Origin of the sequence: Actinospineispora eucalypti (genome assembly GCF_039543365.1) — a bacterium.
In the GTDB taxonomy this organism is placed as follows: domain Bacteria; phylum Actinomycetota; class Actinomycetes; order Mycobacteriales; family Pseudonocardiaceae; genus Pseudonocardia; species Pseudonocardia eucalypti.
On the sequence record NZ_BAABJP010000057.1, the window covers coordinates 55,807 to 112,355 of the forward strand.

Consider the following 56,549-nt stretch of genomic DNA (forward strand, 5'->3'; position numbering starts at 1 on the left):
GCACCCGGCTGCTGGACCCGTCGCCGGGCCGGCCCTGGCCGGCCACCTACGGCTGCTGGCGCGACGAACTGCCGGCGTGGTTGCCACCGGACGTGCTGGCCGCCACCGCGCCGGCCACCGCGTTCGCCCGGAGGGAGCACCGGCTGGACCGCGACTACGCGGTGTTCGACGCCGCCGCGCTGCGCCGCGAGCTGGACGGACGGCTGGCCACGCACGGCGTACCGGTGGAACGCGGCCGGGCGCGGCCCTCCGACCTTCCGCCGGCCGGCGTGGTGATCGACGCCGGCGGCCACGGCCAGCCGCTTGCCATCTCGCGGGGCACGCGCGCGTGCACCGAGCAGACCGCCTTCGGCCTGGTGCTGCCGGCCGAGTTGGCCGAACCGCTGCGCCCCTCGGGCACGGCGGTGTTCATGGACTGGCGGCCCCCCGGGCCGCCCGTGAGTGAGGAGGATCGCTATAGCGTCACTCCGCACTCACGAGCCGTAGGCACGTTCCTTTACGCCGTGCCGCTGGACGGCGACCGGGTGCTGCTCGAGGAGACCTCCCTGGCCGCCCGGCCGGGCCTGGGCCCGGACGTGCTGGAGGCGAGGCTGCGCGCGCGGCTGGCCGGGCGCGGCATCCGGCCGCCGGACGGCGCGCCGCGTGAGCTGGTCCGGTTCCCGCTGGACCGGCCGAGACACCGGGCGCCCGGGGTGCTCGGGTTCGGCGCCGCCGCGCCGCTGACCCACCCGGCCACCGGTTACCAGCTGGCGGACGCGCTGCGCCTGGCTCCGGCCGTCGCGCAGGCGCTGACCGCGGGTCTCACCGAATCCCCGGCCAAGGCGTTGACCAGCGCGAACGCCCTGTTGTGGAGTCCGTCGGCCCGGCTCGCGCGGCAGCTGCGCCGGTACGGGCTCGAACTGATGCTGCGGCTGCCGCCGGCCGACCTGCCCGCGTTCTTCGAGGCGTTCTTCGGCCTGCCGGCGCGCGACCGGTGGACGTTCCTGGGTGGCCGGGACCGCCCGGCCGGCTGCGCGCTGGCCATGGCGCGGGTGTTCGGCAAGGTCGACCGGGCGACCAAGCTTCGCCTGATTGGGTCATCATTGCTGGTCAGCCCACCTCCCGGTGTCCACGAATGGAGCAGCGTGGGGTAGCGTCCGGCCCCGAGCGAAAACATGAGAGGGAGGCTCCCCATGGGCTCCTATGCGAAGGTCCTTGTCGGCTCCGACGGCTCGGCGACCTCACTGCTCGCGGTGGACCGGGCCGGCGCGCTGGCCGGCGACGCCAACGCCGAGCTGATCATCGTGTGCGCCTACGAGCCGGCCAGCAAGACCGAGGTACAGGCCGCCGCCGAGGTGCTCAAGGACGAGGCCTACCAGGTGGTCGGCTCCGCCCCGGCCGAAAGCGTGCTGCGGGACGCCGCCGACCGCGCCCGTTCGGCCGGCGCCAGCAAGGTCGAGACCCTGGCCATCCAGGGCCCGCCGGTGGACGTGCTGGACCAGGCGGTCGCGGACACCGGGGCGAACCTGCTGGTCGTGGGCAACGTCGGCCTGAACACCCTGACCGGGCGCATCCTCGGTTCGGTGCCGCAGAGCGTGGCCCGCCGCTCCGGCGTGGACGTGCTCATCGTTCATACTTCGTGACCGAAGGCGGCACCGAGCGCGATCGGGTCTGGCTGGACAGCCTGGCCCAGCTGTTCGGATTCGGCCGCCGAGGCACGGACGTCGAGCCGGACGCGGAGGACACCTCCGCGTTGTACCGGCGGGTCGAGGAGCTGATCCTCGGTGGTCCCCGCCGGTACACCCGGCACGAGCTGGTCAAGGACACCGGCTACTCGCTGGAGCAGGCCGCGCGGCTGTGGCGCGCCATGGGTTTCCCCGAGGTCGGCGACGACGAGGCGGTGTTCACCGAGGGCGACCGGCAGGCCATCGTGAACCTGGCCGAACTGCACGCGGCCGGCCCCATCTCGCCGGACGTCGAGGAGGCGGCCAGCCGGGCCACCGGCCAGGCCATGGCCGGGCTGGCCGACTGGCAGGTGGAGATGGTCTACCAGCTGGTCGACCAGCGGGGCCGTGGGCTGTCCGGCGAGGACCTGCTGGACGTGGGCAACCGGGTGTTGCCGCTGCTCGAGATGATGCAGACCTACGTGTGGCGCAGGCACCTCGCGGCCGCCGCCGGGCGGCTGCCCACCGCGCTGCTCGACGAGTCGCACACCCAGACGCTGACCGTCGGCTTCGTCGACCTGGTCGGGTTCAGCCGGGCCACCCGGCGGTTGAACCCCGCCCAGCTCACCGAGCTGATCGAGGGCTTCCAGCGGATCGCCAGCGACGTGGTGGCCGCCTACCACGGCCGGGTGGTGAAGACCGTCGGTGACGAGGTGCTGTTCGTGGCCGACCAGCCGGCGGTCGGCGCGGAGATCGCGCTGCGCCTGCTGGACCGGCTGACCGAGGCGGACGGGTTGCCGGACGTGCGGATCGGGTTGGCCGAAGGTCAGGTGGTGGCCCGGTTCGGGGATGTCTACGGCGAGGTGGTGAACATTGCCGCCCGGCTGACCGCGCGCGCCCAGCCGGGCACGATCCTGGTGGACCACAACCTGGGCTCCTCCCTGGGCGGGGACGAGCGGTTCGAGCTCGTTCACCACCAGTGGCTCAGCGTGCGCGGCTACCGCAGCCTGGAGGCGTGGGGCCTCCGCCGGCCCCTGTCCCGGTGAAGCCGGGCATGGTCGGGCGCCCAGTTTGGCGCCCGACGGAGACACGGGCCGGCCGCCCCCGGGTGATCCCTTCTCCCCTCAGGCGACGGTGGGCTGGTCGGTGTCCCGGACCTTGGCCGGGCGGCCCCGGCCCCGCTTGAACGGGATGGTCCGGCCCCGCTCGAAGATCTCGCCACCCCAGACGCCCCACGGCTCACGCCGCTCCAGCGCCCCGGCCAGGCACTGCTGGCGGATCGGGCACTGCTGGCAGAGCGCCTGGGCGCGGTCCAGCTGCGCCGGGCGCTCGGCGAACCACAGGTCGGCATCCTCACCCCGGCAGGGCAGTTGCACATCCGCGCTCGGCGCCGCGGCAAGCATCGCACCGAGATCGGGCACGAATGTGCAGTCCGAGATCGCGGGCGTCGCGGGCCTCGGGTCCGGTGGACTCTGCACGACGTACACGGTTTATTACCCCCTCGCTTCGGCGAACGGACGCATCCGTTCAGGTACCGAGCCTGCCTTGCGAGGCGTGGGAAATCGTCCCTCCGACGGACCGATCCATCTCCTTCTAAAGGTGGACACCGAACACGCCTAAAAGAGTGGGCCGATGGTGTCCGGATCAGTGATCGTCCGTTGTCCTGCGGAAACGCCGGAAGACGGAAGCTACGGAGGTAGTACCGCCGAAGTAGGTTGGAGATTAACAGCACACCCGACGACGTCCAACGTCTTATATTCCTGCTGATCTAGAGGTAATCAAATCCACACATTGAAGATTCAATAAAAACCGCCGCATACCTCCCGAGGTATGCGGCGGTTCAAGATCGCGCCGAGTAGTACTCCGGTACTGGGGTCAGACGGTGAACCCGAGGGCCCGGAGCTGTTCGCGGCCGTCCTCGGTGATCTTGTCCGGCCCCCACGGCGGCATCCACACCCAGTTGATCTTCACGTCGTCCACCAGGCCGCCGCCCGGGGAGTTCACCAGCGCCGCCCGGGTCTGGTCTTCGATCACGTCGGTCAGCGGGCAGGCCGCCGAGGTCAGCGTCATGTCCACCACGGCCGTGCGCCCGCCGTCCACGCGGATGTCGTACACCAGGCCCAGGTCGACCACGTTGATGCCGAGCTCGGGGTCGACCACGTCGCGCATGGCCTCTTCCAGGTCGTCCTTGCTGGGCTCGTCCGCCCGCTGGGCGGGGGGCTCGGGCATCCCGGCGGCGCCCCGCACCACTTCTGCGTCAGTCATCGGTTCGCTCCGTTCGCTTCCGCTCCGCCATCGGTTACCCGCGCCACGGCGTCCTTGAACGCCATCCAGCCCAGCAGCGCGCACTTGACCCGGGCCGGGTACTTCGCCACGCCGGCAAAGGCGACACCGTCTCCCAGCACGTCCTCGTCCGGTTCGACGGTCCCTCGACTCTGCACCATCTCCTGGAACGCGTCCAGGATGCGCATCGATTCCTCGACGCTCCGGCCGACCACCAGGTCGGTGAGCACCGAGGTGGCCGCCTGGCTGATCGAGCAGCCCAGCGTCTCGTGGGATACCTCGGCGATGGTGTCTTCCTTGACGACCACCCGAAGCGTCACCTCGTCGCCGCAGGTGGGGTTGATCTGGAAGGACTCCCCGTCGAACGGCTCCCGCAGCCCGGCGCCGTGCGGGTTGCGGTAGTGGTCCAGGATGATCTCCTGGTACATCTGGCTGAGTTGCACGTCAGGCCGTCCCGAAGAACTTCTGCGCCGCGCGCACGCCCTCCACCAGGGCGTCTACCTCGGCCGGCGTGTTGTACACGTGGAACGACGCGCGCACCGTCGCCGCCGTGCGGAACCGCCGGTGCAGCGGCCAGGCGCAGTGGTGACCCACCCGCACCGCCACGCCCCGGTCGTCCAGCACCTGGCCCACGTCGTGGGCGTGGATGCCGTCCACCACGAACGACACCGCGCCGCCCCGGTCCACCAGGTCGGTGGGGCCGACGATGCGCACGCCCTCCACGCCGGCCAAACCGGTCAGCGCGGCCTCGGTCAGCTCGCGCTCGTGCGCCGCCACCTCGGCCATGCCCAGCTCGTTCAGGTAGTCCACGGCGGCGGCCAGGCCGACCGCCTGCGAGGTCATCGGCACGCCGGCCTCGAACCGCTGCGGCGGCGGGGCGTAGGTCGAGCCCTCCATCCGCACCAGCTCGATCATCGAGCCGCCGGTGAGGAACGGCGGCATCGCGGCGAGCAGCTCCTCCCGCCCGTACAGCACGCCGACCCCGGACGGGCCGAGCATCTTGTGCCCGGAGAACGCGGCGAAGTCCACGTCCAGCTCGCGCAGGTTGACCGGCGCGTGCGGCACCGACTGGCAGGCGTCCAGCACGGTCAGCGCGCCCACCCGGCGGGCCCGGCGGACCAGCTCGTCCACCGGGTTCACCGTGCCCAGCACGTTGGACTGGTGCACGAACGCGACCAGCTTGGTGCGCTCGGTGATCGGGTCGGCGTCGGCGGACAGGTCCAGCCGGCCGTCCTCGGTGACCTGGAACCAGCGCAGCGTGGCCCCGGTGCGCCGGCACAGCTCCTGCCAGGGCACCAGGTTGGCGTGGTGCTCCATCTCGGTGATGACGATCTCGTCACCGGGCTGCAGCGCGAACCGGGCGGCGGCCGGCTCGGAACCGATCACGCCGGCGTTGCTCATCGCGTACGCCACCAGGTTGATGCCCTCGGTGGCGTTCTTGGTGAACACCACCTCGCCCGGCTCCACGCCGACGAACCCGGCGATCCGCGCGCGGGCCGACTCGTAGGCGTCGGTGGCCTCCTCGGCCAGCTGGTGCGCCCCCCGGTGCACGGCCGCGTTGTGCTGCTCCAGGAATGCCCGCTCCGCGTCCAGCACCTGGCGCGGCCGTTGCGAGGTCGCCCCGGAGTCCAGGTAGACCAGCGGGCGGTCCTCCCGGACCGTGCGGGACAGCAGGGGAAAGTCCTTCCGCAGCTTGACGACGTCGAGTGTCATCTGCGCCTCCCTTCCGGCGGACCGGGCTACTGTGCCGCCGCCGGCTGGGTGAAGCGCACGTAGCCGTGCTCCTCCAGCTCGTCGGCCAGCTCGGCCCCGCCGGAGGCGACGATCCGCCCACCGGCGAACACGTGCACCACGTCCGGCGTGATGTGCCGCAGGATCCGGGTGTAGTGGGTGATCAGCAGCACGCCGACGTCACCGGAGGCCCGGAAGCGGTTGATGCCCTCGGAAACCACCCGCAGCGCGTCCACGTCCAGGCCGGAGTCGGTCTCGTCCAGCACCGCGATCTTCGGCTTGAGCAGCGACAGCTGCAGCACCTCGTGCCGCTTCTTCTCGCCGCCGGAGAAGCCCTCGTTCACGCTGCGCTCGGCGAACGCCGGGTCGATCTCCAGGTCGGCCATCGCCTGCTTGACCTCTTTGACCCAGTGCCGCAGCTTCGGCGCCTCGCCGCGCACCGAGGTGGCCGCGCTGCGCAGGAAGTTGGACATGGAAACGCCGGGCACCTCCACCGGGTACTGCATGGCCAGGAACAGGCCCAGGCGGGCGCGCTCGTCGACGCTCAGCGACAGCACGTCGGTGCCGTCCAGCAGCACCTCGCCGGAGGTGATCTCGTACTTGGGATGGCCGGCGATGGCGTAGGCCAGGGTGGACTTGCCGGACCCGTTGGGACCCATGATGGCGTGCGTCTCGCCGGACCGGACCGTCAGGTCGACGCCGCGCAGGATCTGCTTGGCCTCGTCGCTGTTGGACCCGCCCCGCACTTCGACGTGCAGGTCCTTGATCTCCAGGGTGGACATTTGTGGTGGTAGCTCCAGTTTGTGGTGGGAAGGTCTTGGTCTAGCTGGCGCTGGCCGTGTCGATGGCCGCGAGCTCTTCTTCAACGGCGGCCTCCAGGCGTTCCCGGACCGCCGGCACGGAGATCTTGTTGATGATCTCGTTGAAGAACCCGCGCACCACCAGCCGGCGCGCGACCGCCTCCGGGATGCCCCGGGAGCGCAGGTAGAACAGCTGCTCGTCGTCGAACCGGCCGGTGGCGCTGGCGTGGCCGGCGCCGGCGATCTCGCCGGTCTCGATCTCCAGGTTGGGCACCGAGTCGGCCCGGGCGCCCTGCGAGAGCAGCAGGTTGCGGTTCAGCTCGAAGGTCTCCGTGCCCTCGGCCTCGGCCCGGATCAGCACGTCGCCGATCCACACCGTGTGCGCGTCGTCGCCCTGCAGCGCGGACTTGTAGACCACGTTGGACCGGCAGTGCGGCACCGCGTGGTCCACCAGCAGCCGGTGCTCCAGGTGCTGGCCGGCGTCGGCGAAGCTCAGCCCGGTCAGCTCGGCGTCCCCGCCCGGGCCGGCGAAACGCACCGTCGGGCTGATCCGGACCAGGTCGCCGCCCAGGCTCACCGTGGTGGCCCGCAGCGTGGCGTCCCGGCCGACCAGCAGGTGCTGCGCGCCCACGTGCACGCCGTCCGCCGCCCAGTCGTCGATCACCACCAGGGTGAGGTGCGCACCGTCGGCCAGCACCACCTCGACGTTGTCGGCCACGGTGCCGGCACCGGTGTAGTCCAGTACGACCACGGCCTCGGCGTGCTGGTTGGCCCGCAGCTGCAGGTGGGCCAGCGCGGTCCTGCCCTCGCCCGGCCCGGCCACGGTCACCGTCACCGGCTCGGCCAGTTGGCCGTCCAGCGTGACCAGCGTGGCCGAGGGGGCGCCGGACCAGGCCAGCGCGGCCACCCGGTCGGCCGGGGCACCGCCCTCACCGAACCGGGGATCGGCGGCCGGGTCGGCGGCGGGCGCGGTCTCCACGGTGACGCCGTCGACCGGGGTGACCTGGATCGCCGCCTCGCCGTCGACCGACGCGGATCCGTTGTGCAGGCCGCGCAGCCGGCGCATGGGGGTGAAGCGCCAGTTCTCCTCGCGGCCGCTCGGCACCTCGAAGGCCTCGACGTCGTACGCGGTGAACCGCTCCCCGGCCGAGCCCATCGGCACCACGCCGGAGCCTTCCTTCGCCCCGGCCAGCTCGGGAGCCAGCCCAGCAACTTCCTGGGACGTCATCCGACGGAACCCTCCATCTGCAGCTCGATCAGCCGGTTGAGCTCCAGCGCGTACTCCATGGGCAGTTCCCGAGCGATCGGCTCGACGAACCCACGCACCACCATGGCCATCGCCTCGTCCTCGGTGAGACCCCGGCTCATCAGGTAGAAGAGCTGGTCCTCGCTCACCTTGGACACCGTGGCCTCGTGACCCATGGTCACGTCGTCGGTGCGGATGTCGTTGTACGGGTAGGTGTCACTGCGGCTGATGGTGTCGACCAGCAGGGCGTCGCACTTGACCGTCGAGCGCGAGTGGTGCGCCCTCGGGTTGACCCGCACCAGACCCCGGTACGAGGTACGGCCGCCGCCCCTGGCCACGGACTTGGAAATGATCGTGGAGCTGGTGTGCGGCGCCAGGTGGGTCATCTTGGCGCCGGCGTCCTGGTGCTGGCCCTCGCCGGCGAACGCGATGGACAGGACCTCGCCCTTGGCGTGCTCGCCCATCAGCATCACGGCCGGGTACTTCATGGTCACCTTGGAGCCGATGTTGCCGTCCACCCATTCCATGGTGGCGCCGGCCTCGGCCTTGGCCCGCTTGGTGACCAGGTTGTACACGTTGTTGGACCAGTTCTGGATCGTGGTGTAGCGGCAGCGGCCGCCCTTCTTCACCACGATCTCCACCACGGCGGAGTGCAGCGAGTCGGACGAGTAGATCGGCGCCGTGCAGCCCTCCACGTAGTGCACGTAGGCGTCCTCGTCCACGATGATCAGGGTCCGCTCGAACTGGCCCATGTTCTCCGTGTTGATCCGGAAGTAGGCCTGCAGCGGGATGTCCACGTGCACGCCCGGCGGAACGTAGATGAACGAACCACCGGACCAGACCGCGCCGTTCAGGGCGGAGAACTTGTTGTCCCCGTGTGGGATCACCGAGCCGTAGTACTCCCGGAACAGCTCCGGCTGCTCGCGCAGCGCGGTGTCGGTGTCCAGGAAGATGACGCCCTTCTCCTCCAGGTCCTCGCGGATCTGGTGGTAGACGACCTCGGACTCGTACTGCGCGGCCACGCCGGCGACCAGCCGAGCCTTCTCCGCCTCCGGGATGCCCAGCTTGTCGTAGGTGTTCTTGATGTCCTCGGGCAGGTCCTCCCAGGACCCGGCCTGCTTCTCGGTGGAGCGCACGAAGTACTTGATGTTGTCGAAGTCGATGCCGGACAGGTCGGCACCCCAGTGCGGCATCGGCTTGCGGTCGAACAGGCCGAGTGCCTTGAGCCGGCTCTGCAGCATCCATTCCGGCTCGCTCTTCTTCGCCGAGATGTCCGCGACCACCTCGGCGGAGAGGCCCCGCCGGGCGCTCGCGCCGGCCTCGTCGGAGTCCGCCCAGCCGAAGGCGTAGCGACCCAGGGAGTCGATCGTCTCTTCCTGCGTCATCGGCTCGACGGCCCGCTCAGGAGCGGTAGTCATACGCGCTGCCTCCCTTTCGGGATGGTTGTGGTGGATTTTCGGGAACCGGTCTCAGCGACGCCGAGCGGTACGTGGGTGGTGCACGCGGCGTCGCCGCGGGCAATGGTGGCCAGGCGCTGCACGTGGGTGCCGAGCAGCTCGGCGAACGCGACCGTCTCCGCCTCGCACAGCTGCGGGAACTCGGCGGCCACGTGGGCCACCGGGCAGTGGTGCTGGCAGAGCTGCTCGCCGTTGCCGGTGCGCTTGGCCCCCGCCGCGTAGCCCTGCGCGGTGAGCGCGGCGGCCAGCGCGGCGGCCCGGTCCGCGACCGAGCCACCGGCGGTGATCGACTCGCGGTGCCGTTCCACCAGGTCGGCGGCCCGCCGCTCGGCGAACGTGCGCACCGCCGCCGGGCCGACCGTCTCGGCCAGGTAGCGCAGGGCGGCCACGGCCAGGTCGTCGTAGCCGTGCCCGAACCGGACCCGGCCGGCCTCGGTGAGCAGGAACAGCTTGGCCGGCCGGCCGCGCCCCCTGCGGCCCCGCCGGGGCGCGTCCCTGGTGGTCGCCTCGCCGTGCGCGATCAGCGCGTCCAGGTGCCGGCGCACCGCCGGCGCGGACAGCTTCAGCTCGGCCGCGACCTCGGCGGCGGTCACCGGGCCGTGCTCGAGCAGCAACCGGGCCACCTCGATCCGGGTGCCGCCCTCGCCGGCCGAGGCGCGGGGGCCGACCCCGGGCACGGCGGACTCCGGCGACGGCTCGTGAACCGTTGCCTGGGAAGTCCCGGCGGTTTTCACAACACCAGTGTTGCGTATTTCCGGGACGAGGTCCAAACCCGGCCCGCCTTGGGTGACCGGGCTCACCCGACACTCACCCGACCGAGCCACCCGGAGGTGGCGGACGGCCCAGTCCGGCTGACCCGATCTCCGGGCCGTTCGGGCACTGCCATAACCTTTCTGAGCATGGCGGCGCCCGAACTGAGCACCACCCCGCCGGTGGCGCCTACCCCCCTGCCGGTGACTACCGAGGAGCACCTGCGCCGGGCCCACATGGTGCGCCGGTTCGGTATGACCGGCGCACTGCTGATGGCCATCGGCTCACTCGGCGCGGGCGCCCTGCCCGTGCCCAACCCGGCCTTCGGCCTGCGCCTGCTCGGGCTGCCCTCGCGCAATGCCACGGTGTCCATCGCCATCACCTACGCCGGCATGGCCATGGTGGTGCTCGGCTGGCTGTGGCTGGGCCGGATGCTCAAGCGGGACCAGAACGGCGGCGCCCCGCTGCCCCGGGGGTTCATCACCCGCACCATGACGCTGTGGGCGCTGCCGCTGTTCGCCGCGCCCCCGCTGTTCAGCAAGGACGTCTACAGCTACCTGGCGCAGAGCGCCATCGCGGCCCGGGGCCTCGACCCCTACCTGCTCGGGCCGGCCGACGCGCTGGGCGTGGACGACCCGCTCACCCGCAGCATCCCCACCATCTGGCGACCCACGCCGGCCCCCTACGGGCCGCTGTTCCTCTGGCTGGGCAAGGGCATCACGTACCTCACCGGGAACGACGTGGTGCTGGGCATCTTCGCCCACCGGATCCTCGCCCTCATCGGGCTGGCCGGCATCTGGTGGGCGCTGCCCCGGCTGGCCAAGCGGCTGCGGCTGGATCCCCGGTCCGCGCTGTGGCTGGGCGTTGCCAACCCGCTGGTGCTGTTCCACCTGTTCAGCGGGGTGCACAACGAGGCGCTGATGCTCGGCCTGATGCTCACCGGCCTGGAACTGGGCCTCTCCCGGTCCTGGGTGGTCGGTACGGTGCTGATCACGCTGGCCGCCGGGGTGAAGCTGCCCGCGCTGCTCGCGCTGGGCTTCCTGGGCATGGGTCTGGCCCGGGAACGCGGCGGCCGGTTCTTCGACGTGGCCAAGATGGGCTCCGGGATGGCGGTGGTCGCCGGGGCGGTGATGGCCGGGGTGTCCTACGGCACCGGTCTGGGCCTGGGCTGGATAAACACGCTGGACGTGCCGACGCTGATCCGCAGCTGGGTGTCCATCAGCACCGACCTCGGCGTGCTCGGCGGGCAGCTGGGCATCCTGACCGGGATGGGCAACCACACCGACCAGATCCTCACCCTGACCAGGAGCGCGGGCGGCCTGCTCGCCGGGATCATCTGCCTGTGGCTGCTGTTCGGCACCCTGCGCGGCCGGATCGACCCGGTCACCGGGGTCGGCTGCGGCCTGGGCGCGGTGGTGCTGCTCAGCCCGACCGTGCACCCGTGGTACCTGCTGTGGGCGGCCATCCCGCTGGCCGCATCCACCGCCCGGATCCGGTACCGGCGGCTGGCGGTGGCCGGCTCCGCGATCGTCGCGCTGCTGGTGCCGCCCACCGGTGCGGACTTCGCGTTCCGGGCCTACCAGCTGCCCATGGCCATCATCGCCGGCGTGGTGATCCTGTTCATCCCGCTCTACCTGGTCCGCCACCGCATCCCGCGTTAGTCCCCGTCGGCGGCTGCCTGGCGGCCCGCAAACCGCCACCAGGTCATGATGATCATGAACTGACACTACCCGTCACTGTGGTTGCACAACGGGAACACTCGAGGGCTTCGATGGCCTGACGCCGCATAGGAAACTGTGACGCCGGCATGTGGTGCGGGCTGTGCGGCGTCAGAGTGGACAGTGCACCACGTCCCATCCGTCATAGCGCTGCACGGCTCCGTTCCGAGATTCGCACCGTCGGTCACGTGCCGTCACGCTGGCAAGGTGGCGGTGGGGCTGGTTTGCGGGCGCCTCCATCCACATCGACACCAGTCTGGTCCAGCCGTGATCGAACCAGGCTGACGTCGGTGTCGATGGAGCGACCGGGACCGGGCGTCCATTCAAACGTCACACAACGTGACATTTGCGGCGAGGAACCCGCCGGAACGCCACGGACGGCACCGGAGCCGTGGAAGACCAGCCGGGCCGCGCCGTCCAAGCCATCGGGAAATTCCAGTCACCCGTCAAACCGGCAGTAACAACGATTCGCGAAATCAGTGCATCCAGGGTGAGTAGCCGACGCCGACGATGACGTTGTCCTCGGTGATCACCCTGGCGATGGTCTGGCCCCACGGTTCGGTGCGTACCGGGTGCAGCAGCGGGTAGCCGTGCTCCTCCAGCTCCCGGCCCGCCGCTTCGACCGCCGCCTCGCCGGCCACCTCGAACTCCACGCAGGCCTGCGGGCGCGGGCGGTCGGCGGGCCACTCGGTGGTGCCGAAGCAGGCCTGGGCCGCCTGTTCCAACGGCCAGACCCCGAAGTGCTTGCTGCCCGCGATCTCCTCGCTGAAGTAGTACTCGTCACCTTCGTGGCGCCGCAGCGGCAGCCCCAGGACGTCCACGAACAGCCGGCGGCTCGCCACGGGGTCCGGCGCGACGACCGCCATGCTGGCTACAAAGAGAATCTCCATGCGGGAATCCTGCCGTGATCCCGCCGGGGGCGTGCTAGATCTTCTTCGACAGCACGTAGAATCGGCTGTCGTGAGTTCCTCCGCCCGCCCGCCGGACGCCGCGCTCAGCGCGCACGGCCTGGTCAAGCGCTACAGCGGCGGCGTCACCGCGGTGGACGGGCTGGACCTGGTGCTTCCCTCCGCCACCGTGCTGACCCTGCTCGGCCCCAACGGGGCCGGCAAGACCACCACCGTGGAGATCTGCGAGGGCTTCCTACGCCCGGACGCGGGCCAGGTCCGGGTGCTCGGCCTCGACCCGGTGAGCCAGCCGGACGCCCTGCGCGCCCGGATCGGTGTGATGCCGCAGGGCGGCGGCGCCTACCCGGGCGTGCGCGCCGCCGAGATGCTGCGGGTGATCGCGGCCTGCGCGGCGCACCCGCTCCCGGTGGACTGGCTGCTGGACGTGCTCGGCCTCACCTCCTGCGCGCGCACCCCGTTCAAGCGGCTCTCCGGCGGGCAGCAGCAGCGGCTTGCGCTGGCCTGCGCCGTGGTCGGTCGCCCCGAGCTGGTGTTCCTGGACGAGCCCACCGCCGGCCTGGACCCGCAGAGCCGGCGCCTGGTCTGGGAGATGATCTCCGCGCTCCGCCGCGACGGGGTGTCCGTGCTGCTCACCACCCACCTGATGGACGAGGCCGAGGCCCTGTCCGACCAGGTGGTCATCATCGACAACGGCAAGGTGGTCGCGCAGGGCAGCCCGGCCGCGCTCACCGCGCGCAGCGGCGAGCAGCAGCTGCGCTTCCGCGCCCGGCCGGGAATGGACCTCGACGCACTGGCCCGGGCGCTGCCGCCGGGCTACCAGGCCGAGGAGCCGATGGCCGGCAGCTACCTGGTGCGCGGGCAGATGGACCCGAAGGTGCTGTCCGTGGTCACCTCCTGGTGCGCGGACCAGGGGGTGCTCGCGGACGAGGTGCGGGTGGCCCGGCGCAGCCTGGAGGACGTGTTCCTCGACCTGACCGGCCGGGAGCTGCGATCGTGACGACCACGGAACGGTTTCCGGCCGGGACCTTTCTCGCCGCGCCGGGGCGGGGACGGCTGGGCGGCATGCTGGCCGCGCAGTCCGGGGTGGAGATGCGGCTGGCCCTGCGCAACGGCGAGCAGGTGCTGCTCACCCTGCTCATCCCGCTCGCGCTGCTGGTCGGGCTGACGCTGCTCGAGGTGGTCCCGCTGCCCGCGCCCCGGGTGGCCATGGTCGCCCCCGGGGTGCTCGCGCTGGCCGTGCTCTCCACCGCGTTCACCGGTCAGGCCATCGGGCTCGGGTACGACCGGCGCTACGGGGTGATCCGGCGGCTGGCGGCCACCGCGCTGCCCCGCTGGCTGCTGGTGGCCGGCCGGCTGGTGGCCATGCTCGGCGTGGTCGCGGTGCAGCTGGTGGTGCTCGGCGGGGTGGCGCTCGCGCTGGGCTGGCGCCCGGCGCTGGCCGGGCTCGGCTGGGGGCTGCTGTTGGTCCTGCTCGGCTGCGCCGCGTTCGGCGGGCTGGGCATCCTGTTGGGCGGCACGCTGCGCGCGGAGATCGTGCTGGCGGTGGCCAACATCGTGTGGTTCATGCTGCTGCTCGGTGGTGGCATCGTGCTCCCGGTGGCCCAGCTGCCCGGTGCGCTGGGCACGGTGGCCGCCGTGCTGCCCTCCGGCGCGCTCGCCGAGGGGCTGCGCACCGCCCTGGTGACCGGCCAGTTCCCCGGCGCGCAACCGGTCCTGGTGCTGCTCGGCTGGGCGGCGCTGGCCACGGCGGTGGCGGCCCGAACGGTCCGGCTCCGCTGAGCCCTCCCAGTGATCACTTTCACCACAGGGTGATCATGCGGTAGCACACCGTGACCCCAACTGGTTGAGATGCGACCGACAGTTGTTAGCATCGCCGTCGCTCGATCTGATGATCACGACGGAGGGGAATCATGAGGTCACGACGCTCCCTGCTCGGCACGGCCGCCTGCGCGATCGCGCTGGCCCTCACCGGCACCCTCGGCACCGCCCAGGCGGCCGAGATCACGCCGTCCGCGCCGGCCGGCGACCTGGTGGACCTGGTTGAGTTCAAGACCACCGGGGACGCCGGCTACTTCTACACCACGAACTCCGGCGAGGCCGCCACCGCGACCTCCAAGCACAAGTTCACCAAGAACAACGGCAACGGCGTGATCGGCAAGCTGCATTCCGGCGGGGGCCCCGGCCGGAACGCGGTGCACCGGCTGCGGCTGCGCAACGGCGGCCCGTCCTACATGCTCTCCATCTCCCCCTCGGAGTGGCGCGACGGCAAGTTCCAGGACGAGGGCGTGATCGGCTACACCGACGGCGCGCAGAAGGGCGGCCAGGCCCGCCTGATGCGGTTCAGCAACCACGGCAAGTGGCGCGCCTTCCCCGACGACGCGGCCAGCGTGAAGACCATGAAGGGCGCCGGCTGGACGGTGGACGGCCCGCTCGGCTGGTACCAGGCCTGACCGCCTGAGCTTCCGCCGCACTCGGGGTGGGTCCGTCGGCGGCTTCGGACGCCGGGATTCATGGTCAAGTCGCGACCAGAGACCTTTACCCACCGGTAAAACGTCTCCCATTGCTACTTGACCATGGCCGGCCTGTGGCGCGGCGGACAGTCCGGCCGGGGGATCCCGGCCGGAACCGGCCTCATAGCATGGGCGAATGAGCTTGTTGAGTCGGTTGCCGGGCACCCCGCCGAAGCTGATGCGCGCCGTGGCCGTCGCGGCGGTGGTCGCGCAGGCCGGCATCGCGGTCACCGGGTCGGTGGTCCGGGTGACCGGCTCCGGGCTCGGCTGCCCCGACTGGCCGACCTGCCACCCGAACAGCCTGGTCCCCGACCCGCACGCGGACATCGCGCTGCTGCACCAGTGGGTCGAGTTCGGCAACCGGATGCTGGTCGGCGTGGTCAGCGCGGTCGCCGCCGCCTGCCTGCTGGCCGCGCTGAACACCCGGCCCCGGCGCCGGCGGTTGACCTGGTTGGCCGCCGCCATGCCGGCCGGTGTGGTCGCGCAGGCCGTGCTCGGCGGGATCACCGTGCTCGCCGATCTGGCCTGGCAGACGGTCTCGCTGCACTTCCTGCTCTCCTCCGTGCTGATCTGGCTGGCCGTGCTACTGGTGGACGCCACCGGCCAGGAGGACGGACCACCGACGCCCGCCGTGCCGCGCGCCGCGCGGACCCTGCTGCTGCTCTGCTCGGTGCTGCTCGGTGCGGTGCTGGCCGTGGGCACCCTGGTCACCGCCGCCGGCCCGCACGCCGGCGACGCGGCCACCCCCCGGCTGGGCCTCCCGGTGCCGGTGCTGGCCCAACTGCACGCCGACCTGCTGGTCGGTTACCTGGGCCTGCTGGTCGGCCTGGGCTTCCTGCTGGCCGCCGTGGACGCACCCGCCCGGCTGCGCCGGCGCTACCGGTGGCTGATCGCCGCCGTGCTCGCCCAGGGCCTGTTGGGGGCCACCCAGTACGCGTTGGGAGTACCCGAGGCACTGGTGTCGTTGCACGTGCTGGGTGCCTGCCTGGTGACGGTGGCCGGCGCGGCGCTGTGGTCGGCCGGCACGTCGCGGCCACCGGTGTCGCCGCCGGTCACCGACCGGGCGGAGCCCACCGCGCGGGACGCCCTGTCCCCCGCGACCAACCGAGCGCGGAACGCGCTCGCCGAGCGGGCGCCCGGTTAGGCGCACGCGGGATTTCAACTTGACGAACTGGAGCGGCATGCGCGCGATTCAGGTGGAGCAGACCGGCGGGCCCGAGGTCATGCGGCTGGCCGAGGTGGACGACCCGAAGCCGGGCAGCGGCGAGCTGCTGGTCGCCGTGGCGGCGGCCGGGGTGAACTACATCGACACCTACCAGCGGTCCGGCCTCTATCCCCGCGAGCTGCCCTTCGGGCTCGGCCTCGAGGGCGTCGGCACGGTCCGCGAGCTCGGGCCGGACACCGCCGGGTTCGCGGTGGGCGACCGGGTGGCCTGGTCGGAGGCCCAGGGCAGCTACGCCGAGCTGGTCAACGTGCCGGCCGGGCGGGCGGTGCGGGTGCCCGACGGGGTGAGCGACGAGCAGGCGGCGGGCGTGCTGCTGCAGGGCATGACCGCGCACTACCTGGTGGACGCCACCTACCCGGTGTGTTCCGGGGACACCATCCTGGTGCACGCGGTGGCCGGCGGCACCGGCCTGCTCCTCACCCAGCTGGCCACCGCGCGCGGCGCCCGGGTGATCGGCACCGCATCCACCGAGGAGAAGGCGGCGCTGGGCCGTTCCGCCGGCGCGGCCGAGGTGATCAACTACACCCAGGTCGCCGACCTGGCCGCCGAGGTGCGGGCGCTGACCGGCGGGGAGGGTGTGGCCGCCGTCTACGACGGCGTGGGCAAGGACACCTTCGACGCCAGCCTGGCCAGCCTGCGCCGGCGGGGGACGCTCGCGCTGTTCGGCGCGTCCAGCGGCCCGGTTCCCCCGGTCGACCCGCAGCGGCTGAACGCGGCTGGCTCGGTGTACCTGACCCGGCCCTCCCTGTTCCACTACATCACCGGGCGGGACGAGCTCGAGTACCACGCGGGCAAGGTTCTGGCGGCCGTGGCCGACGGAACCCTGAACGTCCGGATCGGGCACCGCTACCCCCTGGCCGACGCGGCCAGGGCGCACGAGGACCTGCAGTCCCGCCGCACCACCGGAAAGCTGCTGCTCCTGCCCTGAGCGAAAATTTTCCGAGAATCGTCGGCTTCGGTGTCGAGAACGGGTCGCCGGCTCCGTCCCAGGGGCACAAGCAACCGACGACGAAGGAGTACCGCCATGAAGTACCTGCTGCTGAAGCACTACCGCGGCGCCCCGGCCCCCGCTTCCGGCCAGCCGATGATGGACCGGTGGACGCCGGAGGAGGTCGACGCGCACATCCAGTACATGAACGACTTCGCCGCCCGCCTGGAGCAGACGGGGGAGTTCGTGGACAGCCAGGCGCTGACCCCGGAGGGCGCGTTCGTGCGGTCCGACGGCGACGGCCGCCCGCCGGTGACCGACGGCCCGTTCGCCGAGACCAAGGACCTCATCGCCGGCTGGATGATCATCGACGTGGACTCCTGGGATCGCGCGGTCGAGCTGGCCGGGGAGCTGTCCGCCGCCCCCGGAGTCGGCGGCGAGCCGATCCAGGAGTGGCTCGAGGTGCGGCCGTTCCTCACCGGGTCGCACTCGGTCACCGAGTGAACGACTCGCTGCTGCGGGAGCTCGTGCCCGCGGTGATCGGTGTCCTCGTCCGGCGCGGAGCGGACTTCGCGTCGGCCGAGGACGCCGTGCAGGAGGCCCTCATCCGGGCGCTGGAGACCTGGCCGGACGACCCGCCGAGGGAGCCGAAGGCCTGGCTGGTCGCGGTGGCGTGGCGCAAGTTCCTCGACGCCACCCGCTCCGAGGCGTCGCGGCGGGGGCGGGAGCTCGCCGTGGAGGTCGAGCCGCCCGCCGGCCCGGCGCCCGCCACCGACGACACGCTGCGGCTCTACTTCCTGTGCGCACACCCCACCCTGCCGCCGGCCTCGGCGGTCGCCCTGACGCTGCGCGCGGTCGGCGGGCTGACCACGCGGCAGATCGCGGCGGCCTACCTGGTCCCCGAGCCGACCATGGCGCAGCGGATCAGCCGCGCCAAGCGGCGGGTCACCGGGCTGGCGCTCGATCAGCCCGGTGATCTGGGCACGGTGTTGCGGGTGCTCTACCTGGTCTTCAACGAGGGGTACGGCGGCGACGTCGACCTGACGGCCGAGGCGATCCGGCTGGCCCGCCAGCTGGTCGCGCTCGCCGACGAGCCGGAGGTCGCCGGCCTGCTCGCCCTCATGCTGCTGCACCACGCCCGCCGCGCCTCCCGTACCGGCCCGGGAGGCCGCCTGGTGCCGCTGGGCGAGCAGGACCGGTCGCTCTGGGACACCGGGCTGATCGCCGAGGGGGTGGCGATCCTGCAGGCCGCGCTGGCCCGCGACCGGCTGGGCGAGTACCAGGCGCAGGCCGCGATCGCCGCCCTGCACGCGGACGCCCGCAGCACCGCCGAGACGGACTGGGTGCAGATCGTGGAGTGGTACGACGAGCTGCTCCGGCTCACCGGCAGCCCGGTGGTGCGGCTCAACCGCGCGGTGGCGGTCGGCGAGGCCGACGGGCCGGGGGCCGGCCTGGCGGCGCTGGCCGAGGTGAGCCCCGACCTGCCCCGGTACGCGGCGGTGACGGCGTACCTGCGCGAACGGGCCGGCGATCTCCCCCGGGCGGCCGAGCTGTACGCCGAGGCCTCCCGCGCCGCCGCCAGCGTGCCCGAGCGCGACCACCTCACCCGGGAGGCCGCACGGGTGCGGCAGCTGCTGACGCGGTGACTACTAGAGCGGGAACTCCTGGCCGTACTCCGACTCGGGGCGCGGGCCGAAGATGCGCCGCTCCGACTCGTCGATGGCCAGGTCGTTGATGCTCGCCTCGCGGCGGCGCATGAACCCGTGCTCGTCGAACTCCCACAGCTCGTTGCCGTAACTGCGGTACCACTGCCCGGCCGCGTCGTGGCACTCGTACTGGAAGCGGACCGCGATGCGGTTCTCCCGGAAGCCCCAGAGGTTCTTGCGCAGGGCGTAGTCCAGCTCGCGCTCCCATTTCTGGGTGAGGAACTTGACGATCTCCTCCCGGCCGGTGACGAACCGGTCCCGGTTCCGCCACACCGAGTCGACGGTGTAGGCGCCGGCGACCCGCTCCGGGTCGCGGGTGTTCCACGCGTCCTCGGCCGCCTGAACCTTGCGCAGCGCGGTCTCCGGGTCGAACGGCGGGAGCGGCGGGCGGTCGGTCACGGTGTCTCCTTCGACTGGGGAACGCTCGTTCTCCGAGCTATAGTCGGAAGACTAGGGAACGAGCGTTCTCAGTGTCAACGGAGGGACGCAGGGGTGACCGAGCAGGCGGTACGCGAGCGGCTGCTGGACACGGCGGAGTCGCTGTTCTACGCCCGGGGCATCCAGGCGATCGGGATGGACCGGGTGCGCGCCGGCTCGGGGTTGTCCCTCAAGCGGATCTACCAGCTGTACCCGGGCAAGGAGGAGCTGGTGCTGGCCTTCCTGAACCGTCGGGACGAGCGCTGGCGGGGCCGGCTCGCCGCCCACGTCGGCCGCACCGAGGCCCCGCACAGCCGGGTGCTGGCGGTGTTCGACTGGCTGCACGGATGGTTCGACGAGCCCGACTTCCGGGGTTGCGCCTGGATCAACGCCTTCGGCGAGCTGGGCGCGGTCTCCCCCGCCGTGGCCGAGGTGGTGCGCGCGCACAAACGGGCGTTCCGCGACTACCTGGCCGAGCTCCTGGCCGCCGAGGGCCACCCGGCCGGCCTGACAGCCGCCATCTACCTGCTCGCCGAGGGAGCCATGGTCACCGCCGCCATCCACGGCGACCCGGAGGCCGCCCACGACGCCCGCACCGCCGCCGCGGCGCTACTGAGCTGAGTTCGGCGCTGAGCATGTCCCGCTGGTCACTTCTGTTTCATGAGGTGTACGTGGTTGGGGTTGCGGCAAGAAGGTTGAGGCGGCGCCGGTGGGGTGATCGCTGTTTCTGGCGGTTCAGCGTCGAAAATCGAGGCTAAACCGCCACGGACAGCGATCACCCCTACACGACGACATGGTCATCAGGACATCAGGGCCGCTATGCCCCTGCTGATCATGTATCGGGGCTAGAACGGCCAGGTGAGGACCGGAAGGCCGAACGCGGCGTCCAGTGCGACGGTGATGAACAGCACGCACAGGTAGGTGTTGGACAGGTGGAACAGCCGCATCGGGCGGGCCGGTTGGCCGGCCCGGACGGCGGCGTGCAGCCGGTGCGCCATCACCACGAACCAGGCGCCGCAGATCACCGCGACCGCGCCGTAGACCCAGGAGGTCACCGGCAACAGCAGCAGCGACCACAGCGCCATGGTCCAGGAGTAGGCCACGATCCGCCGCGACACAGCCACCGGCTCGGCCACCACGGGCAGCATGGGCACACCCGCGGCGGCGTAGTCGTCCCGGTACCGCATGGCCAGCGCCCAGAAGTGCGGCGGCGTCCAGAAGAAGATCACGCCGAACATGACCAGGGCCGGCCAGTCCACCCGCCCGGTCACCGCCGCCCAGCCGATCACCACCGGCATGCAGCCGGCCGCGCCGCCCCAGACGATGTTCTGCGCGGTGCGCCGCTTCAGCAGCAGCGTGTAGACCAGCACGTAGAACGCGATCGCGGCCACCGCCAGCGCGGCGGCCAGCCAGTTCGTGGTCAGCCCCAGCCACACCGCGCTGATCACGCCCAGCACCAGGCCGAAGACCAGCGCGTGCGAGCGCGGCACCTGGTCGGTGGCCAGCGGCCGCCCCTGGGTGCGCTTCATCTTCGCGTCGATGTCCGCGTCCACCACGCAGTTCAGCGCGTGCGCGCTGGCCGCCGCCACGGCGCCGCCCAGCAGCGTCGCCACCAGCAGCCAGACCGAGGGGATGGAGCCGCCGCCGGCCCGCCGCTCGGCCAGGAACATGGCCGGCACGGTGACCACCAGCAGCTGCTCGATGATCCGTGTCTTGGTCAGCGCCAGGTATGCGCGCAGCACCGCGAAGCCGCGCTTCGTGGCGGGTGGGAGCGGGGCGCTGGGCGCCGACGGACTCAGCACGGGGCGCACGTCCGCCCTGTTCGGCACACCTCGAGCACCTCACATGACCGTCAGTTCGGGTAACGGCCTCGGGAAGGCCGGCCGCTGGCCCGAGCAGATCGGCCAGCCGGCGGCCCGATGCTATCTCTCGGGTGTTTGCGCAACGATTGCCGGGTAGTTCTAGCCCCGGCCGCACTACCGGGACGACGCTTCTCAGTGGAAACCGCATAGATTGAACATGGCCGCACGTAACAGACGTGGTGGCTTCATAAGTGGCAGGATCTGTATCGATACAAGCCGCACGGCGGAACATCGGCTACAAGGCCCAGAGCTAGGTCAGGAGCACTCCTCTCGTGTCAGACATCACTCTCGCCGACCTCACCCGGAGTCGCCTGCCGGCGGACTGGACCGAGCTGGACACCCGAGCGGTGGACACGATCCGGGTGCTGGCCGCCGACGCCGTCCAGCACAAGGGCAACGGGCATCCCGGCACCGCAATGAGCCTCGCCCCGACCGCCTACGCCCTTTTCCAGCGGGTGATGCGGCACGACCCGAGCGACCCGGACTGGATCGGCCGGGACCGGTTCGTGCTGTCCTGCGGCCACTCCAGCCTGACGCTGTACCTCCAGCTCTACCTGTCCGGCTACGGCATGACGCTGGACGACCTGAAGGCCCTGCGCACCTGGGACTCGCAGACCCCCGGCCACCCGGAGCACGGCCACACCCCGGGCGTGGAGATGACCACCGGGCCGCTGGGCCAGGGGCTGGCCTCGGCGGTCGGCATGGCCATGGCCGCCCGGCGGGAGCGCGGCCTGCTCGACCCGGACGCCCCGCTCGGCGAGAGCCCGTTCGACCACCAGATCTACGTGCTGGCCTCGGACGGTGACATCGAGGAGGGCGTCACCTCGGAGGCCTCCTCGCTGGCCGGCCGCCAGCAGCTGGGCAACCTGACGGTGATCTACGACGACAACCACATCTCCATCGAGGACGACACCACGGTCGCGCTGTCCGAGGACGTGGCGGCCCGCTACGAGGCCTACGGCTGGCACGTGCAGAAGGTGCACGGCGGTGAGGACGTGACCGCGATCGAGGCGGCCATCGAGGCGGCCAACGCGGTCACCGACCGGCCCAGCTTCATCGCGCTGCGCACGGTGATCGGCTACCCGGCGCCGAACAAGATGAACACCGGCAAGGCGCACGGCGCCGCGCTGGGCGCCGACGAGGTGGCCGGCGTGAAGCGGGCACTGGACTTCGACCCCGAGCAGAGCTTCGTGGTCGAGGACAAGGTGCTCGAGCACGCCCGCGCGGTACTGGGCCGGGGCCAGCAGGCGCACGCCGACTGGCAGCTGCGGTTCGACACCTGGGCGCAGGCCAACCCGGAGCGCGCCGCGCTGCTGGACCGGCTGCGCCGCCGCGAGCTGCCCGCCGGCTGGGAGGCCGGGCTGCCCAGCTGGGACCCGGCGGACGAGAAGAACGTCAAGGGCGTGGCCACCCGGAAGGCGTTCGGCGCCGCGCTGAACGGTGTCGCCGACGCGCTGCCCGAGCTGTGGGGCGGCTCGGCCGACCTGGCGGAGAGCAACAACACCACCATCGAGGGCGCCCCGTCGTTCGGCCCGGACACGGTGGAGACCCGGGAGTGGGGCAAATCCAGCCCGTACGGCCGCACGCTGCACTTCGGGGTGCGCGAGCACGCCATGGGCGCGGTGCTGAACGGCATCACGCTGCACGGCGGCACCCGGGTCTACGGCGGCACCTTCCTGGTGTTCAGCGACTACATGCGCCCGTCGGTGCGGCTGGCCGCGCTGATGAAGCTGCCGGTGATCTACGTGTGGACGCACGACTCGATCGGCCTGGGCGAGGACGGCCCCACCCACCAGCCGATCGAACACCTGCCCGCGCTGCGGGTGATCCCCGGCATGCACGTGGTGCGCCCGGCGGACGCCAACGAGACCGCCTACGCGCTGCGCGCGGTGCTGGCCGACACCGACGGACCGGCCGGCCTGGCGCTGTCCCGGCAGAACCTGCCGGTCCTGGAGGGCACCAGCGCGGACGGCGTGGCCAAGGGCGCCTACGTGCTGTCCGACTTCCAGGATCCGTCCCCCGGGGCGAGCAAGGTGATCATCCTGGCCACCGGGTCGGAGGTGCAGCTCGCGGTGGGCGCCCGGGAGCGGCTGGCCGCCGAGGGGGTCTCCGCCCGGGTGGTCTCGGTGCCCTGCCTGGAGTGGTTCGACCGGCAGGACGAGGCCTACCGGCGCACCGTGCTGCCGCCCGAGGTAACCGCGCGGGTGGCCGTCGAGGCCGCGCACCCGATCACCTGGTACCGGCTGGTCGGGGACCGGGGCGAGATCGTCGGCATCGACCACTACGGGGCCAGCGCCGACTACCAGACCCTTTACGAGAAGTTCGGCATCACGGTCGACAGCGTCGTCGCCGCCGCCCGGTCGTCCCTGGCGAAGGGCAAGTAACCACCCACTTGGCCTCGGTCAATCAATTCAGAGGAGGGCAGAACCCATGACCAAGCACGCGAAGCTGGCCGCGCTGAGCGAGGCCGGCGTATCCATCTGGCTGGACGACCTTTCCCGCGAACGCCTGGACTCCAACAACCTGCTCGAGCTGGTCCGGGACTGGCAGGTGGTCGGGGTGACCACCAACCCGACGATCTTCGCCAAGGCGCTGTCCGACGGCGCCGCCTACGACGCGCAGGTGCACGAGCTGGCCGCGCGGGGCGCCTCGGTGGCCGACGCGGTGCGCGAGATCACCGTGGCCGACGTGCAGCGCGCCTGCGACGTGCTCTCCGGCACCTGGGAGACCAGCGGCGGGACCGACGGCCGGGTCTCCCTGGAGGTGGACCCCGGCCTGGCCCACGACACCGACGCCACCGCCGCGCAGGCGCTGGACCTGTGGAAGGCGGTGGACCGGCCGAACCTGATGGTGAAGATCCCGGCCACCCTGGAGGGGCTGCCGGCGATCACCCGGGCGATCGGCGAGGGGGTCAGCGTGAACGTCACGCTGATCTTCTCCATCGAGCGGTACCGGCAGGTGATGGACGCCTATCTGGAGGGCATGGAGCGGGCCAGGGCCAACGGCCACCCGCTGACCTCGATCCGCTCGGTGGCCTCGTTCTTCGTGTCCCGGGTGGACACCGAGGTGGACCCCCGGCTGGAGAAGATCGGCACCCCGGAGGCGCTGGAGCTGCGCGGCAAGGCCGCCGTGGCCAACGCCCGGCTGGCCCACGCGGCGTTCCGCGAGGTGTTCGGCTCGGCCCGGTGGGCCGCGCTGGCGGCGGAGGGCGGGCAGCCGCAGCGCCCGTTGTGGGCCTCCACCGGCGTGAAGAACAAGGCCTACCCGGACACCCTCTACGTGACCGAACTGGTGGTCGCGGACACGGTGAACACCATGCCGCAGGCGACCCTGGAGGCGTTCGCGGACCACGGTGAGGTCCAGGGCGACCGGGTGACCGGCGCCGACGAGGACGCCCAGCGGGTGTTCGACGCGCTGTCCGGCGTCGGGGTAGACATCCCGGACGTGTTCGCGGTACTCGAGCGCGAGGGCGTGGAGAAGTTCGCCGCCAGCTGGGACGAGCTGATGGACACCGTCGGCGAGCAGCTGGCGGCCGCGAAGTGAGTGACCTCGACCTGCGCATCGCCGACTCCGGGCTGGCCGCCGGGGCGGCCAAGCTGACCGAAGACCTGGTGGCCGACAAGGTCGCCTCCCGGATCGCCGCCAAGGACGCCACGCTGTGGGGGCCGGACGCCGAGTCGGAGGCGGGCAAGCGGCTCGACTGGGTGGACCTGGCCACCACGTCCCGCCCGCTGGTCGCCGAGGTGACCGCGCTGCGCGAGCGGCTCAACGCCGCCGGCGTGCACCGGGTGGTGCTGGCCGGCATGGGCGGCTCCTCGCTGGCCCCCGAGGTGATCTGCCGCACCGAGGTGCGCCCGCTCACCGTGCTGGACACCACCGACCCGGGCCAGGTGGAGGACGCCCTGGCCGGCGACCTGGCGGCCACCGTGCTGGTGGTGTCCTCGAAGTCCGGCTCGACGGTGGAGACGGACAGCCACTACCGGATCTTCACCCGGGCGTTCCGGGAGGCCGGGCTGGACCCGGCGGGGCACATCGTGGTGGTCACCGACCCCGGCTCGCCGCTGCAGGCGCGGGCCGAGGAGGCCGGCCTCACCGTGATCAACGCCGACCCCGGGGTCGGCGGGCGCTACTCCGCGCTGACCGCGTTCGGGCTGGTCCCGGCCGGCCTGGCCGGCGCGGACATCGGCGGGCTGCTGGACGACGCCTCGGCGGCCGCCGAGGTGCTGGGCCGGGACGCGGCGGAGAACCCGGGCCTGGTGCTCGGGGCAGCGCTGGCCGCCCGGCACGCCGCCGGCGCCGAGAAAGTGGTGTTCGCGGACACCGGCTCGGGGATCGTCGGCTTCGGCGACTGGGCCGAGCAGCTGATCGCCGAGTCCACCGGCAAGCAGGGCGTCGGCCTGCTCCCGGTGGTGGTGGAGTCGGCCACCGCGCCCGGGTTCGCCGACGCCGGGCCGGACGCCACGCCGGTCGCCCTGGGCACGGACACGTCAGGCGCACTGCTGAGCAGCTCCGGTCCGCTGGGCGGGATGTTCCTGCTCTGGGAGTACGCAACGGTCGTGGCCGGCCGGCTGATCGGCATCAACCCGTTCGACCAGCCGGACGTGGAGGCGGCCAAGGCCGCCGCCCGCGCGCTGCTGGACGCGCCGCCGGACGCGGGCGGGGACGCACCCGCGTTCACCGAGGGCGCGATCGAGGTCTACGCCGGCGACTGGCTGCCGGCCGGCAAGCCGGAGACGGTGGCCGGTGCGATCGGTGCGCTCCTCGCCGCCGCCCCCGACCGGGGCTACCTGGCCGTGCAGGCCTACCTGGACCGCATCGCGGACGCCTCGGTGGCCGTGCTGCGCGGCGAGCTGGCCCGGGCTTCCGGGCTGCAGACCACGTTCGGGTGGGGTCCACGGTTCCTGCACTCGACCGGCCAGTACCACAAGGGCGGGCACCAGAACGGCGTGTACCTTCAGCTCACCGGATCGGTCCGGTCCGACCTGACCGTCCCCGACCGGCCGTATGCGCTGGCCGGCCTGCAGCGGGCGCAGGCCCTCGGGGACGCGAACGTGCTGGCGGAACACGGCCGGCCGGTGTTGCGGTTGAACCTCACGGACCGGGAAGCGGGGCTGGTCCAGCTGGCCACCGCGATCGCGGCCGTCTAGCGCGGACCGCGCCGGCCGAGCGTGCGCCCAGTTCGGCGCACGCGGGAGACACAGAGCTGACTGAGTACTCGGGAGGCAGCACCCCATGACCGATCCTGTGGGACCGGACACCCCGCCGGAAGGTTGGACCAACCCGCTGCGCGATCCCCGGGACAAGCGGTTGCCCCGGATCGCCGGGCCGTGCGGCCTGGTGATCTTCGGGGTGACCGGCGACCTGGCGCGCAAGAAGCTGATGCCCGCGGTGTACGACCTGGCCAACCGGGGCCTGCTGCCACCGGGGTTCGCGCTGGTCGGGTTCGCCCGCCGGGACTGGGCGGACGAGGACTTCGGCAAGGTCGTCCACGACGCCGTGCGGGAGCACGCCCGGACCCCGTTCCGGCAGGCGGTGTGGGACCGGCTGGCCGAGGGCATCCGGTTCGTGCAGGGCACCTTCGACGACGACGAGGCGTTCGACCGGCTCTGTGACACCGTGCACGCGCTGGACCGGGAGCGCGGAACCAACGGCAACCACGCCTTCTACCTGTCCATCCCGCCCGGCGCGTTCCCGGTGGTGTGCAAGCAGCTGGCCCGGTCCGGCCTGGCCAACCAGGACACCCCGGGCCAGTGGCGCCGGGTGGTGATCGAGAAGCCGTTCGGGCACGACCTGCAGTCGGCCCGCGAGCTAAACGCCATCGTGAACGACGTGTTCCCCGAGGAGTCGGTGTTCCGCATCGACCACTACCTCGGCAAGGAGACGGTGCAGAACATCCTGGCCCTGCGCTTCGCCAACCAGCTGTTCGAGCCGATCTGGAACGCCAACTACGTGGACCACGTGCAGATCACCATGGCCGAGGACATCGGCCTGGGTGGCCGGGCCGGCTATTACGACGGCATCGGCGCGGCCCGGGACGTGATCCAGAACCACCTGCTGCAACTGCTCGCGTTCACCGCGATGGAGGAGCCGGTCTCCTTCTCCCCCGAGGAGCTGCGCGGGGAGAAGATCAAGGTGCTGCGGGCCACCAAGCTGGTCCAGCCGCTGGACCAGACCACCGCGCGCGGCCAGTACGCGGCGGGCTGGCAGGGCGGCGAGCAGGTGGTCGGGCTGAAGGACGAGGAGGGCTACAACCCGAACTCGACCACCGAGACCTACGCCGCGATCACCCTCGAGGTGGACTCCCGCCGCTGGGCCGGGGTGCCCTTCTACCTGCGCACCGGCAAGCGCCTCGGCCGGCGCGTGACCGAGATCGCGGTGGTGTTCAAGCGCGCCCCGCACCTGCCCTTCGACGAGACCATGACCGAGGAGCTGGGGCAGAACGCGCTGGTCATCCGGGTGCAGCCGGACGAGGGGGTGACGATGCGGTTCGGCTCCAAGGTGCCCGGCAGCACCATGGAGGTGCGGGACGTCAACATGGACTTCGGCTACGGCCTGTCCTTCACCGAGGACTCTCCGGAGGCCTACGAGCGGCTCATCCTGGACGTCCTGCTCGGCGAGCCGAGCCTGTTCCCGGTGAACGCCGAGGTCGAGCGATCCTGGCAGATCCTGGACCCGGTCCTGGAGCGCTGGGCGGCCGAGGGCACGCCGGAGCCCTACCCCGCCGGCACCTGGGGTCCGCACAGCGCCGACGCCCTGATGACCCGCACCGGCCGCGTCTGGCGCCGGCCGTAGCCGATCGATCGGCCGAGAGAGGCGAACGATGATCGTTGACATGCCGGCAACCTCGACGCAGCAGGTCAGCCGGAAACTGGTGGAGCTGCGCGAGCAGGGCGGCGTGCTGGCGCTGGGCCGGGTGCTCACCTTCGTGGTGATCACCGACGACAGCACCAACACCGAGGAGGCCATCGAGGCGGCCAACGAGGCCAGCCGGATGCACCCCTGCCGGGTCATCGTGCTGGTCCGGGGGGCGAAGAAGGCCGCGCCCCGGCTGGACGCGCAGATCCGGGTGGGCGGCGACGCCGGCGCCAGCGAGGTGATCGTGCTGCGCGGCTACGGCCCGCTGGCCTCGGCCGAGGCCTGCGCCGGCATGACCATCCCGATGCTGCTGCCGGACGCCCCGGTGGTGGCGTGGTGGCCGGGGGTGGCTCCCGCGGTGCCGGCCGAGGACCCGGTCGGCCGGCTGGCCAACCGCCGGATCACCGATGCGGCGGCCGAGAAGAACCCGGTCAAGGCGCTGGAGCAGCGCACCGCCGCGTACGTGCCGGGTGACACCGACCTGGCCTGGACCCGGCTCACCCTGTGGCGGGCCATGCTCACCGCCGCACTGGATCAGCCGCCGTTCGAGGAGATCACCGGTGCCGTGGTGGACGGCGAACCGGACTCCGCGTCCACCGACCTGCTCGCCGGCTGGCTGGCCGGCCGGCTGTCCGTACCGGTGAAGCGGACCAAGGTCGGCGCGGTCGGCGGCATGCACTCGGTGCGGCTCGACCGCCCCTCCGGGCCGATCTCGCTGGTCCGCCCGGACGCCAAGGTCGGCACCCTCACCCAGCCCGGCCAGCCGGACCGCCTGGTCACCCTGGCCCGCCGGCCGGTGCGCGAGTGCCTGGCCGAGGAGCTGCGCCGGCTGGACGCCGACGAGAGCTACGAGCGGGCGCTGGCCGGCCTGGCCAAGATCACCCGGGGCCGCGCCCCGGCGGGTGCGCGCAAGTGAGCTCCACCCAGGTGGTGGTGCACGCCAACCCGGAGCTGGTGGCGGCCGCCGCGGCGGCCCGGTTGACGGTCCGGCTGGTGGACGTCCAGCACGCCCGGGGCGTGGCCTCGGTGGTGCTCACCGGCGGCCGCACCGGCATCGCGGTGCTGGAACAGCTGCGCCGCTCACCGGCCCGGGATGCCGTGGACTGGTCCAAGGTGGACATCTACTGGGGCGACGAGCGGTTCCTGCCGCCCGGCCACCCGGACCGCAACGACACCCAGGCCCGGGCGGCGCTGCTGGACCACGTGCCGGTCGACCCGGCGCGGGTGCACCCCATGCCGGCCGCCGACGACCGCTGGCGCGACGACGCGGAGGGCGCCGCCGAGGCCTACGCCCGCGAGCTGGCCGCACAGGCCAGCCCGGAGGACCACGGCCCGGTGCCCCGGCTGGACGTGTGCCTGCTCGGCGTCGGCGAGGAGGGGCACACCGGCTCCATCTTCCCCAGCTCGCCGGCCGCCTACGAGACCGAGCGCACCGTGGTCGCGGTGCAGGGCAGCCCCAAGCCGCCGCCCACCCGGATCACCCTGACCCTGCCGGCCATCCGCCGCTCGGCCGAGGTGTGGCTGCTCACCACCGGCGCGAGCAAGGCCGCCGTGGTGGCCATGGCCCTGCGCGGCGCCGGGGAGATCCAGCTGCCGGCGGCCGGCGCGCGCGGGCTGCGCCGCACGCTCTGGGTGCTGGACCGGGAGGCCGCGAGCAAGCTCCCCCGCGACCTGGCCCCGCCCCTGATCTGACCAGCGCGGAGCGCTTGCCGAGCGCACCCCCAGTTCGGCGTGCGCGGGCGACGCTAGTACCGGTCGTGGTGGCGGATCCAGTCCATGCCCTTGCCGTCCAGGTCCGGGGTGCCGCCCCAGCCCTCGCGGCGGCCCAGCGGGGTCAGGTCCAGGTAGTTGTAGGTGTTCAGCAGCGTGTCCACGCCCCGGCCGTAGGTTGTGTAGGTGTGGAAGACCTGCTCGCCGTCGCGCAGGAACACGCTCAGGCCGTTCAGCTCGTCCATCTCCGCGATGAACCCGAGCCCGGCCTCGGCCAGCTCCTCCTTGTTGCGGTAGTTCCACTCGATCGGCGCCACCGACTCGTCCAGCGTGACGTGGAAGTCGTAGTTGAAGTCGCTGCCGAAGGACGAGTACCAGGGGAAGGTCCAGCCGATCCGCTCGCGGAACGCCTCCAGCTCGGCCAGCGGCGCGCGGGACACCGCGGCGAACGTGGTGTCCCGGGCGTTCAGGTGAGCCAGCTGCCCGACGTTGTCGGCGTGGTAGGAGCAGCCGGAGCAGGGCGCCTCCCAGCCCGGCCCGAACATCAGGTGCTGCACGATCAGCTGGCCGCGCCCCTCGAACAGGTCGAGCAGGCCGACCCGACCGGCCGGACCCTCGAACTCGTACGGCTTGTCCACCAGGACCATGGGCAGCTGCCGCCGCCGCTCGCTGAGCGCATCCCGGGCGCGGGTGTGCGCCTTCTCCTCGGCCAGCAACGCCACCCTGGCGTCCCGCCACTCTTCCCGGGAAACGATCTTCGGTAGGTTCACGCCGGTTCCTCTCGTCGCCGTGGGCACTCCCACACCGGATAGGACCGGCGCCGAGGGTGTGGAATCATCGGCCCACGGCGTGGCAAGGCACCCCGGTGGTAGGCGTGGCACCCCTGCCGCGGCTAACGTGACGCCATGAACACAGAGCCTCCGGTGCGGGTCGAGCAGACCGGTGCGGTGCGTACGGTCATCCTGTCCCGCCCGGATGTCCGCAACGCGGTGGACCGCCCCACCGCCGACGCGCTGGTCCGCGCGTTCCGTGCGTTCGAGGCCGACCCGAGTGCCTCGGTGGCGGTGCTGTGGGGCGAGGGCGGCACGTTCTGCGCGGGCGCCGACCTGAAGGCCATGAGCACGGACCGGGGCAACCGGATCGACCCGGCGGCGGACGCGGACGGCCCGATGGGGCCGACCCGGATGGTGCTGTCCAAGCCGGTGATCGCGGCGGTGAGCGGCTACGCGGTGGCCGGCGGGCTGGAGCTGGCCCTCTGGTGCGACCTGCGGGTGGTCGAGGAGGACGCGGTGTTCGGCGTGTTCTGCCGGCGCTGGGGCGTGCCGCTGATCGACGGCGGGACGGTCCGGCTGCCCCGGCTGATCGGCACCAGCCGGGCCATGGACCTGGTCCTCACCGGCCGGCCGGTGGAGGCCGAGGAGGCGCTGAGCATCGGGCTGGCCAACCGGGTGGTGCCCACCGGAACGGCGCGGGAGGCGGCCGAGAAGCTCGGCGCCGAGCTGGCCGAGCACCCGCAGACCTGCCTACGCCAGGACCGGCTTTCCCTGCTCGGCCAGCACGGCCAGACCGAGCGCGAGGCACTGGTGCACGAGTTCGCCCACGGCATGGTGTCTCTCGGCGCCGACGCCACGGCGGGCGCGGCCGCGTTCGCCGCCGGCGCCGGCCGGCACGGCGCGCCCCGGGCCTGAGCTAATCGTCGCTACTCGTCGGGCAGGCGGCCGGCCAGGTAGTCCTCGTAGGCGCCCAGGTCGAGCAGGCCGTGCCCGCTGTAGTTGAACAGGATGACCTTCTCCTCGCCGGTCTCCTTGGCCGCCAGCGCCTCGTCCACCGCCGCCCGCACCGCGTGCGCCGCCTCCGGTGCCGGCAGCTTGCCCTCGGCGCGCGTGAACTGCATGGCCGCCTCGAACACCTTGTTCTGCGGGTAGGCCACGGCCTCCATCCGGCCGTCCCGGACCAGTGCGGAGATGATCGCCGAGTCGCCGTGGTAGCGCAGCCCGCCGGCGTGGATCGGCGGCGGCACGAAATCGTGGCCCAGCGTGTACATCGGCAGCAGCGGGGTCAGCCCGGCGACATCGCCGAAGTCGTAGTCGAACCGGCCCTGGGTGAGCGTCGGGCAGGACGTGGGTTCGACGGCGAGCAGCCGCACGCCCTCCTCCGGCACGAACGGGAAGGTGATCCCGCCCAGGTTGGAGCCGCCGCCGCAGGGCGCGATCACCACGTCCGGCAGCCGCTCACCGGCCATCTCCAGTTGCTCGCGGGCCTCCAGGCCGATCACCGTCTGGTGCAGCAGCACGTGGTTGAGCACCGAGCCCAGCGCGTAGTGCGTGTCCGCCCGGCCCACCGCGTCGCGCACCGCGTCGGAGATCGCCGCGCCCAGCGAGCCGGGGTGGCCGGGGTCGTCGACCGGCGACGGCACCACCGCGCCGCCCCAGGTCTGCATGGCCACCTTCCGGTACGGCTTCTGCTCGAACGAGGCCCGCACCATGTACACCTGCAGGTCCAGGTCGAACTGCGCGCAGGCGAAGGACAGCGCGGTGCCCCACTGGCCGGCACCGGTCTCCGTGGTCAGCCGGGCGATGCCCTCGGCCTGGTTGTAGTACGCCTGGGCGACCGCCGTGTTCGGCTTGTGGCTGCCGGCCGGGGACACCGACTCGTCCTTGAAGTAGATCCGCGCCGGGGTATCCAGCTCCCGCTCCAGCCGGACCGCCCGGACCAGCGGGGTGGGCCGCCACAGGCGCAGGATGTCCAGCACCTCGCCGGGGATGTCGATCCACAGCTCCGTGCTGACCTCCTGGCCGATCAGCGCCATGGGGAACAGCGGCGCCAGGTCGTCGGGGCCGACCGGCTCCCGGGTGGCCGGGTGCAGCGGCGGTTGCAGGGGCGCCGACAGGTGTGGAGCCACGTTGAACCACGCGGACGGGATCTGCTCGGGCGACATTGTCCAGCGAGTCACCCCGCCGACGTTAGAACAGCCGATGCCCGGCCGGAAGCTCTCCTTCTCCGCGCGTTGAGTGGCGGTGCCGGTTCTCAAACCGGCTTGGACGGCGCGGCTGGGCTGGTCTGCCGCGGCTTGGGTGCGGCCTCTTGCGCTGGGTTCGGACTCGGGAGCGCCGCCCGCTACGCTCCGTCACGACCGGCCCGCCTTCCGGCGTGGTCCGCGCCGCCGGCCCTCGCCGAGTGCTGGCTGAGTCCGGTATTCCCCATGATCAACAGGGACTCAGCGACCACTCGATGAAGACGACCGCCCCAGCGGCCCGTAATCCGGCCACGTTCCGTAACCAAAACACCAACTCACCCGAGCGAAACGCTACGGGCGGCACCCAAGCCGCGGAAGACCAGCCCAGCCGCGCCGTCCAAGCCTTCCTTAGAACCGGCACCGCCCCAAACCGCGACGGGTCAGTCCAGGATGCGGACGGTTACCTGCTCGTTGTCCAGCGTGTAGCCCTCGTACCGGAATCGCGCGCCGGACTCCGCCACGTACTCCCGCCAGGCCCGGTGCTCGTGCTCTTTCCAGCCCGGGTAGTTGAAGTACTCGTCGAACACGATCACGCTCCCCGGCCGCAACCGGGGACCGACCAACTCCAACACGGTGCGGGTGGACGAGTACAGGTCGGCGTCCACGTGCAGGAACGCCACCGGGCCGGGGTGCTCGGCGAGGAACCCGGGCAGCGTGTCGTCGAAGAGACCGACCACCAGCTCGGCACCGGGCACATCGGGCGGTGCCGGCACGCCGAACGCGCCGGTCGGGAAGCCGGGCCGCCAGTCCTCCGGCAGCCCGGCGAACGAGTCGAACCCGTACACCTCCCGGCCGGCCTCCGCGCAACCGGCCGCGATGATCTTCAGTGTGGTGCCGGTGGCCACCCCGAACTCCAGCGCCATCCCCGGCCCGTCCACCAGTGTCAGGGCGTGTTCCAGGGTGGCGACCGGGCTCGGGAAGGCCCGGGCGGCCGCCATCTCCACCCGGGCGAACTCCGCGCTCTCGGCCGCGGCCGCGCGCTCGCCGGCGGCGAAAAGGTCACGCCGATCCCGGATCTCCACGCCCCGGGCGAACTCGATCACCCGGTCCGCCTCCGCCCGGAAGTCCGCGCGGAGCGCGTCCAGTTCCCGGCGGAGCTCCTCGGCCTGCCGGGCCTGCTGGCGCGCGACGACCTCCTCCACCACACGGACCAGCTTGGCCCGCAGGCTCACGCGCAAACCCAAGCTCAGACCTCTTCGCGGTGCTTGCGCAGCCGGTTGAGGGCCTCCTCCAGGATGGCCGCCCCGTCCGCGTCGCTGCGCCGTTCCTTGACGTACGCCAGGTGCGTCTTGTACGGCTCGTTCCGTGGCGGAGCGGGCGGCGCCTCGTGGGACTGCCCAGCGGGCAGCCCGCAGCGAGGGCAGTCCCAGAACTCCGGTTGCTCCGCTTCACACGCGAATGCGGGTGTTGTCTGGTGTCCATTCGCGCACCAGTACGAGACCCGCACCCGGGGCGCCGTCTCGCCCCGCTCTGACTCACCCATCGGACCCGCGCCGACCCGAGTTCCCCGGATCGCGTTTCCACCGGCCATGCGAACCTCTGCCTGTTGTTCCCGAGCTCGGCCCCACGCGCGGGGAATTCAGCTGCCGAGCTTCACCAATAGACCTGTGCCGACGATCGCGACCACCCAGATCGCGCCGACGAACAGCGTGATTCGGTCCAGATTCTTCTCCGCCCGCGCAGACCCGGAGAGGCTGGACTGCATGCCACCGCCGAACAGAGAGGACAACCCGCCGCCCCGGCCCCGGTGCAGCAGAATCAGCAGCACCAGCAGCACACTGGAAATGATCAAAACGATCTGCAGGGCGAGTATCATGCCATCCTCATCCGACTACAACGCGGTGTTCCCCGCGCCGAAGGTTCCCAGGGCAGGAGAACTCCGGCGCGAGCTATCAGAGTACCGGGTGGTGGATCAGGGCAGCGGGCCGCCCGCGGCGATCGCGCAGAGCTTGGCGAACTCGTCCGCGTCCAGGCTGGCCCCACCGACCAGCGCGCCGTCGATGTCCGGCTCGGCCACCAGCTCGCCGATGCTGCCGGACTTCACCGAGCCGCCGTAGAGCACCCGCACGGCCTCGGCGGTGACGTCGTCGTAGCGCTTGGCCACCTGGGCCCGCAGCGCGCCACACACCTCCTGGGCGTCCGTGGGGGTGGCCACCCGGCCGGTCCCGATCGCCCAGATCGGCTCGTAGGCGATCACGATGCCGGCCGCCTGCTCGGCGGTGATCCGGGCCAGCGCCGCGTCCAGCTGCGCGGAGCAGTGCGCCACGTGGCCGCCCTCCTCGCGCACCGGCAGGCCCTCGCCGACGCACAGGATCGGGGTGATCCCATTGCGCAGCGCGGCCTTCACCTTGGCGTTGACCAGGGCGTCGTCCTCGCCGTGGATCTCCCGCCGCTCGGAGTGGCCGACCACCACGTAGGTGCACCCCAGCTTGGCCAGCATCGGGCCGGAGACGTCGCCGGTGAAAGCGCCGGAGTCCTTCGGCGCGATGTCCTGGGCGCCGTGCACCAGCGGCAGCTCGTCACCGTCGATCATGGTCTGGATGCTGCGGATGTGCGTGAACGGCGGCAGCACCGCGACGTCGATCTTCTTGTAGTACTTCTCCGGCAGCGCGAAGGCGAACTTCTGCACCAGGGCGATGGCCTCGAGGTGGTTGAGGTTCATCTTCCAGTTGCCGGCGATCAGCGGCTTCCTTGCCATCTAGGCCTCCAATACGGAAAGGCCGGGCAGCGCCTTGCCCTCCAGGTACTCCAGCGATGCACCGCCGCCGGTTGATATGTGGGAGAAACCGTCCTCGTACAGCTCCAGCGCGCGCACAGCGGCCGCCGAGTCACCCCCGCCGACCACGCTGAACGCGCCGGCGGCGGTCACGTCCAGGATGGCCTGGGCCACGTCCCGGGTACCGGCGGCGAACGGGGCCAGCTCGAACACGCCCATCGGGCCGTTCCAGAACACCGTCCTGGCCCCGGACAGCGCCTTGGCGAAGCCGGCCACGCTGTCCGGGCCGATGTCCAGGCCCATCCAGCCGTCCGGGATGGCGTCCACCGGGACCGTGCGGGTGTTCGCGTCGGCGGCGAACGCGTCGGCGACCACCACGTCGGTGGGCAGCACGATCTTGCCCGACTCGAGCAGGCGCCGGCAGTTGTCGACCTGATCGGCCTCCAGCAGCGACTTGCCCACGCCGTGGCCGCGCGCGGCCAGGAAGGTGAAGCACATCCCCCCGCCGACCAGCAGCGAGTCCACCCGGGGCAGCAGCGCCTCGATCACCGCGAGCTTGTCCGACACCTTGGAGCCGCCCAGCACCACCGCGTACGGCCGGGCCGGGTCCTCGGTGAGCCGGCGGAGCACCTCGACCTCGGCGCTGACCAGGCCGCCGGTGTAGGCGGGCAGCAGCTTGGCGATGTCGTACACCGAGGCCTGCTTGCGGTGCACCACGCCGAAGCCGTCGGAGACGAAGGCGCCGCCGGCGCCGGTCAGCGCGGCCAGGTCGGCGGCCAGCGCGCCCCGCTCGAGGTCGTCCTTGGCGGTCTCGCGCGGGTCGAACCGGATGTTCTCCAGCAGCGCGACCTCGCCGTCCGCCAGCTCCGGGGCGCCCTCGGCCAGGGTGAACAGCCGGACCGGGCGGTCCAGCAGCTCGCCCAGGCGGGTGGCCACCGGGGCCAGGGACAGGCTCGCGTCCGGGCCGTTCTTCGGCCGGCCCAGGTGCGCGGTCACGATCACCCGCGCCCCGGCGCCGACCAGCGCCCAGATGGTCGGCACGGACGCCTTGATCCGGCCGGCGTCGGTGATCCGGGTGCCGTCCAGCGGGACGTTCAGGTCGGACCGCACCAACACGGTCCGGCCCCGAACGCCCTCGCCGATCAGGTCTTCGAGCGTCTTCACAGCTTGGACGCCACCAGCGAGGTGATGTCCACCAGGCGGTTCGAGTAGCCCCACTCGTTGTCGTACCAGCCGAACACCTTCACCTGGTTTCCGATCACCTTGGTCAGCGGCGCATCGAAGATGCAGGACGCCGGGTCGGTGACGATGTCGGAGGAGACGATCGGGTCCTCGTTGTAGGACAGGACGCCCTTGAGCGGGCCCTCGGCGGCCGCCCGGTAGGCGGCGTTGATCTCCTCCGCGCTGGCCTCCCGGCGCACCTCGACCACGAGGTCGGTGATCGAGCCGGTGGGGATCGGCACGCGCAGCGAGTAGCCGTCGAGCTTGCCCTTCAGGTGCGGCAGGACCAGCCCGATCGCCTTGGCGGCGCCGGTGGTGGTCGGCACGATGTTGAGCGCGGCGGCGCGGGCGCGGCGCTTGTCCTTGTGCGGACCGTCCTGCAGGTTCTGGTCCTGCGTGTAGGCGTGGATCGTGGTCATCAGACCCTTCTCGATCCCCAGCAGGTCGTCGAGCACCTTGGCCAGCGGCGCCGCGCAGTTCGTGGTGCAGGACGCGTTGGAGACGATGTCCTGCGAGCCGTCGTAGGCCGAGTCGTTCACGCCCTTGACGATGGTGATGTCCTCACCGGAGGCCGGCGCGGAGATGATCACCTTCTTGGCCCCGGCGTCCAGGTGCTTCGACGCCGCCTCGCGCTTGGTGAACAGGCCGGTGGACTCCACGACGATGTCCACGCCGAGGTCCTTCCAGGGCAGCTCGGCGGGGTCCCGCACGGCCAGGCCCTTGAAGCCCTTGCCGTCGACCACGATCTCGCTGTCGGTGGAGGTCACCGTGTAGGGCAGCTTGCCCAGGATGGAGTCGTACTTGAGCAGGTGGGCCAGGGTGCCGTTGTCGGTGATGTCGTTCACCGCGACGATCTCGATGTCGGCATTGCCCTGGGCTACTTGTGCGTTGACGGCTCGCCAGAAGTTCCGCCCGATGCGGCCGAAGCCGTTCACGCCTACCCGAACCACGCGTGCCTCCCGTGTCTGTCAGGTTCTGGATCGTTCTAGATGCGTCTCAGCTTATCGCGCGCAACAGTACCTGCCCGTGTGGGCGGCCAGACCCCGCGAGGGACCTGGACCACGTTAACGACGGTAAAGGTCAGGCGTCGGCGAGCATGTCGGCGGTGACCGCCGACTCGGTGTCCGGCAAGCCCATCTCCGCCGCCCGCTTGTCGGCCATGTGCAGCAGCCGCCGGATCCGGCCGGCCACCGCGTCCTTGGTCATCGGCGGGTCGGAGAGCTGGCCCAGCTCCTCCAGGGAGGCCTGGGTGTGCTCCAGGCGCAGCTTGCCGGCGGCCATCAGGTGGTCCGGCACGTCCGCGCCGAGCAGGTCCAGCGCGCGGCGCACCCGCGCGGACGCGGCCACGGCGGCCCGCGCGGACCGGCGCAGGTTGGCGTCGTCGAAGTTGGCCAGCCGGTTCGCGGTGGCCCGCACCTCGCGGCGCATCCGGCGCTCCTCCCAGGCCAGCACCGAGGAGTGCGCGCCCAGCCGGGTGAGCAGCGCGCCGATGGCGTCGCCGTCGCGCACCACCACCCGGTCCGCGCCGCGCACCTCGCGGGCCTTCGCGGTCACGCCCAGCCGGCGGGCCGCGCCGACCAGTGCCAGCGCCGCTTCCGGGCCCGGGCAGGTGACCTCCAGGGCGGAGCTGCGGCCGGGCTCGGTCAGCGAGCCGTGGGCCAGGAAGGCACCGCGCCAGGCCGCCTCGGCGTCGCACAGGCCGCCGGAGACCACCTGCGGCGGCAGCCCGCGCACCGGACGGCCGCGCAGGTCCAGCAGGCCGGTCTGGCGGGCCAGGCCGGCGCCGTCGCGCACCACCCGGATCACGTACCGGGCGCCCCGGCGCAGCCCGCCGGAGCTGATCACCTGCACCTCGGAGGTGTGCCCGTAGAGGTCGTGCACCTCGCGGCGCAGCCGCCGGGCCACCGAGCCGGTGTCCACCTCGGCCTCGATCACCACCTTGCCGCCCACGATGTGCAGGCCGCCGGCGAACCGCAGCAGCGAGGACAGCTCGGACCGCCGACAACACGGCTTGGTCACCGACAGCCGGCTGAGCTCATCTTTCACCGAAGCCGTCATCGCCACTGTGTCTCCTGCATCTCCTCCGAGGCCTTCACTGCGTTCTCCTCGTCCGCCGCCGCGGTGATCACCCTGTTGTCTCCTTTCGGCCGGCTGTCCCCCACGGCCCGAACTCGGCCAGGACCGAGCGGACCGCTTCCGCCAGCGCCGCGGGATTGTGCCTCGGTGAGCCGTCCGGTTCACCGATCGGGGCCAGCACAGCCCGCGCGCCCAGCGCCGAAGCGGAGCGTTGCAGGCGCTCCGGCACCGGGACCGCGCCGGAGTCCGCGAGCACCGCGTCGATGCGCAGCTCCGGTGCGTGCTGGCAGAGTACGTCCAAGTGCTGTTCCGGGGAGAACCCGGCGGTCTCCCCCGGCTGCGGCGCCAGGTTGAGCACGACCACCCGGCGGGCCGGCGTTTCCAGCAGCGCCCGCCGGAGCTCGGGCACCATGAGGTGCGGCAACACGCTGGTGAACCAGGATCCGGGGCCGAGCAGCACCAGTTCGGCGCCGAGCACCGCGTCGACGGCCTGGTGGCAGGCCTTGGGCTCGGCCGGCTGCAGCCAGACCCGGCGCACCCGGCCGGGCGTGCTGGCCACGGCGACCTGCCCCCGGATCCGGCTGACCGCGTCCGGGTCGGACCCCAGACCGACCACCTCGGCCTCGATGACCAGCGGTTCCTCGCTCATCGGGAGTACCCGGCCGCGCACCTCGAGCAGCCGGCAGGCCTCGTCCAGCGCGGCCACCGGGTCACCGGTCAGGTCGATCAGGCCGGCCAGTAAAAGGTTGCCCACCGCGTGCCCGGCCAGCGCGCCGGTGCCGGCGAAGCGATGCTGGAAAAGTTCGCTCCATCGAGTGCCGGTCGGATTGCCGTTGGCCAGCGCGGTGAGCGCCATCCGGAGGTCCCCCGGCGGCAGCACCCCCAGCTCCCCGCGCAGCCGCCCCGAGGAGCCGCCGTCGTCGGCCACGGTGACCACGGCGGTCACTGCCTCGGTGATCAACCGCAGCGCACTCAGGGTGGCGTACAGGCCGTGGCCGCCGCCGAGGGCGACCGCCCTCGGCGCATCAGCCCGGCCGAGGGCGACGGCTCGAGTATTGGAAGGGTTCACTCGCGTCCCAGGTCCCGGTGGCTGACACTGACCGTTATTCCGTCCTCGCCGTGCAGCCGGCGGGCCAGCTCCTCGGCGACGGCCACGCTGCGGTGCTTACCGCCGGTGCAGCCGATGGACACCGTGAGGTACCGCTTGCCCTCCCGCCGGTAACCGCCGTTCACCAGCCGCAGCAGCTCCAGGTAGCGGCCCAGGAACTCCTCCGCGCCCTCCTGGGAGAGCACGTAGTCGCGCACCGCCGGGTCCTTGCCGGTGAACTCCCGCAGCTCGGGTATCCAGTGCGGGTTGGGCAGGAAGCGCAGGTCCACCACCAGGTCGGAGTCCATCGGCAGGCCGTACTTGTAGCCGAACGACAGCACGGTGACCCTGGTGTGGCTGGACAGCTCGTTGCCGAAGTCGCGCTCGATGGCCGCCCGCAGCTGGTGCACCGACAGCGCGCTGGTGTCCAGCACCAGGTCGGCCGCGTTGCGCAGGGGTCCGAGCAGCTCCCGCTCGGCCGCGATGCCGTCGGCCAGCCGGCCGCTGCCCTGCAGCGGGTGGCCTCGGCGGACGTGTTCGAACCGGCGGATCAGCGCCTGGTCGCTGGCCTCCAGGAACAGCAGCCGGGGCTTGTAGCCCTGGGCGTCCAGGTCCTTGATCACCGAGGCCAGGTCGTTGGTGAACGCGCGGCTGCGCACGTCCATCACCACCGCGACCCGGGTGATCTCGCCGCGCGCCTTGGCGCCCAGCTCCACCATGGTGGTGATCAGCTCGGGCGGCAGGTTGTCCACCACGAACCAGCCCAGGTCCTCCAGCACCTTGGCCGCGGTGCTGCGGCCGGCCCCGGATAACCCGCTGACCAGCGCCACCTCGATACCCGTCGGATTGGTCATGACTCCCCCTTGATGTCTGTTTCGCTGTGCAGCGCGGCGAGCACGGCGGCGGCGGTGCGCGGACCCATGCCGGGCACCGAGGCGATCTCCGTCAGGTCGGCCTGGCGGAGCTTGCGCAGCGAGCCGAAGTGCCGCAGCAGCGCGGTGCGCCGGGTCTCCCCCAGGCCCGGAACCGCGTCGAGCTCGGACGCGGTCATCCGCTTGGACCGCTTCTGCCGGTGGTAGGTGATGGCGAACCGGTGCGCCTCGTCCCGCACCCGCTGCATCAGGTAGAGCCCCTCGCTGGTGCGCGGCAGGATCACCGGGTCCGGGTCGCCGGGCATCCAGACCTCCTCCAGCCGCTTGGCCAGCCCGCACACCGCGACGTCGGTGACGCCCAGCTCGGCCAGCACGTCGGAGGCCGCCTCGACCTGCGGCGCGCCGCCGTCGACCACGAACAGGTTGGGCGGGTAGGCGAACTTGCGGGGACGTCCGGTGTCCGGGTCGATGCCCGGGTTGGCGCCGTCGGTCGGTCGGTCCCGCTCGGCCAGGTAGCGCTTGAACCGCCGCCGGGTGACCTCGGCGATGGACGCCACATCCCCGCCCTGGGCACCGTCGCGCACCTCGAAGCGGCGATACTCGGACTTGCGGGCCAGCCCGTCCTCGAACACCACCAGCGAGGCGACCACGTCGCTGCCCTGCACGTGGCTGACGTCCACGCACTCGATGCGCAGCGGCGCCGAGTCCAGGCCGAGCGCCTCCTGGATCTCGGTCAGCGCGGCGGACCGCGCGGTCAGGTCGCCGGCCCGGCGCAGCTTGTGCTGGGTGAACGCCTCGGCGGCGTTGCGCGCCACCGTCTCGGCCAGCGCCCGCTTGTCCCCCCGCTGGGCCACCCGCACCCGCACCCGCGAACCGCGCAGCCCGGACAGCCACTCGGTCAGCGAGTCCACGTCGTCCGGCAGCTCCGGCACCAGGATCTCCTTGGGCACCGGCTGGATGGCGTCGTCGGCCGAGCCGGCCAGCGCGGCCTGCTCGCCGTAGAACTGGGTGAGGAAGCGCTCCACCAAGTTGGCCGCGCCCGCTGTGTCTTCCACCTTCTCGATCACCCAGCCGCGCTCGCCGCGCACCCGGCCACCGCGCACGTGGAACACCTGGACGGCCGCTTCCAGCTCGTCCTGCGCGAACGCCACCACGTCCGCGTCCGTGCCGTCGCCGAGCACCACCGCCTGGCGTTCCAGCGCCTTGCGCAGCGCGCCGATGTTGTCGCGCAGCCGGGCCGCCTTCTCGAACTCCAGCGCCTCGGACTCGGCCGCCATGCGGCGCTCCATGTCCCGGATCATCCGGTCGGTGCGCCCGGACAGGAACTCGGTGAAGTCCTCCACGATCGCCCGGTGCTGCTCGGCGTCCACCCGGCCGACGCACGGCGCGGCACACTTGTCGATGTACCCGAGCAGGCAGGGCCGGCCGATCTGGCCGTGCCGGCGGAACACCCCGTTGGAACAGGTGCGCGCGGGGAACACGCGGGTGAGCAGGTCCAGGGTCTCCCGGATCGCCCAGGCGTGCGAGTACGGCCCGAAGTAGCGCACGCCCTTGCGCCGGGGCCCCCGGTACACGTGCAGCCGGGGGAACTCCTCGTGCAGCGTGACGGCCAGCACCGGGTAGGTCTTGTCGTCCCGGTACCGCACGTTGAACCGGGGGTCGAACTCCTTGATCCAGTTGTACTCGAGCTGGAGCGCCTCCACCTCGGTGCTGACCACCGTCCACTGGACGTCGGACGCCGTGGTCACCATCTGCCTGGTGCGCGGGTGCAGGTTCGAGAGGTCGGCGAAGTACGAGTTGAGCCGGCTGCGCAGGCTCTTAGCCTTGCCGACGTAAATGACCCGACCGTGCTGGTCGGAGAAGCGGTAAACCCCCGGGGCCTCCGGAATCGTGCCGGCGGCCGGGCGGTAAGTGGATGGATCTGGCATGGCACCTACCAGCCTAGAGGGGTGGCCAAGCACCCTCCGCCAGCCGGGCACCGGCGGTCGCATATGGCTCTGCGTGGAGATATGCAACAGTCGGTGCGGCGGGGTCGGGCGTTCACCGAGGATGCGATCTCGCCGAGTTCATCAACGGAGACGTTCAATCAACGCGGAACGTCGCTCAGGATGAGCTCGGCAAGCCCGAGGGACTCGGCGGCCAGAGCCTATTTCCAAGTGCGTCGGTTACGTGTCGCGGAGGAGTCGGTGCCGGCTCGGAAACCACTTGGACGGCGCGGCGTGCAGCTCTGCCTCGTCTGGGGTGCCGCCCGGCGCGCTCCCGTTCGCGACGATTCGTTCAACGACCCGGAACCCATGGGCGCTGGAGGCCCGTTCATGATCAGCATGTCCCGGGGCGACACACCTAGGTGGGCAGGGCGACCAGGCGCTCGATCACCACGTCCAACGCGTCCGCGACCACGTGTGGCGGGTCGAAGACGTCCGACATGCCGCCCTCCCGCCGGGTGGCGAATCCGGCCAGGAGGCCCGCGCGGACGGCGCCGTGCACATCCCAGGAGTGCACCGCAACCAGTGCGGTGCGGGCCGGGTCGCTGTTCACCTGCCGGCAGGCCCACTGGTAGACCTTGGCCGGCGGCTTGAACGAGCCGATCTCCTCGCAGGAGATCACCCCGCGCAGGTAGCTGCGCAGCTGGGCGCGGTCCAGCGCCTCGCGGACCACCTTCGCCGGGCCGTGGGTGAACGCGTAGGCCGGGATCTTCGCCCTGGCCAGCGCGATCAGCGCGGGCTCGACGTCCGGGCAGGGCGGCAGCTCGGCGAACCCGGCCAGCACGTGCTGCACGGCCTCCTCGCTGAGCCGCCGGCCGCTGGTGCCGATCAGTGCGGAGCGGGCGACGTCCAGGAAGTCCGGCGACTCGCCCGCCAGGCTGAGGGCCATCCCGTCGCGCAGCGTCCGGGTGAAGAACAGCTCCAGCTCGTGCTCGGGGCGCCCCACGTCGACCATCCGGGAGCGCAGCGCGTCAACCTCGAGCAGGGTCTCGAAGACGTCGAACAACACCACTTTGGGACGTCGCGCTCGGGTCCGTTCTGGCGCAGTCATAGCCGCACCGCCTCACCCCATCGCCGATCGTGAAAGGCCGGGAGAGATCGTAACGCAGTGCGACGAGATGATCACGCGGGGATGTTATGACGCACCACAACAACAACACAAGCACCTTCATCCCCATCGAATCGATCTCCACCGAACGCGTCAATTTGGCCTGGACAAGCTAATTAGCTAATTGCCATACTGCCTGCCATGAGCACCCCACCAAGCACCCCGACCAGCGCCGAACGACGACTCGCCGAGCTCGGCCTCGAGCTGCCCCCGCCCCCGGCCGCCGTGGCCGCGTTCGAGCCGTACCGGCGCGACGGCGACGCCGTGTACGTGTCCGGCCAGGTGGCCGCGCGGGACGGCCGGATGGTGGCCACCGGACGCCTGGGCGCCGGGCTGGACGTGGCCACCGGCCAGGCCGCCGCCCGGGTCTGCGCGCTGAACGTGCTGGCCCAGCTGCGCGCCGCCGCCGGAGACCTGGACGGGGTCGCCGCGCTGGTCCGGATCACCGTCTACGTGGCCGGCGACCCCGACTTCACCGAGCAGCCCAAGGTCGCCGACGGAGCCTCCCAGCTGTTCATCGACGTGCTCGGCGACGCCGGCCGGCACGCCAGGGCGGCCATCGGGGTGGCCGGACTGCCGCTCGGCTCACCGGTCGAGGTGGACGCCATCGCCCGGCTGCGCCCGGCCGCGTGAACGCCGCGACCACCACCCCGGCGGACATCACCGCGCGGGACATCGCCGCCACCTACCCGCTGATCCGGCCGCACCTGCGGCGCACCCCGGTGCTGGACCTGCCACTGGCCGAGCTGACCGGGACCGACACCGACGCAACCGTGACGCTGAAGCTGGAGTACCTGCAGTGCGCCGGCGCGTTCAAGGCCCGGGGCGCGTTCGCCAACCTGTTGCTGCGCCGGGTGCCCGAACCGGGGGTGGTCGCGGCGTCCGGCGGGAACCACGGGGTCGCGGTGGCCTACGCGGCGCACCGGCTGGGCGTGCCGGCCGCCGTGTTCGTGCCGTCCATCTCCTCCCCGGCCAAGATCCAGCGGATCGGCGAGCTGGGCGCCCGGCTGGTGGTCGGCGGCGAGCGCTACGCCGACGCGCTGGCCGCCGCCGTGGACTGGCAGGAACGCACCGGGGCGCTGCCGGTGCACGCGTTCGACCAGCGCGAGACCATCCTGGGCCAGGGCACCCTCGGCCTCGAGCTGGCCGGGCAGCGGCCCGGGCTGGACACCGTGCTGGTGCCGGTCGGCGGCGGCGGGTTGATCGCCGGCGTGGCCGCCCACTACGCCGGCCGGGTGCGGGTGGTCGGCGTGGAGCCCGCCGAGTCGCCGACGCTGCACCGGGCGCTGGCGGCCGGCCGCCCGGTGGACTCGCCGACCGGCGGCATCGCGGCCGACGCGCTGGCCCCGCGCCGGGTGGGCGAGCTGGTGTACCCGCTCGCCGAGGCCTACGTGTCCTCGGTGGTGCTGGTGGACGACCAGGCCATCCGGGACGCCCGGCGGGCACTCTGGGAAGCCGCACGGGTGCTGGTGGAACCGGCGGCGGCGGTGGGTGTGGCGGCCCTGCGCTCCGGCGGCTACCGGCCGGCGCCCGGCGAACGGGTGGCCGTGGTACTCAGCGGCGCCAACACCGGCGAGCTTCCCGAGTAAGGCCTGGGTCGAGTTTAAAGATCGGCTTGGACGGAGCCGGCTCGGCCTTCTCGCGGCTAGGGTGCGGCCCGTCGCGCTTGGGTGCGGTCGACGCCTCTTCCACCCCCGTCGCCCGGAGTGGGTATTCACCCTGAGTGACCAGCGTGTTGCACGCGGGACGAAAGTGCCAGCGAGCGGACGACGCCGAGGGACCAGGTGCGCCGAGCGCAGGCTGAGTCCGCTTCGATCAAGCTGCGGACCGGACTCAGCTTGCGCTGGATGACGGGCGCCGAACACACCCCGTAAGCAACGCGAACGGGCGGCACCCAGCGGCCAGAAGGCCGAGCCGGCCCCGTCCGAGCTGATCTTTAAACCGCCACCCGACCACTCGGACGAACCGCGCCTCAGCCGCTACCGCACCCGTGGGCGGCGTGCAGCTCGCGCAGAGCGGTGATCGCGGAGACCGCGTGCTGGCCGTCCACCAGCTGGATCGCCGACAGCGGCAGGTACTCGTCGTCGGGCAGCTCCAGGCGCGCCCACCGGGCGCCCTCGGGGAAGTCCACGGCGAGCACCGCCGACCACGGCACCCGCCGGGTGATCAGCAGGTTCCGCACCTCGACGCCGTCCGCGTCGGCCCGCACCCTGGCCAGGGTCAGGCTGAGCACGCCCAGCGCCATGAACACCCCGAGCAGCACCATGGCCACCTGGTCGGCGAACCGGAAGTACACCCCGGTGGACTCGTTGCGCAGCACCACGGCGACCGCGACCATGGCGCCGAGCAGCAGGACGGCCGCGATCCAGGCCACCCAGACCACCCGGCGGGGGCGGATCACCAGCGGCGCGGCGGTCGGCACGGTCATTCCGCCGTCCGCCCGGCGCGCAGGTTGCGCAGCGCCAGCGCGGTGCGCAGCGCGGCGGTGCAGGCGTCGGCGCCCTTGTCCTCGGCCGAACCCGGCCGGCCGCTGCGCGCCACCGCCTGCTCCTCTGTGTTGCAGGTGAGCACGCCGTTGCCGACCGGGGTGGACTCGTCCAGCGCGATCCGGGTCAGCCCGGCGGTCACCGAGTCGCACACGTAGTCGAAGTGCGGCGTGCCGCCCCGGATGACCACGCCCAGCGCCACCACCGCGTCGTGCCCCCGGGCCAGCTCCTGGCAGATCACCGGCAGCTCCAGCGAGCCCGGCACGCGCACCACGGTCGGCTGGTCGATGCCGGCCTCCTTGGCCACCGCCAGTGCCCGCTCCAGCATCGCCTCACAGATGTCCGGGTGCCACTGCGCGGCCACGATGCCCAGTCGCAGTTCACCCGCCGCCAGTGGAGCTTCCTCCACCGGCCGCCCTTCCCCACTCACGCAGCTCACCGCCCGTAGCGTCTCCCGCGCGCGCCTAACTGGGCGCGCGCTCAGTTAGCGCGTTCCGCGCGTTGTCCGTTACCCGGGAGATTAGCGCGTGGCCCGGAACGGCTCAGCCGGCCGGGGCGTGCCCGGGTGAACCCTCCGCGCCGCTGTCCAGGCCGGGCAGGTCGTGGCCCATCCGGTCCCGCTTGGTCCGCAGGTAGTGCAGGTTCTCCCGGGTGGGGCGGATGGGCAGGGAGACCCGCTCGACCACCCGCAGGCCGTAGCCCTCCAGGCCGGCCCGCTTGTCCGGGTTGTTGGTCAGCAGGCGCATCGAACGCACGCCCAGGTCCACCAGGATCTGCGCGCCGGTGCCGTAGTCGCGGGCGTCGGCCGGCAGGCCCAACGACAGGTTGGCGTCCACCGTGTCCACGCCGGACTCCTGCAGCTGGTAGGCCTGCAGCTTGTGCATCAGCCCGATGCCCCGGCCCTCGTGGCCGCGCACGTAGAGCACCACGCCCCGGCCCTCGGCGGCCACCGCGGCCAGCGCGGCGTCCAGCTGGGGGCCGCAGTCGCAGCGCAGTGAGCCGAACACGTCCCCGGTCAGGCATTCCGAGTGCACCCGGACCAGCACGTTCTCCCCGTCACCGATCTCGCCGTAGACCAGCGCGATGTGCTCGATGCCGTCCAGCACGTTGTCGTACCCGTAGGCCACGTAGCCGCCGTGCGGGGTGGGGATGCGCGCCTCGGCGACCCGCTCCACCTGCTTCTCGAACCGCCGCCGGTAGGCGATCAGCTCGGCGATGGTGACCAGTTCCAGGTCGTGGTCCTCGGCGAACACCCGCAGCTCGTCGGCGCGGGCCATGTCGCCCTCGTTCTTCTGCGAGACGATCTCGCACAGCGCCCCGGCCGGGTGCAGCCCGGCCAGCCGGGCCAGGTCCACCGCCGCCTCGGTGTGCCCGGGCCGGCGCAGCACCCCGCCCGACTTGGCCCGCAGCGGCAGCACGTGGCCGGGCCGGACGAAGTCGCTCGCGTCCGCGTCCGAGGTGGCCAGCAGCCGGATGGTGTGCGCCCGGTCGGTGGCCGAGATGCCGGTGGAGATGCCCTGCTTGGCGTCCACGGTGACGGTGAACGCGGTTCGGTACGCGTCGCCGTTGGAGTGGTACATCGGCGGCAGGTCCAGCCGGTCGCAGTCCTCCTCGGTGAGCGCCACGCAGATGTAGCCCGACGTGTAGCGCACCATGAAGGAGACCAGCTCCGGGGTCGCCCGCTCGGCCGCGAAGATGAGGTCGCCCTCGTTCTCCCGGTCCTCGTCGTCGACGACCACGACGGCCTTGCCGGCGGCCAGATCGGCTATCGCCCGATCGACCGCGGCGAACCGCTCGTCCGCCGGCATGGTGAATGGGCCGGTGTTCATGACCTGCCACCGCCTTCCTGGGCGTGCGCCGCTGGCAGATAACCCGAGACCAGCCGCTCGACATACTTGGCGAGCACGTCCACCTCGATGTTGACCCGGTCGCCCGGCCCGCGCGCGGCGAGGTTGGTGTCGGCCAGGGTGGTCGGGATGAGCGCAACGGTGAAGCTGTCGGCCTCGACCGAGGCCACCGTGAGCGACACCCCGTCCACCGCGATCGAGCCCTTCTCCACCACGTAACGGGCGAGCCCCTCCGACAGAGTGAACCGGATCTCGGCCGTGCGCTCCCCGGAAGTGTGCGAGATCACCGACTCGGTTCCGTCGACGTGCCCCTGCATGATGTGCCCGCCGAAGCGCTGGCCGTTGGACATGGCCCGCTCCAGGTTCACCCGGCTGCCCGTGCTGACCTCGGCCAGGCTCGACCGGCGCAGCGTCTCCGGCATCATCTCCACGGCGAAGCTGGTGCCGGTGACGTCCACGGCGGTGAGGCAGACGCCGTTGACCGCGATGGAGTCGCCGTGCCTGGTGTCCGCGACGACCACCGGACCGCTGATCACCAGGCGCACCACGTCCGCGTCGGCCACCACCTCGCGGACCTCGCCGACCTCTTCCACGATGCCGGTGAACATCAGCGCCCCCCTCCGGAGCTCACTCGATGACGGGACCGGCCCGCCTGGTCGCGCAGCCGGGAGACCGCCCCGGCCGGGTCGTCGGCGCCGAACACCGCCGAGCCCGCCACGAAACAGTCCACGCCGGCCTCCGCCGCCGCTTCGATGGTGTCCGGGTTGATCCCGCCGTCGATCTCGACCAGCAGGGTCAGGTGGCCGGTGTCCACCAGCCGGCGGGCGGTGCGCACCTTGTCCAGCACGTGCGCGATGAAGCCCTGCCCGCCGAACCCGGGCTCGACGCTCATCACCAGCAGGGTGTCGTAGTGCTTCAGCACGTCCACGTACGGCTCGAGCGGCGTGTTCGGCTTGACGGACAGGCCCGCCTTGGCCCCGGCGGCGCGCAGGTTCTTCGCCAGGGCCACCGGGTCCTTGGCCGCCTCCACGTGCACCGTCACGTTGTAGGCGCCGGCCTCCGCGTAGCCGATCGCCCACCGGTCCGGGTCCTCGATCATCAGGTGGCAGTCCAGCGGGATCGCGGTGGCCTTGCGCAGCGCCTGCACCACCGGCAGCCCGATGGTCAGGTTCGGCACGAAGTGGGCGTCCATCACGTCCACGTGCAGCCAGTCGGCGTCGGCCACCCCGGCGGCCTCGTCCGCTAGCCGCGCGAAGTCGGCGGACAGGATGCTCGGCGCGATCATCGGCTGCGGGGTCGGCTCGGCGGACACGTCCGCAGATTACGCCCGGTTGTCCGCGAGCTCCTCCCGGCGGTTGCCGCTTCACCCCCGCTGTGACCCGTATTACTCCCGATCGGGTCAGCCTCCGTCGGGCGGCGGTCCGCCGGCGCCCGTGCAGCCGCCCCGCCACGTCGCGCGGGTACGCCGTCAGGTTTCGGGTGCGTCGAGCGGCGGTGCCGGTTCGAATGATGGCCGGGACGGCACGGCTGAGCGGGCTGCCGCGGCTCAGGCGCCGCCCGTTGCGTGGGTTCGGGTTGGCTGGACCCGTCGGCTACGTTCAGTGACGGGTTGGCGGTGGTCCGGGGCACCGAGCGCTGGGTGAGTCCGGTTCGATCATGCCCAAAGAGCGGACTGAGCCAGCACTCGACGAACGGAACCCCCCGAATCAGCACCGGGCGGGGCCGCGAAACGTTACGTTCCGTGAAAGCCAGGCCGCGCTCAACCGCAACGGGCGGCACCAAAGCCGCAGTCGATCGCGTACCCGCGCCGTCCAAGCCATCTTTCGAACCGGCACCGCGCGGGAGTGCGGAGGACCACCCCGACCGCGCCGCCCAGACCATCCTCGGAACCGGCACCGCGCGGAGGCGGCAACCTCAGGCGGTGCGGCGCAGCAGGGTGAGGAACATCGCGTCGGTGCCGTGGCGGTGTGGCCACAGCTGCACCTCGGGGCCTTCGCCGAGGCCGGGGATGTCGGGCAGCGCGGCCCGCGCGTCCAGTTTCTCCACCCCGGGGTGCTTGCGCAGCACCCCGGCCAGCACGCCCCGGGTCTCCGCGAGGTGCGGCGAACAGGTGGCGTAGCAGACCACCCCGCCCACCCTTACGTGCCGGAGCGCGGCGGTGACCAGCTCACGCTGCAGGGCGGTCAGCCCGGCCACATCGGAGGGCGAGCGTCGCCAGCGCGCCTCCGGGCGGCGGCGCAGCGCACCCAACCCGGTGCACGGCACGTCCACCAGCACGCGGTCGTACTCGCCGTCCGGCAGCGGGGCCTCCCGGCCGTCCGCGACGTGCACGGTGACCGGCAGTCCCTCGGTGTTCTCGGTGACCAGCTTGGCCCGGTGCCCGGCCCGCTCCACCGCGTCCAGCCCGGGGTTCTCCGCGCCCTCGACCAGCTCGACCAGGCCGGCCAGGATCGCCGCCTTGCCGCCGGGGCCGGCGCACAGGTCCAGCCAGCGGCCCCGGTCCGGGCCGTCCAGCGGCGCGTCGGCCAGGGCCAGCGCGACCAGCTGGCTGCCCTCGTCCACCACCAGAGCCAGTCCCTCGGTGACCGGATCCAGTACGCCCGGGTCACCCGCGCCGGCCTCCAGGCGGACCCCGTACGGGGAGTACGGCGCCGGCTCGCCGCCGGTCATCAGGGCCAGCTCCTCGGCGGTGAGCACGCCGGGCCGGGCCAGCAGGTGCACCGCCGGCCGGGCGTCGTCGGCGGCCAGCAACGCGTCCAGCTCGTCGGTCGAACCCAGCGCGTCCGCGAACGCGCGGGCGATCCAGGTCGGGTGGGCGTGCCGGAACGCCAGGTGCCCGATCGGGTCGGCCTCGGCGTCGGGGGCCAGCTCGGCCACCCACTCCGCCTCGGTCCGCTCCGACACCCGGCGCAGGATGGCGTTGATGAAGCCGGCCGACCGGGAGCCGGCCGAGCCGCGCACCAGGTCCACCGTGGAGTCCACGGCGGCGTGCGCCGGGATCCGGGTCCGCAGCAGCTGGTAGCTGCCCAGCCGCAGCGCGTCCAGCAGCGGTGCCTCGATCTTGTCCAGCGTCCGGGTGGCGCAGGCGGCGATCACCGCGTCCAGCAGGCCCTGGGCCCGGCAGGTGCCGTAACCCAGCTCGGTGGCCAGCGCGGCGTCCCGGCCGGTCACCCGGGACCGGCGCAGGATGGACGGCAGCGCCAGGTTGGCGTAGGCCTGCCGTTCCCGCACGGCGGCGAGCAGCTCCAGCACCGCGGCGCGGGCCGGGTCACGCTCCGGCGGCCGGCTCGGCCCGCCGCGCCGCGCCGGCGGGCCGGACCGGGGTGCCCGCGCGTCCGTGCCCCGCTGACCACCGGTGCCTCGGGCGTCCGCGCCCGGGCGCCCACCACCGCGCCGAGGTTCGTGCCGGCCGGCCCGCCTCGGCGAGCTCACGCACGCACCTCGCCGGGCGTCAGCTCCGCCGGCTCGGCCGACTCGAACCGCTCGCCGGCCGCCGGCCGCGCGCCGCGCGCCCAGTCCTCGGCCGGCATCTCCCGCTTCCCGGGGGCGCGCACCGGGCCCAGCCACACGGCGCCCGCGCCGGTGCCGGCCAGCACCCCGTGCTTGCTCACCCGCAGCTCGCCGGGCGCCAGCCCGTCCGCCTCGGCCGGGCGCACCGGACCCAGACCGAGCCGCTCGGACCGGAACATCGTCCACGCGCCGGGCGCCGGGGTGACCGAGCGAACCAGCCGGTCCACCGCCGCCGAGGGCGCCCGCCAGTCGACCTCGGCGTCGGCCGTGGTCACCTTCGGCGCGTAGGAGACGCCGTCCGCCGGCTGCGCCACCGCGCGCAGCGTGCCGTCCTCGATGCCGTCCAGGGCGGTCACCAGCAGCTCGGCGCCGGAGCGGGCCAGCCGGCCGAGCAGTTCCCCGGAGGTGTCCCTCGGGCCGATGGACTCGGTCACCACCCCGTACACCGGGCCGGTGTCCATGCCCTTCTCCAGCTCGAACACGCTGGCGCCGGTGACGTCGTCGCCGTGCCGGATCGACGCCTGCACGGGCGCCGCGCCACGCCACGCGGGCAGCAGCGAGAAGTGCAGGTTGACCCAGCCCTTCGCGGGCACGGCGAGCAGCGGCGGCGGCAACAGCGCACCGAACGCGACCACCGGGCAGCAGTCCGGCCGGTACGCCGACAGCGACTCGACGAACTCCGGCGCGGACGGCTTGGGCGGCCGGAGCACCGGGATGCCCCGGGAGATGGCCAGCTCGGCGACCGGGGAGGGGCGGGGCCGGCGGCCCCGACCGGTCGGCGCGTCCGGCCGGGTGAGCACGGCGACCACCTGGTGGCGCGGCGAGTCGAGCAGCGCGGTCAGCGAGGGCAGCGCGACATCGGGCGTGCCGGCGAACACGAGCCTCATCGGGCCCGCCCGAACAGCGGGTGCGGGCTGGCCTTGACCACCGGCTGGTTGGCCTGGTCGAACCAGGGGGCGTTGCGGATCTCCCGCATCGCCTGCTTGCGGGTCTCCGGGTCCAGCCGGTCCAGGAACAGCACCCCGTCCAGGTGGTCGGTCTCGTGCTGGATGCACCGGGCGAGCAGCTCGGAGCCCTCCACCTGTACCGGCTCGCCGTGCATGTTCCAGCCGTTGGCCACCACGTGCAGGTGCCGCTTGCAGTCCCAGCGCATGCCCGGGATGGACAGGCAGCCCTCCGGGCCGACCTGGTCCTCGTCGCCGACCACGTCGAAGGTCGGGTTCACCAGGTGCCCCTCGAAGCCGTCACAGTGGTAGACGAAGACCCTCAGCCCGACACCCAGCTGCGGCGCGGCCAGGCCGGCGCCCGCCTCGGCGGTCAGGGTGTCGGTCAGGTCGGCGACCAGCTTGCGCAGCTCGGCGTCGAAATCAACCACCTCGGCGGCCCGGGTGCGGAGCACCGGATCTCCGAACAGCCGGATCGGCTGGATCGCCATCGTATGCACTGCCCCTTCGCCCTACCGAGTCACTTACCGCCAGCTTAGCGATCCGGCACCGGCCGCCGGCAGCCGCGCCCGTGCAATATCTTAGGCGGTAACCCGCAGCGGCAATTCGGTAAATCCGCGAAGCAAATTGTTCACGGTGCGCACGGGCGGACCGTCGAACTCGATGGAATCGACATTGCGGACCAACGCGGCGAGCAAAGCACACATTTTCATCCTCGCCACACCCATGCCGACACAACTGTGCGGCCCCCGGCTGAACGCGAGGTGGTCACCCACCTCCGGGCGGTCCGCGTCGAATACGTCGGCGTCCGGTCCCCACTTGCGCTCGTCCCGGTTCGCCGATGCGAACAGCACGATCACCTGGGCCTCGGCCGGCAGCACCGCGTCGCCGATCCGCACCTCGCGGGTGGTGCGCCGGCCGAACAGCTGGGCCGGGGCCTCCAGGCGCAGGGCCTCGTTGCACGCCGCCGGCACCCTGGCGGGGTCGGCGCGCAGCCGGCGCCACTCGTCGGGGCGGGCGGCCAGCAGCCACAGCAGGTTGCCGATGGCGTGGATCGTGGTGACCACGCTGGAGATCACGTAGGCGACCAGGTCCAGCACGGCCACCTCGGCCGGCAGGTCTCCCCGGTGCGCGCCGGCCATCAGCTCGGCGCCCCACCCGCCCCGCGGCCCGCCCGGGGCGGCCAGCGCATGCACGTAGTCGATCATGTCGCCGGCGTGCCCGAGCGCCTCGGTGGTCCGCGCGTTGGGCGGGCCGAACATGTCGAACGTGGCCCGGCCCCACAGCAGCAGCCGGTCCCGGTCGCCGTCGGGCAGCCCGATCAGCTCGCTCATCACCGAGCACACGTAGTCCTCGGCCAGCTCCCGCACCGCGTCGAACCGCCCGCGCCGGACCGCCGCCGCGACCAGATCCTCGGCCCGCCGGGCGGCCCAAGGCTCGACCGACGCGATCTCCCGGGGCCCCAGCTGGGCGGTCATCGGCCGGCGCATCGCAGCGTGCTCCGGCGGGTCGCGCAGCAGCACCGCCCGGGCGAACGCCTCGTTGGCCGCCCGGTTCAGCGCTACGCCGCCGACCGAGGAAAACGTCTCGTGGTCGACCAGCGCCGCGCGGGCGGCGGCATATTGCGTCAATGCCCAGGCGTGATTTTGTTCCAGATATACCGCCGGCCCGATTTCCCGCAACTTTGCATAAGTTGGATAGGGGTCGGCCAGCGTTTCATCGCTGAACAGGTCGAAATCAAGAAGATCTTGCCCCACCACACACCCCTCCACCCCGGAAATGAACTAGACCATACCCGGGAACGGAACAATTGATAAGGCTCAACCAACGTGTTGCGGGTCCAGCTGCACCCGGACCGGGGAGGCGGCCTTGCGCATGGTCCGGGCGGCCTGCGCGGCGACCAGCGCGGCGGACAGCGCCCGGCCGTCGGCGCGGGGCACTCGGACCAGCGCCCGTTCCCTCGGCCCTTCCCGGTCCGCGCCCGGCGGCTCGTCCAGCTCCACCGGCCCGAGCACCTCGGCCGACCCGGGCAGCTCGGCCAGGTCCAGCAGCTCGGCCACCGCCTCCGGGGCGCCGTCCACGGCGGCCATCCGCACGGCGGGCGGGAACCCCACCTCGGCCCGGCCGGCCAGCTCGGCGGCGGCGTGCCCGGCCGGGTCCCAGCGCACCAGCGCCTGCACCACGGGGAGTGCGGGGTCGGCGGCCACCACCACCCGCCCGCCCTCCCGCCACGACCGGACCAGCCCGGCGGCGGCCATCCAGCGGCGCAGCGTCTCCTCGGTCACCCGCAGGTCCGGCCGGGCCAGCAGCGCCCAGCCGTCCAGCAACAGCGCCGCGCCGTACCCGGCCCCGCCGCCATACCCCTCCACCCATGGCTCGGCCCCGGGCGTGCTCACCACCAGCGACGCGCCGGCCGGCACCGTGTCCAGCACCTCGGCGCCGCCGCCGGAGCCGTGCACCGGGACCCCGGTGAACGCCCGGCCCAGCTCCTCGGCGGTGCGCCGGGCCCCGACCACGGTGGCGCGCAGCCGGCGCGAGCCGCAGGCCTGGCACCGGTAGGCCGGGTCGATCCGGCCGCACCAGCGGCACCCGGGGGAAGCGGCCTGGTCCGGAGACTGCCGGGTGGGCAGGCCGAGCGGGCCGGCGCAGTGCCGGCAGCGGGCCGGCTCCCGGCACTGCCCGCAGGCCAGCCCGGGGATGTAGCCGGCCCTGGGCACCTGGATGAGCACCGGTTCGTCTCGGCCCAGCGCCTCGCGGGCCGCCTCGAAGGCCACCGCCGGCAGCCGGGCCGCGTGCGCCGAAGGGTCGCGGGCCAGCTCCCGCTCGCTCTCCCCGACCGCTCCGACCCGGGGCGCGTGCTCCCGCAGCGCCGCCCGCTCCGCGATCACCTCGGTCGCCCAGCCGGTCTCCACCAGCAGCTGCGCCTCGGCGGTGCGGGCGTGGCCGGCCACCACCACGGCCGCGCCGCTGGCGTACGCGCGGTACACCAGCACGTCCCGGGTGTGCGGATACGGCGCGCGTGGTTCGGCGTGCAGGTCGTCGCCGTCGTCCCAGACGACGAGCAGTCCGGGGTCGGCGACCGGGGCGAACGCCGCCGACCGGTTTCCCACCACCACTCTGGCGTGGCCCCGGCGCACCGCCAGCCAGCTCCGGTAGCGCTTGGCCGGCCCGAGATCGGCGGTCAGCGCGACCACCCGGTCCTCGTCGCCCAGGTGCCGCTCGCAGGCCGCCACCATGCGGGCCACGTCCCGCTGGTCGGGTACCACCAGCAGCGCGCCCCGGCCGGCGGCCACGGCGGCGGCGGCCAGCTCGGCCAGCCGGTCCGGCCAGGCCTCTCCCGGCAGCGGCTGCCACACGGCACGGGCGCCCCGGGCGGAGCCGACGGCGGCGAGCAGGGCGGCCCCGTCCCGGTAGCGACCCCAGCCGGCCGGGTCCGGCGCGGGAATCTCGGCGAGCGGCTCCGGCTCGGGCATCGGCTCGGCGGCCACCTTGGCGTGCCGGGGCGGAACGGCCAGGCGCAGCACGTCGGCGAAGGTGCCCGCGTACCGGTCGGCCACGGTCCGGCACAGCGCGACCAGTTCCTCGGAGATCACCGGTTCGGCGGAGATCACCCGTTCCAGCCAGCCCAGCCGGCCCTGGTGCTCGGAGCTGGCCTGGCGGGACAGCAGCACGCCGTCCACCAGCCGGCCGGAGAACCGCACGCGCACCCGGACCCCGGGCCGGGCGTCCTCGTCCAGCCGGTCCGGCACCAGGTAGTCGAAGGGCCGGTCCAGGTGAGCCAGCGGAACGTCCACCGCAACCCGCGCAACGGCGTCCTCAGCCGCCCGCCGCGGCTCCCCCCGCCGCCCGACCCCCGCCTTAGTCACCGCCCCGTCCTACCAGACCCCCCATATCGCTGGTCTCCCCAGTACATGTCGCGGCTCGGACGTGTC

General features: G+C 72.5%; 55 protein-coding genes (1 of these 55 running past the window's edge). 21 read left to right on the forward strand and 34 right to left on the reverse strand.

Going from position 1 to position 56,549, the window contains the following annotated elements:
* The 3 genes in view from ABEB12_RS37225 to ABEB12_RS37235 are tightly spaced (at most 39 nt apart) and all read left to right on the forward strand, a layout consistent with a single transcriptional unit that may run on beyond the window.
* Positions 1-1,133, forward strand: the 3' portion of a protein-coding gene (locus ABEB12_RS37225) for a lycopene cyclase family protein (protein WP_345703480.1). It extends 67 nt beyond the left edge of the window; 1,133 of the gene's 1,200 nt are visible here — the last part of the coding sequence; its start codon lies beyond the left edge, outside the window; it ends in the stop codon at positions 1,131-1,133.
* A gap of 39 nt (positions 1,134-1,172) precedes the next feature.
* Entirely contained in the window at positions 1,173-1,622 is a 450-nt protein-coding gene (locus tag ABEB12_RS37230) for a universal stress protein (RefSeq protein ID WP_185060650.1), read from the forward strand.
* Positions 1,619-2,689 (forward strand): adenylate/guanylate cyclase domain-containing protein, encoded by a 1,071-nt coding sequence (locus ABEB12_RS37235; RefSeq protein WP_185060649.1) that lies wholly within the window; start codon positions 1,619-1,621, stop codon positions 2,687-2,689. Before ABEB12_RS37230 ends, ABEB12_RS37235 begins: the two co-directional genes overlap by 4 nt.
* A 78-nt stretch (positions 2,690-2,767) precedes the next feature.
* Here ABEB12_RS37235 and ABEB12_RS37240 read toward each other — a convergent pair whose 3' ends face one another.
* The 8 genes from ABEB12_RS37240 to ABEB12_RS37275 form a co-directional block, all read right to left on the reverse strand.
* Positions 2,768-3,046 (reverse strand): WhiB family transcriptional regulator, encoded by a 279-nt coding sequence (locus ABEB12_RS37240; RefSeq protein WP_185061359.1) that lies wholly within the window; start codon positions 3,044-3,046, stop codon positions 2,768-2,770.
* Between the two features lie 472 nt (positions 3,047-3,518).
* A complete protein-coding gene (locus ABEB12_RS37245) occupies positions 3,519-3,908 on the reverse strand; it encodes an iron-sulfur cluster assembly protein (protein WP_185060648.1) in 390 nt (129 codons plus the stop codon).
* Positions 3,905-4,369 carry a Fe-S cluster assembly sulfur transfer protein SufU gene (gene sufU / locus ABEB12_RS37250; RefSeq protein WP_185060647.1) on the reverse strand — a complete coding sequence of 155 codons (465 nt, stop codon included), beginning with the start codon at positions 4,367-4,369 and terminating at the stop codon, positions 3,905-3,907. The genes ABEB12_RS37245 and sufU overlap by 4 nt, the downstream gene beginning before the upstream one ends.
* Before the next feature lies 1 nt (position 4,370).
* Complete coding sequence (locus ABEB12_RS37255) at positions 4,371-5,639, reverse strand: SufS family cysteine desulfurase (protein WP_185060646.1); 1,269 nt, start codon at positions 5,637-5,639, stop codon at positions 4,371-4,373.
* A gap of 26 nt (positions 5,640-5,665) precedes the next feature.
* Positions 5,666-6,439 carry a Fe-S cluster assembly ATPase SufC gene (gene sufC, locus ABEB12_RS37260; protein ID WP_185060645.1) on the reverse strand — a complete coding sequence of 258 codons (774 nt, stop codon included), beginning with the start codon at positions 6,437-6,439 and terminating at the stop codon, positions 5,666-5,668.
* A gap of 40 nt (positions 6,440-6,479) precedes the next feature.
* Positions 6,480-7,685, reverse strand: a complete 1,206-nt coding sequence (sufD, locus tag ABEB12_RS37265; protein ID WP_185060644.1) for a Fe-S cluster assembly protein SufD — start codon at positions 7,683-7,685, stop codon at positions 6,480-6,482.
* Positions 7,682-9,121: a Fe-S cluster assembly protein SufB gene (gene sufB, locus ABEB12_RS37270; protein ID WP_185060643.1), complete on the reverse strand. Its 1,440-nt coding sequence runs from the start codon at positions 9,119-9,121 to the stop codon at positions 7,682-7,684. The genes sufD and sufB overlap by 4 nt, the downstream gene beginning before the upstream one ends.
* On the reverse strand, positions 9,118-9,837 hold the full coding sequence (locus ABEB12_RS37275) for a helix-turn-helix transcriptional regulator (RefSeq protein ID WP_345703481.1): 720 nt from the start codon (positions 9,835-9,837) through the stop codon (positions 9,118-9,120). Before ABEB12_RS37275 ends, sufB begins: the two co-directional genes overlap by 4 nt.
* Before the next feature lie 222 nt (positions 9,838-10,059).
* Here ABEB12_RS37275 and mptB point away from each other — a divergent pair, with 222 nt between their 5' ends.
* Entirely contained in the window at positions 10,060-11,571 is a 1,512-nt protein-coding gene (mptB, locus tag ABEB12_RS37280) for a polyprenol phosphomannose-dependent alpha 1,6 mannosyltransferase MptB (protein ID WP_185060641.1), read from the forward strand.
* A gap of 533 nt (positions 11,572-12,104) precedes the next feature.
* On the opposite strand, the gene ABEB12_RS37285 is transcribed toward mptB, so the two are convergent.
* Positions 12,105-12,518 (reverse strand): VOC family protein, encoded by a 414-nt coding sequence (locus ABEB12_RS37285; RefSeq protein WP_185060640.1) that lies wholly within the window; start codon positions 12,516-12,518, stop codon positions 12,105-12,107.
* A gap of 70 nt (positions 12,519-12,588) precedes the next feature.
* On the opposite strand from ABEB12_RS37285, the gene ABEB12_RS37290 reads away from it, so the two are divergent.
* From ABEB12_RS37290 to ABEB12_RS37320, 7 genes are all read left to right on the forward strand, one after another.
* Positions 12,589-13,533, forward strand: coding sequence for an ABC transporter ATP-binding protein (locus ABEB12_RS37290; RefSeq protein WP_345703482.1), 945 nt, complete (start codon positions 12,589-12,591; stop codon positions 13,531-13,533).
* Positions 13,530-14,315 carry an ABC transporter permease gene (locus ABEB12_RS37295; protein ID WP_425572309.1) on the forward strand — a complete coding sequence of 262 codons (786 nt, stop codon included), beginning with the start codon at positions 13,530-13,532 and terminating at the stop codon, positions 14,313-14,315. Before ABEB12_RS37290 ends, ABEB12_RS37295 begins: the two co-directional genes overlap by 4 nt.
* Before the next feature lie 131 nt (positions 14,316-14,446).
* Complete coding sequence (locus ABEB12_RS37300) at positions 14,447-14,986, forward strand: hypothetical protein (RefSeq protein ID WP_185060638.1); 540 nt, start codon at positions 14,447-14,449, stop codon at positions 14,984-14,986.
* 196 nt (positions 14,987-15,182) lie between these two features.
* Positions 15,183-16,190 (forward strand): COX15/CtaA family protein, encoded by a 1,008-nt coding sequence (locus ABEB12_RS37305; RefSeq protein WP_345703483.1) that lies wholly within the window; start codon positions 15,183-15,185, stop codon positions 16,188-16,190.
* Positions 16,191-16,227: 37 nt separating this feature from the next.
* Positions 16,228-17,199, forward strand: coding sequence for a zinc-binding dehydrogenase (locus ABEB12_RS37310; RefSeq protein ID WP_185061356.1), 972 nt, complete (start codon positions 16,228-16,230; stop codon positions 17,197-17,199).
* Positions 17,200-17,295: 96 nt separating this feature from the next.
* Positions 17,296-17,703: a YciI family protein gene (locus ABEB12_RS37315; RefSeq protein WP_185060637.1), complete on the forward strand. Its 408-nt coding sequence runs from the start codon at positions 17,296-17,298 to the stop codon at positions 17,701-17,703.
* On the forward strand, positions 17,700-18,845 hold the full coding sequence (locus ABEB12_RS37320; RefSeq protein ID WP_185060636.1) for a DUF6596 domain-containing protein: 1,146 nt from the start codon (positions 17,700-17,702) through the stop codon (positions 18,843-18,845). Before ABEB12_RS37315 ends, ABEB12_RS37320 begins: the two co-directional genes overlap by 4 nt.
* 3 nt (positions 18,846-18,848) lie before the next feature.
* On the opposite strand, the gene ABEB12_RS37325 is transcribed toward ABEB12_RS37320, so the two are convergent.
* Positions 18,849-19,304 (reverse strand): DUF1348 family protein, encoded by a 456-nt coding sequence (locus tag ABEB12_RS37325; RefSeq protein ID WP_185060635.1) that lies wholly within the window; start codon positions 19,302-19,304, stop codon positions 18,849-18,851.
* Between the two features lie 93 nt (positions 19,305-19,397).
* On the opposite strand from ABEB12_RS37325, the gene ABEB12_RS37330 reads away from it, so the two are divergent.
* Entirely contained in the window at positions 19,398-19,943 is a 546-nt protein-coding gene (locus tag ABEB12_RS37330; protein ID WP_185060634.1) for a TetR family transcriptional regulator, read from the forward strand.
* Between the two features lie 224 nt (positions 19,944-20,167).
* Here the strand turns inward: ABEB12_RS37330 and ABEB12_RS37335 are convergent, their stop codons facing one another.
* Positions 20,168-21,121 carry a heme o synthase gene (locus tag ABEB12_RS37335; protein ID WP_221498090.1) on the reverse strand — a complete coding sequence of 318 codons (954 nt, stop codon included), beginning with the start codon at positions 21,119-21,121 and terminating at the stop codon, positions 20,168-20,170.
* A 335-nt stretch (positions 21,122-21,456) separates the two neighbouring features.
* Here ABEB12_RS37335 and tkt point away from each other — a divergent pair, with 335 nt between their 5' ends.
* From tkt to pgl, 6 genes are all read left to right on the forward strand, one after another.
* The gene (gene tkt, locus ABEB12_RS37340) at positions 21,457-23,568 is read left to right on the forward strand and encodes a transketolase (protein WP_185060632.1); all 2,112 of its coding nucleotides are present in this window, start codon (positions 21,457-21,459) and stop codon (positions 23,566-23,568) included.
* 46 nt (positions 23,569-23,614) lie between these two features.
* Entirely contained in the window at positions 23,615-24,727 is a 1,113-nt protein-coding gene (tal, locus tag ABEB12_RS37345) for a transaldolase (protein WP_185060631.1), read from the forward strand.
* Entirely contained in the window at positions 24,724-26,331 is a 1,608-nt protein-coding gene (locus ABEB12_RS37350) for a glucose-6-phosphate isomerase (RefSeq protein ID WP_185060630.1), read from the forward strand. The genes tal and ABEB12_RS37350 overlap by 4 nt, the downstream gene beginning before the upstream one ends.
* A gap of 85 nt (positions 26,332-26,416) precedes the next feature.
* Positions 26,417-27,976, forward strand: coding sequence for a glucose-6-phosphate dehydrogenase (gene zwf / locus ABEB12_RS37355; RefSeq protein WP_185060629.1), 1,560 nt, complete (start codon positions 26,417-26,419; stop codon positions 27,974-27,976).
* A gap of 28 nt (positions 27,977-28,004) precedes the next feature.
* Complete coding sequence (opcA, locus tag ABEB12_RS37360) at positions 28,005-28,955, forward strand: glucose-6-phosphate dehydrogenase assembly protein OpcA (RefSeq protein ID WP_185060628.1); 951 nt, start codon at positions 28,005-28,007, stop codon at positions 28,953-28,955.
* Positions 28,952-29,731, forward strand: coding sequence for a 6-phosphogluconolactonase (gene pgl / locus ABEB12_RS37365; protein ID WP_185060627.1), 780 nt, complete (start codon positions 28,952-28,954; stop codon positions 29,729-29,731). Before opcA ends, pgl begins: the two co-directional genes overlap by 4 nt.
* A gap of 53 nt (positions 29,732-29,784) precedes the next feature.
* Here pgl and ABEB12_RS37370 read toward each other — a convergent pair whose 3' ends face one another.
* Positions 29,785-30,519 (reverse strand): DUF899 family protein, encoded by a 735-nt coding sequence (locus ABEB12_RS37370; RefSeq protein ID WP_185060626.1) that lies wholly within the window; start codon positions 30,517-30,519, stop codon positions 29,785-29,787.
* A 135-nt stretch (positions 30,520-30,654) separates the two neighbouring features.
* Here ABEB12_RS37370 and ABEB12_RS37375 point away from each other — a divergent pair, with 135 nt between their 5' ends.
* The gene (locus ABEB12_RS37375) at positions 30,655-31,437 is read left to right on the forward strand and encodes a crotonase/enoyl-CoA hydratase family protein (protein ID WP_185060625.1); all 783 of its coding nucleotides are present in this window, start codon (positions 30,655-30,657) and stop codon (positions 31,435-31,437) included.
* A gap of 11 nt (positions 31,438-31,448) precedes the next feature.
* Here the strand turns inward: ABEB12_RS37375 and ABEB12_RS37380 are convergent, their stop codons facing one another.
* From ABEB12_RS37380 to ABEB12_RS37435, 12 genes are all read right to left on the reverse strand, one after another.
* Positions 31,449-32,687, reverse strand: a complete 1,239-nt coding sequence (locus ABEB12_RS37380) for a TrpB-like pyridoxal phosphate-dependent enzyme (RefSeq protein WP_185061355.1) — start codon at positions 32,685-32,687, stop codon at positions 31,449-31,451.
* Between the two features lie 458 nt (positions 32,688-33,145).
* Positions 33,146-33,943 carry a class I SAM-dependent methyltransferase gene (locus tag ABEB12_RS37385; protein WP_425572311.1) on the reverse strand — a complete coding sequence of 266 codons (798 nt, stop codon included), beginning with the start codon at positions 33,941-33,943 and terminating at the stop codon, positions 33,146-33,148.
* An 8-nt stretch (positions 33,944-33,951) separates the two neighbouring features.
* Positions 33,952-34,296, reverse strand: a complete 345-nt coding sequence (locus ABEB12_RS37390) for an RNA polymerase-binding protein RbpA (RefSeq protein ID WP_185060624.1) — start codon at positions 34,294-34,296, stop codon at positions 33,952-33,954.
* A gap of 48 nt (positions 34,297-34,344) precedes the next feature.
* Positions 34,345-34,581 (reverse strand): preprotein translocase subunit SecG, encoded by a 237-nt coding sequence (gene secG, locus ABEB12_RS37395; RefSeq protein WP_185060623.1) that lies wholly within the window; start codon positions 34,579-34,581, stop codon positions 34,345-34,347.
* A 96-nt stretch (positions 34,582-34,677) separates the two neighbouring features.
* The gene (gene tpiA / locus ABEB12_RS37400) at positions 34,678-35,463 is read right to left on the reverse strand and encodes a triose-phosphate isomerase (protein WP_185060622.1); all 786 of its coding nucleotides are present in this window, start codon (positions 35,461-35,463) and stop codon (positions 34,678-34,680) included.
* Positions 35,464-36,645: a phosphoglycerate kinase gene (locus tag ABEB12_RS37405; protein ID WP_185060621.1), complete on the reverse strand. Its 1,182-nt coding sequence runs from the start codon at positions 36,643-36,645 to the stop codon at positions 35,464-35,466.
* Complete coding sequence (gene gap, locus ABEB12_RS37410; RefSeq protein ID WP_185060620.1) at positions 36,642-37,652, reverse strand: type I glyceraldehyde-3-phosphate dehydrogenase; 1,011 nt, start codon at positions 37,650-37,652, stop codon at positions 36,642-36,644. Before gap ends, ABEB12_RS37405 begins: the two co-directional genes overlap by 4 nt.
* 130 nt (positions 37,653-37,782) lie before the next feature.
* Positions 37,783-38,766, reverse strand: coding sequence for a DNA-binding protein WhiA (whiA, locus tag ABEB12_RS37415; protein WP_185060619.1), 984 nt, complete (start codon positions 38,764-38,766; stop codon positions 37,783-37,785).
* A gap of 61 nt (positions 38,767-38,827) precedes the next feature.
* On the reverse strand, positions 38,828-39,847 hold the full coding sequence (locus ABEB12_RS37420; RefSeq protein WP_185060618.1) for a uridine diphosphate-N-acetylglucosamine-binding protein YvcK: 1,020 nt from the start codon (positions 39,845-39,847) through the stop codon (positions 38,828-38,830).
* Entirely contained in the window at positions 39,844-40,719 is an 876-nt protein-coding gene (rapZ, locus tag ABEB12_RS37425; RefSeq protein ID WP_185060617.1) for an RNase adapter RapZ, read from the reverse strand. Before rapZ ends, ABEB12_RS37420 begins: the two co-directional genes overlap by 4 nt.
* Positions 40,716-42,665: an excinuclease ABC subunit UvrC gene (uvrC, locus tag ABEB12_RS37430; protein ID WP_185060616.1), complete on the reverse strand. Its 1,950-nt coding sequence runs from the start codon at positions 42,663-42,665 to the stop codon at positions 40,716-40,718. Before uvrC ends, rapZ begins: the two co-directional genes overlap by 4 nt.
* Positions 42,666-43,080: 415 nt before the next feature.
* A complete protein-coding gene (locus ABEB12_RS37435) occupies positions 43,081-43,773 on the reverse strand; it encodes an HAD family hydrolase (protein ID WP_185060615.1) in 693 nt (230 codons plus the stop codon).
* Positions 43,774-43,971: 198 nt separating this feature from the next.
* On the opposite strand from ABEB12_RS37435, the gene ABEB12_RS37440 reads away from it, so the two are divergent.
* Together ABEB12_RS37440 and ABEB12_RS37445 are read left to right on the forward strand one after the other, a co-directional pair.
* The gene (locus tag ABEB12_RS37440; RefSeq protein WP_185060614.1) at positions 43,972-44,463 is read left to right on the forward strand and encodes an Atu1372/SO_1960 family protein; all 492 of its coding nucleotides are present in this window, start codon (positions 43,972-43,974) and stop codon (positions 44,461-44,463) included.
* The gene (locus ABEB12_RS37445; protein ID WP_185060613.1) at positions 44,460-45,419 is read left to right on the forward strand and encodes a serine/threonine dehydratase; all 960 of its coding nucleotides are present in this window, start codon (positions 44,460-44,462) and stop codon (positions 45,417-45,419) included. Before ABEB12_RS37440 ends, ABEB12_RS37445 begins: the two co-directional genes overlap by 4 nt.
* 383 nt (positions 45,420-45,802) lie before the next feature.
* On the opposite strand, the gene ABEB12_RS37450 is transcribed toward ABEB12_RS37445, so the two are convergent.
* From ABEB12_RS37450 to ABEB12_RS37495, 10 genes are all read right to left on the reverse strand, one after another.
* Positions 45,803-46,258 (reverse strand): PH domain-containing protein, encoded by a 456-nt coding sequence (locus ABEB12_RS37450; RefSeq protein ID WP_185060612.1) that lies wholly within the window; start codon positions 46,256-46,258, stop codon positions 45,803-45,805.
* Positions 46,255-46,746 (reverse strand): 6,7-dimethyl-8-ribityllumazine synthase, encoded by a 492-nt coding sequence (gene ribH / locus ABEB12_RS37455; protein ID WP_185060611.1) that lies wholly within the window; start codon positions 46,744-46,746, stop codon positions 46,255-46,257. Before ribH ends, ABEB12_RS37450 begins: the two co-directional genes overlap by 4 nt.
* Positions 46,747-46,858: 112 nt before the next feature.
* Positions 46,859-48,145, reverse strand: a complete 1,287-nt coding sequence (locus ABEB12_RS37460) for a bifunctional 3,4-dihydroxy-2-butanone-4-phosphate synthase/GTP cyclohydrolase II (protein WP_345703484.1) — start codon at positions 48,143-48,145, stop codon at positions 46,859-46,861.
* Positions 48,142-48,771, reverse strand: coding sequence for a riboflavin synthase (locus ABEB12_RS37465; RefSeq protein ID WP_185060610.1), 630 nt, complete (start codon positions 48,769-48,771; stop codon positions 48,142-48,144). Before ABEB12_RS37465 ends, ABEB12_RS37460 begins: the two co-directional genes overlap by 4 nt.
* Entirely contained in the window at positions 48,771-49,448 is a 678-nt protein-coding gene (rpe, locus tag ABEB12_RS37470) for a ribulose-phosphate 3-epimerase (protein ID WP_185061352.1), read from the reverse strand. The genes ABEB12_RS37465 and rpe overlap by 1 nt, the downstream gene beginning before the upstream one ends.
* A gap of 629 nt (positions 49,449-50,077) precedes the next feature.
* Positions 50,078-51,595, reverse strand: a complete 1,518-nt coding sequence (locus ABEB12_RS37475; RefSeq protein WP_185060609.1) for a transcription antitermination factor NusB — start codon at positions 51,593-51,595, stop codon at positions 50,078-50,080.
* Positions 51,592-52,560 (reverse strand): methionyl-tRNA formyltransferase, encoded by a 969-nt coding sequence (fmt, locus tag ABEB12_RS37480; RefSeq protein ID WP_185060608.1) that lies wholly within the window; start codon positions 52,558-52,560, stop codon positions 51,592-51,594. Before fmt ends, ABEB12_RS37475 begins: the two co-directional genes overlap by 4 nt.
* Positions 52,557-53,108, reverse strand: coding sequence for a peptide deformylase (def, locus tag ABEB12_RS37485; protein WP_185060607.1), 552 nt, complete (start codon positions 53,106-53,108; stop codon positions 52,557-52,559). Before def ends, fmt begins: the two co-directional genes overlap by 4 nt.
* 90 nt (positions 53,109-53,198) lie before the next feature.
* A complete protein-coding gene (locus tag ABEB12_RS37490; protein ID WP_185060606.1) occupies positions 53,199-54,374 on the reverse strand; it encodes a cytochrome P450 in 1,176 nt (391 codons plus the stop codon).
* A gap of 63 nt (positions 54,375-54,437) precedes the next feature.
* On the reverse strand, positions 54,438-56,483 hold the full coding sequence (locus ABEB12_RS37495) for a primosomal protein N' family DNA-binding protein (RefSeq protein ID WP_185060605.1): 2,046 nt from the start codon (positions 56,481-56,483) through the stop codon (positions 54,438-54,440).
* Between the last annotated feature and the right edge of the window lie 66 nt (positions 56,484-56,549).

Excerpts from the sequence above, each read along its gene's own strand:
- ABEB12_RS37230 (WP_185060650.1), top strand. The coding sequence starts at position 1,173 with ATGGGCTCCTATGCGAAGGTCCTTGTCGGCTCCGACGGCTCGGCGACC.
- ABEB12_RS37240 (WP_185061359.1), bottom strand. The coding sequence starts at position 3,046 with ATGCTTGCCGCGGCGCCGAGCGCGGATGTGCAACTGCCCTGCCGGGGT.
- ABEB12_RS37245 (WP_185060648.1), bottom strand. The coding sequence starts at position 3,908 with ATGACTGACGCAGAAGTGGTGCGGGGCGCCGCCGGGATGCCCGAGCCC.
- ABEB12_RS37255 (WP_185060646.1), bottom strand. The coding sequence starts at position 5,639 with ATGACACTCGACGTCGTCAAGCTGCGGAAGGACTTTCCCCTGCTGTCC.
- sufC (WP_185060645.1), bottom strand. The coding sequence starts at position 6,439 with ATGTCCACCCTGGAGATCAAGGACCTGCACGTCGAAGTGCGGGGCGGG.
- sufD (WP_185060644.1), bottom strand. The coding sequence starts at position 7,685 with ATGACGTCCCAGGAAGTTGCTGGGCTGGCTCCCGAGCTGGCCGGGGCG.
- sufB (WP_185060643.1), bottom strand. The coding sequence starts at position 9,121 with ATGACTACCGCTCCTGAGCGGGCCGTCGAGCCGATGACGCAGGAAGAG.
- mptB (WP_185060641.1), top strand. The coding sequence starts at position 10,060 with ATGGCGGCGCCCGAACTGAGCACCACCCCGCCGGTGGCGCCTACCCCC.
- ABEB12_RS37285 (WP_185060640.1), bottom strand. The coding sequence starts at position 12,518 with ATGGAGATTCTCTTTGTAGCCAGCATGGCGGTCGTCGCGCCGGACCCC.
- ABEB12_RS37300 (WP_185060638.1), top strand. The coding sequence starts at position 14,447 with ATGAGGTCACGACGCTCCCTGCTCGGCACGGCCGCCTGCGCGATCGCG.
- ABEB12_RS37305 (WP_345703483.1), top strand. The coding sequence starts at position 15,183 with ATGAGCTTGTTGAGTCGGTTGCCGGGCACCCCGCCGAAGCTGATGCGC.
- ABEB12_RS37310 (WP_185061356.1), top strand. The coding sequence starts at position 16,228 with ATGCGCGCGATTCAGGTGGAGCAGACCGGCGGGCCCGAGGTCATGCGG.
- ABEB12_RS37315 (WP_185060637.1), top strand. The coding sequence starts at position 17,296 with ATGAAGTACCTGCTGCTGAAGCACTACCGCGGCGCCCCGGCCCCCGCT.
- tal (WP_185060631.1), top strand. The coding sequence starts at position 23,615 with ATGACCAAGCACGCGAAGCTGGCCGCGCTGAGCGAGGCCGGCGTATCC.
- zwf (WP_185060629.1), top strand. The coding sequence starts at position 26,417 with ATGACCGATCCTGTGGGACCGGACACCCCGCCGGAAGGTTGGACCAAC.
- opcA (WP_185060628.1), top strand. The coding sequence starts at position 28,005 with ATGATCGTTGACATGCCGGCAACCTCGACGCAGCAGGTCAGCCGGAAA.
- ABEB12_RS37375 (WP_185060625.1), top strand. The coding sequence starts at position 30,655 with ATGAACACAGAGCCTCCGGTGCGGGTCGAGCAGACCGGTGCGGTGCGT.
- ABEB12_RS37380 (WP_185061355.1), bottom strand. The coding sequence starts at position 32,687 with ATGTCGCCCGAGCAGATCCCGTCCGCGTGGTTCAACGTGGCTCCACAC.
- ABEB12_RS37390 (WP_185060624.1), bottom strand. The coding sequence starts at position 34,296 with ATGGCCGGTGGAAACGCGATCCGGGGAACTCGGGTCGGCGCGGGTCCG.
- secG (WP_185060623.1), bottom strand. The coding sequence starts at position 34,581 with ATGATACTCGCCCTGCAGATCGTTTTGATCATTTCCAGTGTGCTGCTG.
- tpiA (WP_185060622.1), bottom strand. The coding sequence starts at position 35,463 with ATGGCAAGGAAGCCGCTGATCGCCGGCAACTGGAAGATGAACCTCAAC.
- rapZ (WP_185060617.1), bottom strand. The coding sequence starts at position 40,719 with ATGACCAATCCGACGGGTATCGAGGTGGCGCTGGTCAGCGGGTTATCC.
- uvrC (WP_185060616.1), bottom strand. The coding sequence starts at position 42,665 with ATGCCAGATCCATCCACTTACCGCCCGGCCGCCGGCACGATTCCGGAG.
- ABEB12_RS37435 (WP_185060615.1), bottom strand. The coding sequence starts at position 43,773 with ATGACTGCGCCAGAACGGACCCGAGCGCGACGTCCCAAAGTGGTGTTG.
- ABEB12_RS37440 (WP_185060614.1), top strand. The coding sequence starts at position 43,972 with ATGAGCACCCCACCAAGCACCCCGACCAGCGCCGAACGACGACTCGCC.
- ABEB12_RS37450 (WP_185060612.1), bottom strand. The coding sequence starts at position 46,258 with ATGACCGTGCCGACCGCCGCGCCGCTGGTGATCCGCCCCCGCCGGGTG.
- ABEB12_RS37460 (WP_345703484.1), bottom strand. The coding sequence starts at position 48,145 with ATGAACACCGGCCCATTCACCATGCCGGCGGACGAGCGGTTCGCCGCG.
- ABEB12_RS37465 (WP_185060610.1), bottom strand. The coding sequence starts at position 48,771 with ATGTTCACCGGCATCGTGGAAGAGGTCGGCGAGGTCCGCGAGGTGGTG.
- rpe (WP_185061352.1), bottom strand. The coding sequence starts at position 49,448 with ATGATCGCGCCGAGCATCCTGTCCGCCGACTTCGCGCGGCTAGCGGAC.
- fmt (WP_185060608.1), bottom strand. The coding sequence starts at position 52,560 with ATGAGGCTCGTGTTCGCCGGCACGCCCGATGTCGCGCTGCCCTCGCTG.
- def (WP_185060607.1), bottom strand. The coding sequence starts at position 53,108 with ATGGCGATCCAGCCGATCCGGCTGTTCGGAGATCCGGTGCTCCGCACC.